The sequence below is a fragment of the Ignavibacterium sp. genome (genome assembly GCA_032027145.1).
GTDB lineage: Bacteria > Bacteroidota > Ignavibacteria > Ignavibacteriales > Ignavibacteriaceae > IGN3.
On the sequence record JAVSMP010000001.1, the window covers coordinates 2339473 to 2397143 of the forward strand.

General features: G+C 33.4%; 43 protein-coding genes and 3 tRNA genes (2 of these 46 only partly in view). 30 read left to right on the forward strand and 16 right to left on the reverse strand.

Annotated features, from left to right (window positions below; genetic code table 11):
• A protein-coding gene (locus tag ROY99_09820) for a TonB-dependent receptor (GenBank protein MDT3696676.1) crosses the window boundary here: on the reverse strand, positions 1 to 187 show its start. Its footprint begins 2573 nt before the window's first position; only the first 187 of its 2760 coding nucleotides appear in the window; it begins with the start codon at positions 185 to 187; its stop codon lies beyond the left edge, outside the window.
• A 254-nt stretch (positions 188 to 441) separates the two neighbouring features.
• Entirely contained in the window at positions 442 to 2361 is a 1920-nt protein-coding gene (locus ROY99_09825) for a T9SS type A sorting domain-containing protein (GenBank protein MDT3696677.1), read from the reverse strand.
• Positions 2362 to 3344: 983 nt separating this feature from the next.
• Here ROY99_09825 and ROY99_09830 point away from each other — a divergent pair.
• The 3 genes from ROY99_09830 to ROY99_09840 all read left to right on the forward strand — a co-directional run bounded on the left by ROY99_09830 (position 3345) and on the right by ROY99_09840 (position 9545).
• Positions 3345 to 5879: a DEAD/DEAH box helicase family protein gene (locus ROY99_09830; protein MDT3696678.1), complete on the forward strand. Its 2535-nt coding sequence runs from the start codon at positions 3345 to 3347 to the stop codon at positions 5877 to 5879.
• The gene (gene tnpA, locus ROY99_09835) at positions 5880 to 6311 is read left to right on the forward strand and encodes an IS200/IS605 family transposase (GenBank protein ID MDT3696679.1); all 432 of its coding nucleotides are present in this window, start codon (positions 5880 to 5882) and stop codon (positions 6309 to 6311) included. It begins immediately after the preceding gene.
• A 696-nt stretch (positions 6312 to 7007) separates the two neighbouring features.
• Positions 7008 to 9545, forward strand: coding sequence for an N-6 DNA methylase (locus ROY99_09840; GenBank protein MDT3696680.1), 2538 nt, complete (start codon positions 7008 to 7010; stop codon positions 9543 to 9545).
• A 111-nt stretch (positions 9546 to 9656) separates the two neighbouring features.
• Here the strand turns inward: ROY99_09840 and ROY99_09845 are convergent.
• The 3 genes from ROY99_09845 to ROY99_09855 all read right to left on the reverse strand — a co-directional run bounded on the left by ROY99_09845 (position 9657) and on the right by ROY99_09855 (position 10371).
• Positions 9657 to 9743 (reverse strand) — tRNA-Ser (locus ROY99_09845).
• Between the two features lie 129 nt (positions 9744 to 9872).
• Positions 9873 to 9961 (reverse strand) — tRNA-Ser (locus tag ROY99_09850).
• A gap of 47 nt (positions 9962 to 10008) precedes the next feature.
• Entirely contained in the window at positions 10009 to 10371 is a 363-nt protein-coding gene (locus ROY99_09855) for a sulfite exporter TauE/SafE family protein (protein MDT3696681.1), read from the reverse strand.
• A gap of 335 nt (positions 10372 to 10706) precedes the next feature.
• Between ROY99_09855 and ROY99_09860 the strand changes: the two genes are divergently transcribed.
• Genes ROY99_09860 through ROY99_09870 form a run of 3 tightly spaced genes read left to right on the forward strand, consistent with a single transcriptional unit; the run spans position 10707 to position 13007 of the window.
• Positions 10707 to 11375: a cobalamin-dependent protein gene (locus ROY99_09860; protein MDT3696682.1), complete on the forward strand. Its 669-nt coding sequence runs from the start codon at positions 10707 to 10709 to the stop codon at positions 11373 to 11375.
• Positions 11376 to 11392: 17 nt separating this feature from the next.
• The gene (locus ROY99_09865; GenBank protein MDT3696683.1) at positions 11393 to 12112 is read left to right on the forward strand and encodes a vitamin B12 dependent-methionine synthase activation domain-containing protein; all 720 of its coding nucleotides are present in this window, start codon (positions 11393 to 11395) and stop codon (positions 12110 to 12112) included.
• Complete coding sequence (locus ROY99_09870) at positions 12105 to 13007, forward strand: homocysteine S-methyltransferase family protein (GenBank protein ID MDT3696684.1); 903 nt, start codon at positions 12105 to 12107, stop codon at positions 13005 to 13007. The genes ROY99_09865 and ROY99_09870 overlap by 8 nt, the downstream gene beginning before the upstream one ends.
• On the opposite strand, the gene ROY99_09875 is transcribed toward ROY99_09870, so the two are convergent.
• Complete coding sequence (locus ROY99_09875; protein MDT3696685.1) at positions 12994 to 14037, reverse strand: uroporphyrinogen decarboxylase family protein; 1044 nt, start codon at positions 14035 to 14037, stop codon at positions 12994 to 12996. The two genes, ROY99_09870 and ROY99_09875, sit on opposite strands and share 14 nt — an antisense overlap.
• Positions 14038 to 14145: 108 nt before the next feature.
• Here ROY99_09875 and ROY99_09880 point away from each other — a divergent pair, with 108 nt between their 5' ends.
• Together ROY99_09880 and ROY99_09885 are read left to right on the forward strand one after the other, a co-directional pair.
• Positions 14146 to 14361, forward strand: a complete 216-nt coding sequence (locus tag ROY99_09880) for a hypothetical protein (GenBank protein MDT3696686.1) — start codon at positions 14146 to 14148, stop codon at positions 14359 to 14361.
• 240 nt (positions 14362 to 14601) lie between these two features.
• The gene (locus ROY99_09885) at positions 14602 to 15954 is read left to right on the forward strand and encodes an MATE family efflux transporter (GenBank protein ID MDT3696687.1); all 1353 of its coding nucleotides are present in this window, start codon (positions 14602 to 14604) and stop codon (positions 15952 to 15954) included.
• Here the strand turns inward: ROY99_09885 and ROY99_09890 are convergent.
• Both ROY99_09890 and ROY99_09895 read right to left on the reverse strand, forming a co-directional pair.
• On the reverse strand, positions 15951 to 16682 hold the full coding sequence (locus tag ROY99_09890) for a hypothetical protein (GenBank protein ID MDT3696688.1): 732 nt from the start codon (positions 16680 to 16682) through the stop codon (positions 15951 to 15953). The two genes, ROY99_09885 and ROY99_09890, sit on opposite strands and share 4 nt — an antisense overlap.
• A gap of 4 nt (positions 16683 to 16686) precedes the next feature.
• The gene (locus ROY99_09895) at positions 16687 to 18408 is read right to left on the reverse strand and encodes an exonuclease domain-containing protein (GenBank protein MDT3696689.1); all 1722 of its coding nucleotides are present in this window, start codon (positions 18406 to 18408) and stop codon (positions 16687 to 16689) included.
• Positions 18409 to 18505: 97 nt separating this feature from the next.
• On the opposite strand from ROY99_09895, the gene ROY99_09900 reads away from it, so the two are divergent.
• The 6 genes from ROY99_09900 to aroA all read left to right on the forward strand — a co-directional run bounded on the left by ROY99_09900 (position 18506) and on the right by aroA (position 23343).
• On the forward strand, positions 18506 to 19342 hold the full coding sequence (locus tag ROY99_09900; GenBank protein MDT3696690.1) for a TIGR00282 family metallophosphoesterase: 837 nt from the start codon (positions 18506 to 18508) through the stop codon (positions 19340 to 19342).
• 149 nt (positions 19343 to 19491) lie between these two features.
• On the forward strand, positions 19492 to 20373 hold the full coding sequence (folD, locus tag ROY99_09905) for a bifunctional methylenetetrahydrofolate dehydrogenase/methenyltetrahydrofolate cyclohydrolase FolD (GenBank protein MDT3696691.1): 882 nt from the start codon (positions 19492 to 19494) through the stop codon (positions 20371 to 20373).
• Positions 20370 to 21143 carry a deoxyribose-phosphate aldolase gene (gene deoC, locus ROY99_09910; protein MDT3696692.1) on the forward strand — a complete coding sequence of 258 codons (774 nt, stop codon included), beginning with the start codon at positions 20370 to 20372 and terminating at the stop codon, positions 21141 to 21143. Before folD ends, deoC begins: the two co-directional genes overlap by 4 nt.
• Before the next feature lie 101 nt (positions 21144 to 21244).
• Positions 21245 to 21466, forward strand: a complete 222-nt coding sequence (locus ROY99_09915) for a hypothetical protein (protein ID MDT3696693.1) — start codon at positions 21245 to 21247, stop codon at positions 21464 to 21466.
• 5 nt (positions 21467 to 21471) lie between these two features.
• Positions 21472 to 22062, forward strand: a complete 591-nt coding sequence (locus ROY99_09920; protein MDT3696694.1) for a TrmH family RNA methyltransferase — start codon at positions 21472 to 21474, stop codon at positions 22060 to 22062.
• Complete coding sequence (gene aroA, locus ROY99_09925; protein MDT3696695.1) at positions 22063 to 23343, forward strand: 3-phosphoshikimate 1-carboxyvinyltransferase; 1281 nt, start codon at positions 22063 to 22065, stop codon at positions 23341 to 23343.
• 15 nt (positions 23344 to 23358) lie between these two features.
• Here the strand turns inward: aroA and bshC are convergent, their stop codons facing one another.
• On the reverse strand, positions 23359 to 24987 hold the full coding sequence (bshC, locus tag ROY99_09930; GenBank protein ID MDT3696696.1) for a bacillithiol biosynthesis cysteine-adding enzyme BshC: 1629 nt from the start codon (positions 24985 to 24987) through the stop codon (positions 23359 to 23361).
• Between the two features lie 143 nt (positions 24988 to 25130).
• On the opposite strand from bshC, the gene ROY99_09935 reads away from it, so the two are divergent.
• From ROY99_09935 to ROY99_09960, 6 genes are all read left to right on the forward strand, one after another.
• A complete protein-coding gene (locus tag ROY99_09935; protein ID MDT3696697.1) occupies positions 25131 to 26147 on the forward strand; it encodes a radical SAM protein in 1017 nt (338 codons plus the stop codon).
• A gap of 3 nt (positions 26148 to 26150) precedes the next feature.
• Entirely contained in the window at positions 26151 to 27140 is a 990-nt protein-coding gene (locus ROY99_09940; GenBank protein ID MDT3696698.1) for a lysylphosphatidylglycerol synthase transmembrane domain-containing protein, read from the forward strand.
• Positions 27133 to 28269: a glycosyltransferase gene (locus ROY99_09945; GenBank protein ID MDT3696699.1), complete on the forward strand. Its 1137-nt coding sequence runs from the start codon at positions 27133 to 27135 to the stop codon at positions 28267 to 28269. Before ROY99_09940 ends, ROY99_09945 begins: the two co-directional genes overlap by 8 nt.
• A gap of 134 nt (positions 28270 to 28403) precedes the next feature.
• The gene (locus ROY99_09950) at positions 28404 to 29768 is read left to right on the forward strand and encodes a hypothetical protein (protein MDT3696700.1); all 1365 of its coding nucleotides are present in this window, start codon (positions 28404 to 28406) and stop codon (positions 29766 to 29768) included.
• Positions 29769 to 30151: 383 nt separating this feature from the next.
• Positions 30152 to 32413, forward strand: a complete 2262-nt coding sequence (pta, locus tag ROY99_09955) for a phosphate acetyltransferase (protein MDT3696701.1) — start codon at positions 30152 to 30154, stop codon at positions 32411 to 32413.
• Between the two features lie 246 nt (positions 32414 to 32659).
• Entirely contained in the window at positions 32660 to 33277 is a 618-nt protein-coding gene (locus tag ROY99_09960) for an HD domain-containing protein (protein MDT3696702.1), read from the forward strand.
• Positions 33278 to 33519: 242 nt separating this feature from the next.
• Here ROY99_09960 and ROY99_09965 read toward each other — a convergent pair whose 3' ends face one another.
• Positions 33520 to 34242 carry a hypothetical protein gene (locus tag ROY99_09965; GenBank protein MDT3696703.1) on the reverse strand — a complete coding sequence of 241 codons (723 nt, stop codon included), beginning with the start codon at positions 34240 to 34242 and terminating at the stop codon, positions 33520 to 33522.
• A gap of 147 nt (positions 34243 to 34389) precedes the next feature.
• The gene (locus ROY99_09970; GenBank protein MDT3696704.1) at positions 34390 to 36165 is read right to left on the reverse strand and encodes a L,D-transpeptidase family protein; all 1776 of its coding nucleotides are present in this window, start codon (positions 36163 to 36165) and stop codon (positions 34390 to 34392) included.
• Positions 36166 to 36352: 187 nt separating this feature from the next.
• Between ROY99_09970 and ROY99_09975 the strand changes: the two genes are divergently transcribed.
• Entirely contained in the window at positions 36353 to 37810 is a 1458-nt protein-coding gene (locus ROY99_09975) for an alpha/beta hydrolase-fold protein (protein ID MDT3696705.1), read from the forward strand.
• A 295-nt stretch (positions 37811 to 38105) separates the two neighbouring features.
• Here ROY99_09975 and ROY99_09980 read toward each other — a convergent pair.
• Positions 38106 to 38195, reverse strand: a tRNA-Ser gene (locus ROY99_09980).
• Positions 38196 to 38430: 235 nt separating this feature from the next.
• Here ROY99_09980 and ROY99_09985 point away from each other — a divergent pair.
• From ROY99_09985 to ROY99_10025, 9 genes are all read left to right on the forward strand, one after another.
• Positions 38431 to 39600, forward strand: a complete 1170-nt coding sequence (locus ROY99_09985) for an acyl-CoA dehydrogenase family protein (GenBank protein MDT3696706.1) — start codon at positions 38431 to 38433, stop codon at positions 39598 to 39600.
• Between the two features lie 23 nt (positions 39601 to 39623).
• Positions 39624 to 41096 carry an IMP dehydrogenase gene (guaB, locus tag ROY99_09990; protein ID MDT3696707.1) on the forward strand — a complete coding sequence of 491 codons (1473 nt, stop codon included), beginning with the start codon at positions 39624 to 39626 and terminating at the stop codon, positions 41094 to 41096.
• Between the two features lie 8 nt (positions 41097 to 41104).
• Positions 41105 to 42391 carry a glycosyltransferase family 4 protein gene (locus tag ROY99_09995; GenBank protein ID MDT3696708.1) on the forward strand — a complete coding sequence of 429 codons (1287 nt, stop codon included), beginning with the start codon at positions 41105 to 41107 and terminating at the stop codon, positions 42389 to 42391.
• Complete coding sequence (gene purD / locus ROY99_10000) at positions 42392 to 43675, forward strand: phosphoribosylamine--glycine ligase (protein ID MDT3696709.1); 1284 nt, start codon at positions 42392 to 42394, stop codon at positions 43673 to 43675.
• A gap of 335 nt (positions 43676 to 44010) precedes the next feature.
• On the forward strand, positions 44011 to 45426 hold the full coding sequence (locus ROY99_10005) for a Gfo/Idh/MocA family oxidoreductase (GenBank protein ID MDT3696710.1): 1416 nt from the start codon (positions 44011 to 44013) through the stop codon (positions 45424 to 45426).
• 207 nt (positions 45427 to 45633) lie between these two features.
• On the forward strand, positions 45634 to 47280 hold the full coding sequence (locus tag ROY99_10010; protein MDT3696711.1) for a sodium:solute symporter family protein: 1647 nt from the start codon (positions 45634 to 45636) through the stop codon (positions 47278 to 47280).
• Between the two features lie 9 nt (positions 47281 to 47289).
• Positions 47290 to 48393 (forward strand): galactokinase family protein, encoded by a 1104-nt coding sequence (locus ROY99_10015; GenBank protein ID MDT3696712.1) that lies wholly within the window; start codon positions 47290 to 47292, stop codon positions 48391 to 48393.
• Positions 48390 to 49265 (forward strand): sugar phosphate nucleotidyltransferase, encoded by an 876-nt coding sequence (locus ROY99_10020; GenBank protein ID MDT3696713.1) that lies wholly within the window; start codon positions 48390 to 48392, stop codon positions 49263 to 49265. Before ROY99_10015 ends, ROY99_10020 begins: the two co-directional genes overlap by 4 nt.
• Before the next feature lie 75 nt (positions 49266 to 49340).
• A complete protein-coding gene (locus tag ROY99_10025; GenBank protein MDT3696714.1) occupies positions 49341 to 50951 on the forward strand; it encodes a PHP domain-containing protein in 1611 nt (536 codons plus the stop codon).
• On the opposite strand, the gene ROY99_10030 is transcribed toward ROY99_10025, so the two are convergent.
• The 4 genes from ROY99_10030 to ROY99_10045 all read right to left on the reverse strand — a co-directional run.
• Positions 50948 to 51385, reverse strand: coding sequence for a MauE/DoxX family redox-associated membrane protein (locus ROY99_10030; protein ID MDT3696715.1), 438 nt, complete (start codon positions 51383 to 51385; stop codon positions 50948 to 50950). The two genes, ROY99_10025 and ROY99_10030, sit on opposite strands and share 4 nt — an antisense overlap.
• Positions 51386 to 51387: 2 nt before the next feature.
• Positions 51388 to 52002, reverse strand: coding sequence for a rhodanese-like domain-containing protein (locus ROY99_10035; protein ID MDT3696716.1), 615 nt, complete (start codon positions 52000 to 52002; stop codon positions 51388 to 51390).
• A gap of 233 nt (positions 52003 to 52235) precedes the next feature.
• The gene (locus tag ROY99_10040) at positions 52236 to 52925 is read right to left on the reverse strand and encodes a helix-turn-helix domain-containing protein (protein MDT3696717.1); all 690 of its coding nucleotides are present in this window, start codon (positions 52923 to 52925) and stop codon (positions 52236 to 52238) included.
• Positions 52926 to 53127: 202 nt separating this feature from the next.
• Positions 53128 to 57671 carry the 3' portion of a DUF3631 domain-containing protein gene (locus ROY99_10045; GenBank protein ID MDT3696718.1) on the reverse strand. 199 nt of this gene lie beyond the right edge of the window, so the window shows 4544 of its 4743 coding nt (coding positions 200–4743); its start codon lies beyond the right edge, outside the window; its stop codon occupies positions 53128 to 53130.

Here is a 57671-nt window from a genome sequence, read left to right on the forward strand (position 1 = left end):
TTATATCTTTGATAGTAACTTTCTGATATCCGATATAAGATGCAGTAACATTGTATAATCCTGGCGGAATATTTAATATGACAAAATTTCCTTCTGCATCCGATGCTGCACCTAAAGTAGTTCCATCAATTAAAACGTTTGCAAAAGGGATACCTTCATCTGTAGATGCATCAATTATTTTTCCCATAATCTTTCCGGTAGATTGTGCATATAGTGAATTGCAAACAAATGAAGTAATTAAAAATAACAGTAGTAAAATTTTTTTGTACATCCGAGACCTTCTAAGTCAAATGAATAATTAACATCGTTTGATAAAAACTTTGATTAGCTAATATTATAACTTGAACAATATTTTTTCTTTAATGTTACTATAATAAAAGAGGCTGTTAAAGTATTAATAAATACTTTAGACCAGCCTCCTAAACATTAAAATATTACTTTCTACTTCAATAATGTCATTTTAATTGATTTGCTGAAATTACCATAAGTTAATGTAGCAATGTAATTACCGCTTGCTACTTTAACACCACTATTGTTCGTAGCATCCCAAACCGTTTCGTAGCTTCCTTTTTCAAAAACTTCATTGTTGATCAGAGTAGCTACCTCCTTCCCAAGCATATCATATATCTTCAAAGATATTTTTTTCTGTAACGGGAGGATAAATTTAATGGTTGTTGAAGGGTTGAAAGGATTCGGAAAATTATTTTCTAATACATAATCTTCAGGCATAACAATATTATATCCCTGATCAACTAATCCTGTTGGACCAGTGAATTCCAAAACGCGGATTGTTTTTCTGTATTCATTGATGAACTTATGAGTCAAGTTAGGATCCAATTCCCATGAATGAGTAGAATCTACCCAGAAATATTCATATACAGTTGTTGAATCGTAAACACTTTGTTCGGATATAACCATTTCCATTTTTCCGTCCTGGTCTATATCAACGCCATCTGCAAAAATATAAGCTGTAAATGGGGTCTCTTGTCGCAGGGTATCAATAATTGAAGGATTTAATACATAAGTAGTATCTGTACCATTTATTACTGTATCAATTCTTCCATGATAAATTCTGAAAGTTGCAAATACGTCTCCGCCTTCACCTGTATAAACAAGATTAGCAGTATAATTATCTTTATCTAATAAACTGCCGGAACCATTGTACTGAACAGCTATTATGTTAATACCTCTGCCGCCTCCTGTATAAATTTCATCTTTTCCATCTTTGTTCAAATCTCCTTTAACGCAGGGCCAAAGTTCAACTTGACCTGTTTTTCCACCTAAAGCACCCAGATCAGAATTCAAAGCAATTCTTCCAAATCTTTTTGCAACAGAATCAGGATCACTGTGAAACAGATTTGCACTTACATCACTTGGTGAAAACTGAAACAGAACCATATCAAAGTTATCCTGATATAATGTACCAACAACTTCATCTATTCCATCACCGTTAACATCAGCAGCAGTTATACCAAAATAACTAACACCGTCTTTACCGACAGGTGAATATCTGTTATAAACACCTGGCAAACTTGTATCTGGATAAGCGTATGTATCATTTCCATTAACCTGAATTGCCCACATACCGCATCGATCCCAGTGGTTATTAATTATGGTAAGATTACCATCACCTTTTATATTAGCAGCGGCTGAACTGAAGTATGAACCAGTAATTCCATAATTACTTCCATTTTGAGTTTCATCGAGCCTGCCGCCCTCGCATACTAAGCTGGCGAAACCAGGGAAACTGCCGTCAATTGATAATACAAAAACATTTCTCTGTGCAGAAGTATGACAAATAATCTCTGTTTTGCCATCACCATCTAAATCTTTAACCAGTAAAGTTTCGCGGTTTAATCTTAATGTTTCACTCGTACCGGTTGCTGATGAGAACATAGCATCTGTAATTTCATATGCTGGTTCTGTTCCCCAGGAAGAACCATCCCATTCATAAAACGCAATTCTTCTTTCACCATTTTGTTCAAAAATTATTTCAGGCATTCCATCACCGTCGCAATCACCAACTTGCGGGAATCTTGGTGTTGATCCACTTGAAGTTGTGGAAACAGGAGATGACCAGATAATTTCAAGATTTCCAGCGCCATCATGTTTTAGAACGTGGACTCTTCCTCCGTTTGTATAATCAGTAGAAATAATTTCTTGTTCCCCGTCATTATCTACATCTGCTACAATAACTCTTCTAACACCTAAATCACCAAAATATGGTGTAGAAGAATCCGGAGCAGTGCCTGCATAAGCATTAAAAGTTGCATAACTTTGCACCTCAATAGGGGTAGTTTGAGCTTGCAATGCGGAAGTAATCAAAAGTACCGCAGATAAAAGTACAACAATTTTTTTCATTACTTTTCCTTTCATATTTGTTGGTTGAAACAATACATTTTCTGAAATACAATATAAACAACTTTTTTTAAAAAATAATATATTTTTTAAAAAATCAGATTTTGAGTTTTAATAATAACCTTCTGGAAAATTATTGTATAACAAGAGCTGCATGTCATCCTTCGACAAGCTCTGGATGACAAACAAGTGTTACAATGAGTTCATCTAAGTGTGAACGTTAAAGAAAAAATAAAACTCAGATGTCACGTAGAGCGAAGTCGAAACGTGACAGAAACAAAAGTCAGTCTTCGACTCCGCTCAGACTGACAAATGGGTGTCACGTTGAGCGAAGTCGAAACGTGACAGAAATAAAACTCAGTCTTCGACTCCGCTCAGACTGACAGATGGTTGTCGCATTGAGCGAAGTCGAAATGTGACAGAAACAAAGGTTCAGTCTTCGACTCCGCTCAGACTGACAGGAACAAAATTAAGTCTTCGACTCCGCTCAGACTGACAGGTGATAGTCACGTTGAGCGAAGTCGAAACGTGACAGGAACAAAGGTTCAGTCTTCGTCTCCGCTCAGACTGACAGATGGTTGTCGCATTGAGCGAAGTCGAAATGTGACAGAAACAAAACTCAGTCTTCGACTCCGCTCAGATTGACAAATGGGTGTCACGTTGAGCGAAGTCGAAATGTGACAGAAACAAAATTCAGTCTTCAACTCTGCTCAGACTGACAGGTGATAGTCACGTTGAGCGAAGTCGAAATGTGACAGAAACAAAGATTCAGTCTTCGACTCCGCTCAGACTGACAGGAACAAAGGTCAGTCTTCGACTCCGCTCAGACTGACAGGAACAAAGGTCAGTCTTCGTCTCCGCTCAGACTGACAGGAATAAAATTCAGTCTTCGTCTCCGCTCAGACTGAATTGCAGTCTTTATTCTTACCAATATCAATCAGATTTTTCTTATTTTTGACTTAATCATACAGAATATTACAAGTGTTATGGCTGCTAAAGAAGCTAAAGCCCGAATCAAAATAAATAAGCTGTTGGAAGAAGCCGGTTGGCGGTTTTTCGATAGTGAATTTGGTCCCGCCAATGTTATACTTGAAAACAATATTAAGCTGACTCAGAAATTACTTGATGAGTATGGTGAAGACTTTGAGAAATCGAAGAATGGCTACATTGATTTTTTATTACTCGATGATCGTGGCTACCCTTTAATTGTTCTTGAAGCTAAGTCAGAGGATAAAAACCCTCTTGTAGGAAAAGAGCAGGCACGGAAATATGCAAAGGCACAGAATTGCAGATTTGTAATCCTATCTAACGGTAATCTTCATTACTTATGGGATCTCAACCACGGCAATCCTTATGTAATTACTAAATTCCCTGAACCTTCTTCTATTAAAATCTATAAAGATCATCAGCCTAATCCGCAGAAACTTGTGGATGAACGTTTGCTCGATGATTACATAGCACTTACTCAGCTTCCAAACTATTTTGATAATCCTGCTTTCAAGGATGAATCGCTCAGAAAAGATTTCATCGAGAAGAATAAACTAAAATTTCTTCGCTCTTATCAGTTAAGAGCAGTTGATAAACTTCAAAAAGCAGTGCAGGCAGGAAGCAACCGTTTTTTATTTGAGATGGCAACGGGAACCGGTAAGACACTTATCGCTGCTGCAATTATAAAATTGTTCCTGAGAACCGGTAATGCAAAACGAGTTTTATTTTTAGTTGATAGGTTAGAGCTTGAAGATCAGGCAAATAAGGCATTTGTAAACTTGCTGAAGAATGATTACAAATCTGTAATCTATAAAGAGAACCGGCAGGATTGGCGTAAATCTGAAATTGTAGTGACAACAATTCAGTCACTTCTTTTCAATAACAAATATCAGAAATTCTTTTCTCCTACGGATTTCGATCTGGTAATATCAGATGAAGCTCACCGTTCAATCGGAGGAAACTCAAGAGCAGTGTTTGAATATTTCATCGGATACAAACTCGGTTTAACAGCAACACCAAAAGACTATCTTAAGAAAATTGACAAAGCTGGACAGCAAGTCAGAGATCCACGTGAAGTAGAAAGGAGAATATTACTTGATACTTACAGGACCTTTGGCTGTGAATCAGGTCAACCAACTTTTCGGTATTCGCTGATAGATGGCGTTCGTGACGGATATCTGATAAACCCTGTTGTTGTAGATGCCCGAACTGATGTAACCACACAGCTATTATCGGATGAAGGTTACTCGGTGATTACTTTTAGAGAAGATGGTGAAAAGGAAGAAGAAGAGTATTATCAGCGTGACTTTGAAAAAAAGTTTTTTTCTGAAGATACAAACAAACTGTTCTGCAAAACATTTCTTGATAATGCTTTGCTCGATCCGGTAACAAAGGAAATCGGCAAATCAATCATATTCAGTGTTAGTCAGAACCACGCTGCTAAACTAACGCAGATATTAAACGAGTTTGCAGATCAAATGTATCCGGGAAAATACAATTCAGATTTTGCAATTCAGGTTACTTCTCAGATTCCCGATGCTCAGCAATTCACAATAAACTTTGCCAATAATAATCTTAGCGGTTCTGGTAACTTCCTTCCCACTTACAAAACAAGCAAAACGAGAGTGTGCGTTACTGTTGGAATGATGACGACCGGATATGATTGCACAGATATTCTCAACCTATGCTTAATGCGTCCAATATTCTCACCTACAGACTTCATCCAGATTAAGGGCAGAGGCACACGTAAGCATAATTTCCTTGAACAATTATTTGATAACGATCTGAAGGAACAGATTGCTGAGCTTGATAAAACGAAGTATAAACTCTTTGACTTTTTTGCAAACTGCGAATACTTTGAAGAGAAATATAATTATGATGAGGTATTAAAGCTTCCGAGATACCCAAGAAGAACACAACCAACGGGTAATGAAGGACCTGTTGTAATTGAAAGGTTTGAAAATTTCGATCCTGATAAGCTTATTGCGATGGAAGTAAAAGAAGTTGGTTTATCAGGAATGAAGATAGACCGGATGTTCTTTGAGCAATTTGAGGACAGGATTCGTTCGGACAAATTCATTCAAGAGTATGTTGAAAAAAGAAGCTGGGACTCTTTAATAGAGTATTTGAATCAAAACATTATGAACAAACCTGAATATTTCTATACGATTGAAAAACTTAGAAAAGCTGCCGGAGTTGACAGAAGAATATCCCTGCGTGAAGTTGTAGAAAAAGCTCTCGGTTTAATTCCCGGATTCAAATCAAAAGATCAACTGCTTGAAGAAGAATTTGAAAAATTTATACTTGATAGAAAACCAGATAAACCAAAAGATATTCAGGCAATGAAATATTTCTTCAAGGCTTATATAACAAGCAGTCAGGTTAGAGATATTATTGAGAGCAGGGATTTAACTCAGCTAAATGTAAATGCGATCTTTACAATTAAAGATTATAAAGCTGTTCCGAAGGAATGGCGTGAAATAATTCCTGAATATATAAAAGACTATGTTCCATTAAATCAATTTATGATGTAAATGCCGTTCGTAAAAATCTGGATACATATAGTATTTGGGACAAAGAATAGAGAGCCTTTTCTTGTTAAAGATGTGCGTGAAAAAGTTATTTCACACATTATTGAAAATGCTAAAACCAAAGGCATTTTTATTGATTGTATTAATGGGTTTAATGATCATCTGCATGTTCTTATTTCATTAGGTAAAGAAGAGAACATCGCCAAGGTAGTTAATCTGATAAAGGGCGAAGTGTCTCATTGGATAAATAAAAATAAAATAACCAGAACAAAGTTTGAATGGGCAGATGAGTATTTTGCTGTTTCTGTTAGTGAATCTCAGGTAAATGTGGTAAGAAATTATATCGCGAATCAGGAAAGGCATCATAGTAAGAGGAGTTATTCTGAGGAGTATGAGGAGTTTGTAAGGAGATATGGTTTTAAGTATTTGGGCTAAAGCCCGATTCTCTTCATAGTTCGGTATGTCTCCGTCCTAAAGGACGGAGTTATTGTTGGTTGGATTGTCTTCTTCCTAATGATAGAGTTGTTGGGCTAAAGCCCGATTCTCTTCATAGTTCGGTATGTCTCCGTCCTAAAGGACGGAGTTATTGTTGGTTGGATTGTCTTCTTCCTAATGATAGAGTTGTTGGGCTAAAGCCCGATTCTCTTCATAGTTCGGTATGTCTCCGTCCTAAAGGACGGAGTTATGAATTGTTGGTTGATATGTCTCTGTCTCTCGGATGGAGTTGTTTGTCTCCGTCCTAAAGGACGGAGTTATGAATTGTTGGTTTGTATGTCTCTGTCTTAAGGATGGAGTTGTTTGTCTCCGTCCTGAAGGACGGAGTTATGAATTGTTGGTTGATATGTCTCTGTCTTAAGGATGGAGTTGTATGTCTCCGTCCTAAAGGACGGAGTTATGAATTGTTGGTTGATATGTCTCTGTCTCTAGGATGGAGTTGTTGGGCTAAAGCCCGATTATATCTTAGTTCTTAATTCCTCTGGCATAAATGCTGGAGTATAAATAACAAGTTGATACCTTCATCCTTTAGGATTCAGAAAGAGATGAATCGAGGATATAACCAACTCCGTCCTTCAGGACGGAGAAGTCCGAGACAGAAATAATTAAGGGCTTTAGCCCAAACAAAAGGATATTATGCTTGATAACGAAACAAAACGACGAATAGATACTGCAAGAGATATCTTAGTAGGTAAAGTTCCTGATCCAAAGTCGCAGGTTGAACAAATTACCATCTCACTCATCTATAAGTTTATGGATGATATGGATGCAGAAGCAGAAGAGCTCGGTGGTAAAAGAAAATTCTTCTCAGGTGAGTTTGAACGCTACAGCTGGAAGAAGTTGATGGCTCCTGATCTTGGCGGGTTTGATGTTCTTACTCTTTACGGTGAAGCAATCCAGAAGATGAATATCAACCCAAACATCCCTCAACTGTTCAGAGATATTTTTAAGAATGCATTCTTGCCATACCGTGATCCTGAAACATTAAAAAGTTTCTTAAAAGTAATTGATGATTTTGAGTATGATCATTCTGAACGGCTCGGTGACGCATTTGAATATCTGCTCTCTGTTCTCGGCAGTCAGGGAGAAGCTGGACAATTCAGAACTCCAAGGCACATAATTGATTTTATGGTTGATGTTATTTCACCTAAAAAAGATAATACAATTCTTGACCCGGCTTGCGGAACAGCAGGATTTCTTATTTCATCTTATAAGCATATACTCAAACACAACTCAAGTAATTTTATTCCCGAAAAAGATAAAGAAGCTTATCAGCAGACTGATGTAAGCATCGCTGAACTTACTACTGGTGGAACACAAAAGTATAAAGGCGATAAGCTGACTCCCGATGAAAGAGCAATGCTATCCAGGAATATAAAAGGGTATGATATTTCTCCCGATATGGTTCGGCTATCGCTTGTTAATCTTTATCTGCACGGATTTACAGATCCAAAAATTTCTGAGTATGATACACTTACAAATGAAGATAACTGGAACGAATACGCTGATGTAATTATGGCTAATCCTCCGTTTATGTCACCAAAGGGTGGAATAAAACCGCATAAAAGATTTTCAATCCAGTCTAACAGAAGCGAAGTTTTGTTTGTTGATTATATTGTAGAGCACTTAACACCAAACGGCAAAGCTGCAATAATTGTTCCCGAAGGAATTATCTTTCAATCCGGAAAAGCATACAAGCAGTTGCGTAAAATGCTTGTTGAAAATTATCTCTTTGCAGTTGTGTCATTACCGGCAGGTGTGTTTCAGCCATACTCAGGTGTTAAGACATCTATTCTGCTGATTGATAAAACACTGAACAAGAAAACAGATAAAATACTTTTTGTAAAAATTGAAAATGACGGATTTGATCTTGGCGCACAACGCAGACCAAAAGCCGGAAGCCAGTTACCAATCTCTGCATCTTTAGTTAAAGAATATATCACCACTTGTCATTCCGGACTCGACACGGAATCCACTCTCATTGAAAAGTTCGGTCCAAACAATCTTTGGAATATTGCAACCAAAGAAAAAATTGGTGAGAATGAAGACTGGAATTTGAGTGGAGAGAGATACCAACATAAAGTTCTTCATAAAGCATCGAATTATACTCTTATTTTGATACGTGATTTAACTGAAATTGTAACGAAAGGAACTACACCAACCACTGCTGGATATAACTTTGTTGAAGAAGGGATTAATTTCATCAAAATTGAATCTATCACAGATGAGGGAAAATTTATACCCAGTAAGTTTGCCTTTATTACTGAAGAATGTCATCAAGCGTTAAAGCGATCCCAGTTGAAACAAGGTGATGTCCTATTCTCAATTGCTGGTGCATTTGGAAGAACTGCCGTAGTAATCAAAGATATTCTGCCCGCAAATACTAACCAAGCTCTTTCAATTATTAGATTAAAACGTAATCTTATCATTCCTGAATACCTTTTTTGGATATTAAAATCAGAAAAGATATTAGAAGAAGTTCAAAGTCTTAAGGTGGGTGTTGCTCAATACAATTTATCCCTAAAACAGATTAACGAAATAAAAATCCCACTCCCACCACTTGAAATACAAAAAGAAATAGTTGCAGAGATAGAAGGCTGGCAAAAAATAATAGACGGTGCAAGACAGGTTGTAGAAAACTACAAACCACAAATTGATATTGATCCGGAATGGGAGATGGTATCACTTGCAGAAATTATAAAATTATCAAGTGGTAAAGGATTGGCAGTTAGCCAGCTTGGTGAAGGAAAACATCCTGTTTATGGTGGTAATGGGATCAATGGTTATCATACAGAATATTTCTTAGACAATTCAACTATTGTCATCGGAAGAGTTGGTGCTTATTGTGGTGCTGTTCATATAACTCAACCTAAATCGTGGGTGACTGATAATGGTTTATATGTTACAGATTTTTTACGGGAAATAAATATTAAATATTTAGCTCAATCACTTACACAACTGAATTTGAATAAGTATGCTAAAGTTGGTGGTCAACCATCTATCTCTCAAAAAACGGTAACGGAATTACAAATAGCTGTTCCTAAAATTAAAATTCAAGAGGAGATCGTATCAAGACTTGAGACTGAAGAAAAAATAGTTGAACAGAACAAAAAACTCATTTCCATCTTCGAGCAAAAGATAAAATATAAAATAGCAAAGGTATGGGGGGAGTGAGATGGAAGAAAAATATTTTCTTATCAAGCTCGATATTAGGTTAGTTGATAATGTGATATTAAATGAGTTATCAAAAAGCAATAATAATTTGGTTTTAGTAAAGTTTATTTGCGGAGAGAGTGGGATTCGAACCCACGGTACCCGTTAAGATACACACGCTCTCCAGGCGTGCCAGTTCAGCCACTCCTGCATCTCTCCGTTAAGGGTAATTAAAATTTCAGGGCTCAAATATATTCAATATGCTTTTGTTTACAAAGTTTCTTAGTTGATATAATGGGAATTGAAAGTCAGAACCGATTACTAAAAGTAAATCCATTTAATACTTTGCGGAAAGGGAGGGATTCGAACCCTCGATACCAGTTACCCGGTATAACGGTTTTCGAGACCGCCCCGTTCAACCACTCCGGCACCTTTCCGAAATTCTTACCTGCAAAACTACAAATATCTGTTCAATTATTTCTGTTTACTTACTAAAGAACATTTTAATAGATATAAGAAACAATGAAATTGCAAATATTTTTTGAAGTGCTTCCTTTGGTACAGATACCGCAATCTTAGCTCCAATCCATCCGCCAAAAATAAATCCCAGACAGATAAGAGCTGCAATCTTCAAATCAACATATCCTTGTTGATAATATGAATACGCTGCCAGGATTCCGATTGGCGGAAGCATTAAAGCAAGTGTTGTGCCTTGTGCCTGATGTTGTGTTAATCCAAATATAAAAATCAAAGCTGGAACAATTATCACTCCGCCCCCGAGCCCGACAACGCCGCTGAATGTACCGGCAGCTAATCCAAGAATTACGAATAAAATTTCTTTAGGCATAACTTTTCATTTCCATATAAGAAAATAATTTTTTTTGTTTGTTAAATTTATAAGAATTAAGCACTAAAGGACAAAATCAATTGTTCTTCAATCAATCAGATGAAGCAACAGCAGTAAAAAAATCTATTCATTATAATCTGATATATGTTTAATTTAGCATCAGGAGACTGCAGAAAAATTTTGAACAATTTGATGAAGCTGTCAAACTGTGTTTAAGGAATTCTGTTATCTTTCGACAAGTGCAAGATGTCAAGCTTACGACAACAAGCTCAAGATGATAGACTGAGTATTTTTTTTCTGATGTTTTATAAAGTTATTTAATAATGCAACACAATATGGAAAATATTATCAGCCAACTTAGTTATTGCATTGAAAAGGGAAAGGTTAATATCTCCTCTAACCATCCTTCCGATTTAATTGGTAAGCCAGGTGTTACTGAATTAACCCGCGAAGCTTTGAATCTAAAAATACCGCCTGAAGTAATATTAAATGATGGTCTTTTATCCGGTATGAAAGCAGTTGGTGAAAAATTCCGGGATGGAATTATTTTTTTGCCTGAGGTACTAATTTCTGCAAAAGCTATGAACTCAGCAATGGAAATTCTAAGACCATATTTTATCAGTGGGGAAATAAGATTGAAGGGTAAACTGATCCTTGGTACTGTTGAGGGTGATTTACACGATATAGGAAAAAATATTGTGAAGATGGTTTTGGAAGGTGCTGGATGGGAAGTAATTGATCTTGGGATTAATGTTTCAGCGGATAAGTTTATTGATGCAATAAATCAGCATAAGGTAAAAGTAGTTGGGATGAGTGCGCTTCTATCTACAACTATGCTGAATATGTCTAACATAGTACAAAAAATAAAAGCAGAGTTTTCTGATATGATTATAGTTTTAGGAGGTGCACCGTTAACAAAAGGATTTGCTGAGTCAGTTAAAGCAAATCATTATTTTCCGGATCCTCAGAGTTTTTTGGATTACTTAGATAATAATCTTATTTAATAATCTTTTTAATAATCGTGAAAGATGATTTATTACAAAAACCATTCGATGTTCAGGAATACGAATTTAATCTGAATGATCTGAATATTTCTGAAATAAATTTTATAAGATCTTTAGGTTACTCCGGGTCGAGTGTTCCTGATCCTGTTGCTGAAAGTATCCATAATATCATCGGATATTTTCATAAAGAAATGAAAATAAGATGCGGCTATAAAAGATTTGATAGCTCAATGGTAAAAATTTTCAGTTCGTATTTTACAATAGAAAATCTGGATTTTAATTGCAAAAAGATTATCGGGAAATATTTAAAAGGCTCTGAATCATTAGTCTTTCTCGTTTGTACTTTGGGAGATGTATTTGAGAAGTTGTTGAATTCATTTGGCAGTAATAATGATTATCTGGAAATGTTTTTAACAGACAAGCTTGCTTCTGAGATAGTTGAAGCTTCAGCAGATAAAATGGAAATGATAATTGAGAAAAACTTGGAAAAAGAATCATTAAAAATCACTAATCGTTACAGCCCCGGTTATTGCGGCTGGGATGTATCTGAACAGAAGAAATTCTTTAGTCTGATGCCAGAGCGCTTTTGCGGAGTTACACTTTCCGAAGGTTCGATGATGATTCCGATTAAATCTGTAAGTGCGGTTTTAGGAATTGGTAAAGATGTCCAGCGAAAAGATTACGAGTGTTCAATTTGTGATGATGAATTCTGTTATAAAAGAAAAAAATATGAATAAAGTAGTTGAATTAATTCAGCATAAAAAGATTTTGGTTTCCGATGGTGCCTGGGGAACTCAATTGTTTTCTAAAGGATTGAAAACCGGTGTGTGTCCCGAAAGCTGGAATTTAGAGCATCCTGAAAAAGTTGCAGAGATTGCCGAAAGCTACTTAAATGCCGGAGCTGAATTAATATCCACCAATACTTTTGGTGCTAACAAATTTAAACTTGATCAATACGGATTAAGCGACAAACTTGAAACGATATGTTATACCGGTGCAAAGATTACAAAAAATATAATCAATGGCGATCAAATTGTTATTGGTTCAATCGGACCAACAGGAAAATTTTTAGCGATGGGTGATATAACTGTTTCAGATTTATATGATACATTTAAACTTCAGGCAATTGCTTTAGAATCAGGAGGTGCTGATGCTGTGTGTATCGAAACATTTTATGACCTTGATGAAGCTGAACAAGCAATTAAAGCAGTTAAAGAAAATACTAATCTGGAAGTAATTACCACATTTACTTTCGATAAAACTGATTATGGTTACAAAACACTAATGGGAATCAGTCCAAAACAAATGACTGAAAAGCTTATCATTTGCGGCGCTGATATTATTGGTGCAAACTGTGGAAGAGGATTTGCTGATATGATCGAAATTATTAAAGAAATCAGACACGTTTCTCAGATGATTCCTGTTTTAGTACAGCCGAATGCCGGCTTACCGGAAATTTTTGACGGTGTACTTGTTTATAAAGAAACTCCTGAATTTGTAGGAAGTATTGTTCCTGATCTGATTAATGCAGGTGCAAACATTATCGGAGGCTGCTGCGGAACAACTCCAGAGCACATTAAAGTAATTTCTGAAGTTGTAAATAATTATAGGGGAAATATTATAGCAGATTAGAATTGACTGACTTAACTGTATCAATCATTGAAAGATAATTTTCAAACTTTACATACTCTGGAACTGAATTACCTGACCCGATACAATAACCGCCGTTTCTGCCAAGCTTTTCAATATTAGTCAGAACCTGTTTGGAAACATCTTCCACTGTTCCTCTGCTCAATAAATCAACATCAATATTACCGATAAGACAAAGGTCTTTGCCATATTTTTCTTTAACTTCAAAAATACTCATTGCTTTAGGTTCAATAGGATGAAGTGCGGTAACTCCGCAATCAATTATCTTATTCATTACACTGAATAGAACACCATCGCTGTGATAGATTAAAGGTTTATTATACTTCTTAGCAAGGTCTCCGATTTTTTTTAACCAGCAGAAAAAGTATTTATCCAATACATTAGGCGATACAATCAATGAATTTGTATAAGCAATATCATCACTATACCAAAGCGCATCTACATTTTCATTTTGTGCAAAATATTCAAACATACTCAAGACCAGACTGCCCAATTTATTATTTAACTCGTCAATAAGACTTTCATTTTCAAACAGTGCATAAGAGAAAGATTCAAATCCCATCATTTCCCAGGTCATTGTAAAAATGTCGCCGTATTGTCCTATCACTCCCATTCCTTCAGGTAATAAAGATTTCACTCTTTCAAAATTTTCGTATGAAAAATCTTCTTTGGCAGGGAATAAATAATTGTCAAACGATTCTGAGTTAGTAATTACACCATTGCCCTCAGAAGCCCATTTTCTGAAGACGGTGCCGTCGTCATTATATGATAAGTTATTGCTAAGTCCGATCTTTGCCGGGTTAAAATCCGCTTTCGGCTGAAGTTTTATATAATCATATCCGGCATTAAACCAGAATTCAATTTCATCTTCTAATCCTTGTATTTTTTTTCCAATAAATCTTTCTTTGATCAGAGGATGAACGCCTAATTCAGCAATTGGGATGTAATTACAAGTTTGATTTCTTATTACTTTTAAGAATGATTGAACATCAGGTTTTGGGATAGATTTCATATACAAATAATTTTTATTCGAATTTCTGCAATTATTCTAATAACATCTATTGCTTTTATGCTTAATAATAATCAATTTCACCCTTGAAAAATAATCCCTTTGAGCAAAATGTTTAGGATAATAATTTCTTTCATACTAATAGTATTTCTGTTTGCCGGAATAATTGGTACGGCAAACCTGCTTTTCAAACCGAAACCGCCTTCTGATATTACCATAACAGCAGATATGTATATTAAAGCTGATAATAAGTTATCCATTAAAGAGATCGAAGAAATTACTGCTGCAAATAATTACTATTTTACTTCTGTAAATTTACTAAAATAAAATCCATCCTGTTGAGTAGCTTTTTTTTAACTCATCATTCATAAAATCTATTTTCAGCATAAAGGGTGAAACATTTAAATTGTTTTATTTTATTTTCTTAAATGATGCGGCAGGAGTTTCAGTTCGCTGTTAAAAAAGGGGAAACTGCCGGTAATCAGAGAAACCCGGAACACATTATTTTCAATTTATTTTAATTAAACAAAATCAGGCTTTATTTTAGATATAGAATTTAATTATTTAATGCAGATCAGAATACTTAAGAAATATAAAGACGATATATTAAATACATTCAAACTTGCCTATCCAGTAATGATCGGACAACTTGGGATTATTATGATGGGGGTTGTTGATAGTATGATGGTTGGCAGACTTGGCTCTGTTCAGCTTGCAGCAGCATCTCTCGGTAACAGTTTGGTATTTTTAATCCTAATACTTGGAATTGGCTCCTCAGCAGTAGTTACTCCATTAATAGCAATATTAATTGGCGGTAAAAGATTTTCCGAATGCGGTGTTTATTTCAGACAATCCTTATTGGTCAATGTTGTTTTATCTCTTGTGATGATAGCTATAATCTTTATCGGTATAAATTTTCTTGGTTATCTTAATCAGCCGGCAGAGATAATTAAATATGCAGTCATTTATATGGGGATAGTTTCTATTTCAGCTTTGCCATTAATGATTTATCAAACCTACAAGCAATTCATTGAAGGTTTTTCCATTATGAAACCAGCTATGATAATAGCTTTGCTTGCAAACATAATTAATGTTTTCGGCAACTGGGTTTTGATTTTTGGTAAGTTAGGAGTTCCAGCACTTGGATTGGCTGGCGCTGCCTGGTCAACATTTGCATCACGGGTATTTATGGCATCAGCGATGATGATTTATGTTATGAAGAATGAAAAGTTTAGAGAATATGATGTTAACTTTCATTTCCGCGGATTAAATTTTAAGGTGATTAAAAAAATAGTTCAATTGGGGATACCAAGCGGTTTTCAGAATTTCTTTGAAGTCGGCGCCTTTACCATTGCTGTAATTATGATCGGCTGGATTGGTGCAAATGAACTAGCTGCACATCAAATAGCAATCAATTTAGCTTCAATTACTTTTATGATAGTTCTTGGTATTTCGCAAGCATCAAGCATCAGGGTTGGTTATGCAATGGGTGAAAGAGATGTTCATAAAATCAGAAGAGCCGGGTTTACAGCAATTACACTCGGTGCAGGTATTATGGCAATTGCCGGAATTTTGTTCATTGGATTAAATCGCTTTTTACCTTCACTTTATATTAATGATAACAATGTAATTGATATAGCTTCCGGACTTTTAATAATTGCAGCATTGTTCCAGCTTTCTGATGGAATCCAGGCTGTAGGTATCGGAGTGCTCAGAGGTCTAACTGATATTAAAGGTCCGACTATTATTACTTTTACTGCATACTGGCTAATCAGTCTGCCGGTAGCCTACATACTGGCGTTTGTTTTTAACCAGGGCGTTTATGGGGTATGGGTTGGATTGTTAATCGGTTTAACAGTTGCAGCAGTTTTCCTGACGGTAAGGTTTAATTATAAAAGCAAACAGATAATTCAACTTTAATCAGTAAAGATTTTTGTAATTAACTTTGATTCAACTTCCTCAAATTCTTCCGGCAGTTTAGATGTTTGTTTGCTGATGAATTTACTTTTGCCTGCCAAAACATAAACAGGGATACCTTCATAAGCTGCTAAAACTGCCAGCATTCTGCTTCCGGTTTTATTAATTATTGATCCGTTTTTTAATAACTGATCAGCTCCTAAAACTACAATATCAATTTGTTTAATTATTTTACCGGCAGATGCTTCAGCGATTATCTGATTGTTTATTTTATTCTGTTTCAGTTCTTTAACCAGTATTTCTCCCTCGTTTAGGGGACGCGATTCACAAACAAACACTTTTAATTTTGGATTTACTTTCTTTAAGAGTTTGAATATTTCAATCAACGTTCTGCTATGTGAGATTGTCAGAACTGTATTATACTTACATAATTCTTTCTCAGCATTTTTGAAAATCCTTGTATTTATATCTGCATCATTTGCTTTAAAAAATTTAATAAGTGCTGTAAGCTCCTTAGTATTATTCTTCTTCAACGGGATTTTTAATTGGTTTACTAAATCCAAAATAGCGGGGAAGTGTGATAGCTTTTTTTTAACCAGCGGCAGTGCTGATTTTAATCCTGATAGATTCCTGCTGTTTTCTTCTAAATAATCTAAAAATCTTTTTAATATTTCACTTGAGCCATGAACTTTATCATTAAGTATGCTGTTTAGTAATATCTTTTTTTTCATATCGTTAAAAATCGTAATCGTATGTTGGGTCTTTTTTTATCTGGATTGACTTCTCATTATCAGAAGAAAAATTTTCAGAAACCTGACTTATGTTTCTAAACAAATCTTCTTTTGATTTATAATCCTTGAGATAATAGATCCTGACCTGATTACGGTTTTTTATCAGCCAGTTAAGGGTTATTTTCATTTTCTCAAAGTCTTCATCGGTTGGGTTTGATTTTGAGTTTATTGTATTATTGTAAAAATCATCCAATGCCGGATCGAATTTATTTTTTTTATCGTGCAGATAATTTCTTATATAAATTTTACCCTCAATCATTAACACAAAATCATTTTCAAATCTTGAAATTACTTCGAATAGTACTTTTGCTTTATTAACCGGTTCAGCAAGTATAGATGATTTATGAGTTTGATTAAGGATGAAATCCACTAATTCTTTAATCTCCGCTGCCTGTTCATATTTTTGCCTGGCGGAGTATTCTTTCATTTTGTTTAATAGTCTATCCAGTACAAATTGATTTTTCCCATAAAGAAAATCATAAACTTTCTCCAGTTCATTTTTATAATCAGCTTCATCATTATTTTCGCATGGAGCAGTGCATCTGCGGATATCATAAAGGAAGCAGGCTCTGTTTTTCTTAAAATCCTTATCTGAACATTCTCGAATTGCAAAAGACTTGTTTATGAACTCAAGTGTTTCTGCTGCTTTTTTACGTGATATAAATAAACCAAAATAATCATTGCCATCAAAATCAAAATGATTTGTTAACTCCAGATTTGGATATTTATGAGTTTTATTTATTCTTAAAAAATATTTATTACCAAATAACTTTAACTGTGCATTATGTTTTGGTTCAAGGATTTTTATTGTTTCAGCTTCGGTTAATAATGCTGTTAATTCAGTGTTGGTTATTATATGTTTTAATCTGACAGCTTGTTTAACAATTTTCTGAGCTTTTCGTAACGCAGAAGGCGAGAAATAACTTTTAACACGATCTCTGATTGACTTAGCTTTACCTACATAAATTATCTCATCTTTTTTATTTGTGAAATAATAAATTCCCGGTGCATTCGGCAGTGCAAGGTAATCTTCCTGCAATTCCTTTTTCACATTTGTTAAATAATTATGCTGATAACCTTTTTGATAGCTTAATAATTCGCCGACAGTTTTAATTTTATCTTTATCCTGAAGTTCTCTTATCATTTTTATAAGCACTTTTGCAGTTATTTCAGCATCACCAAGCGCTCTATGAGAATTTTTATTTTTAAGATTCAGGAAATCAGCTACTGATGAGAGAGATTTACTTTTTAAATCAGGATAAATGTTTCTTGCAAGTTTTAATGTGCAGCAGGATTCATCACTGATAAATTCTCTTCCGCTCAGCATAAACTCAGTATTAAGAAACGAAGAATCGAATGGGAAATTATGAGCAGTTAAAACAGTATTGTCAATAAAATTTATAACTTCATCAACAACTTCAGAAAATACCGGTGCACCAATTACATCATAATTATCAATTCCTGTAAGAGATGTAATAAACGCAGGTATGTAGGTTTGCGGATTGATTAGATAATGCAGTCTATCAGTAATCTTCAGCCCTTCAATTTTTACGATAGCTATTTCAATAACCCGGTTTTTATTTGCTGATAAACCAGTGGTTTCAACATCCACAACACTGAATGAAGCTTTTTCTAATGGTGTTAGTAAAATATTATCGTATTGCATATTTAAATCTATATTAAACTATACTATCAATCAAAGCTAACTTTATTTCTGAATTACTCGCATTTTGGATATATTTCTTAAAACAAATTAGGAAAACATGTCCTCAATCAATATACTTTTCGTTGGTGATATCATCGGTCAACCCGGTATGGATATTGTACAAACCTGGCTTCCCAGTATAATTCAAAAATACAAAGCTGATTTTGTGATTGTAAATGGAGAAAATGCTTCAGACGGAAAAGGCTGCACTGATAAAGAAGGTCAGAAGCTTTTTAATATTGGTGTAAACGTAATTACAGGCGGTAACCATACCTGGGATAAACATCAATCACAGGATTATTTGAAAGCAGAACCACGATCTCTTCGTCCTTTGAATTACCCCAAAGGTACTCATGGAAATGGATATTATATAAGCGAAGTAAATGGACAGAAGATAGCAGTAATAAATCTGCAAGGCAGAACTTTTATGACTCCGATTGATTGTCCGTTCAGATCAATGGATTGGATTTTAGCAAAGCTGAAACAAGAAACAAAAATTTTTATTGTAGATTTTCACGCTGAAGCTACTGCTGAAAAAATGGCAATGGCTCAATATCTTGATGGTAAAGTAAGTATGTTAATCGGTACACATACGCATATTCAAACTGCTGATGAAAGAATTCTACCAAACGGAACAGGCTATATAACTGATGTTGGAATGACAGGTCCCTATGATTCTGTAATTGGTATGAAATCAACTGCTGCAGTTAACAGGTTTTTATTTGCAACCCCACAGAAATATGAAACTGCCAAAGATAATATCCACTTAGCCGGAATGTTTTTTAAAGTTGATGCTGAAACAGGAAAAACTATAGAGCTTGAAAGAATATTTTTCCCGGAGTTTGATAAATTAATTGTAAATAAAGATGTTGAATCATCCTCCGCACAGAATTGATAAAGTTTGAAAGTTAAGAAAGTGATAAGGATGCATGCGGAGATCTCACAAAGAATACTGACAGTAGTAAACCAGAGTTTGTTTGCAAAATGAAAAAAACCGTTTCACTTAGGTAAAAGTTGTAATACAAAATATTAAAGGGAGAGAAAATGAAATTAATAGATGGTAAAAAAGTTGCGGCTGATATCCGCAATGAGCTTAAAGAAAAAATATCTAAATTAAAAACAGATGGGAAGAATGTTCCTGGTTTAGTTGCAATAATTGTGGGTGATGATCCTGCTTCACATATTTATGTTTCCAGTAAAGGAAAAGCTTGCGAAGAAGTCGGGATGCGGACAAAAACAGAAAAACTTCCAGCAGACATATCAGAAGTTCAATTGCTTGAATTGATAAAATCGTATAATGAGAATAAAGATTATCACGGAATCTTAGTACAGCTTCCTTTACCAAAGCATATCAATGAAGATAAAATAATTGAAACTATTTCATCGAAAAAAGATGTTGACGGATTTCATCCGATTTCCGTAGGCAATCTTGTTATCGGTAAAGATACTTTTGCTTCATGCACTCCGGCTGGTATTCAGGAATTACTAATCCGTTATAACATTGAAACAAAAGGTAAGCATGTTGTTGTCGTCGGAAGAAGCAATATCGTTGGTAAACCAATTACAAATATAATGCTGCAAAAAGCTGAAGGAGCGAATTCAATTGTTACAATTGTTCACTCTGCCGCAAAAGATATTTCTTATTATACTAAACAGGCTGATATCTTGATTGCTGCAATTGGTAAGCCTGAAATGATAAAAGCAGATATGGTAAAAGAAGGCGTGGTAGTTGTTGATGTTGGAATAAACAGAATTGATGATCAGTCGAAACCAAAAGGATACAGAATAGTAGGTGATGTTGATTTTGAAAATGTTTCAAAAAAATCTTCATATATTACTCCTGTCCCCGGCGGAGTTGGACCAATGACAATTGCTATGTTATTAAGTAATACTTTTAAAGCGTATAATCTTTATGGTGAAAAATGAGTTTAAAAGATCTGCTGTCAGATAAAAATATTACAAAGATCTTAAATGATTTTACTGATTTTGAAAAATCATTTATAAAAGGAAAAACAGCGGTTGATAAAAAAGAATTAGCTGGAATGATCGATCATACATTACTAAAACCCGAAGCAACTCTAACTGAGATCAAACATCTTTGTGAAGAAGCTATTCAGCATAATTTTGCTTCGGTTTGCGTAAATCCATCTTATGTTTCAGCTTGTTTTGATCTTCTGAAATCTTCAAATGTTAAAGTCTGCACAGTTATTGGATTTCCGCTTGGTGCAACAACAACCCAATCTAAGTTTCTTGAAGCAGAAGAAGCAATTAAAAATGGTGCAGAAGAGCTTGATATGGTGATCAATGTCGGCAGATTGAAAGATAAAGACTACGATTATGTATATAATGATTTGAAAACAATTGCAGATCTTTCTAAAAAACATTTATGTACTTCTAAAGTTATACTTGAAACTTGTCTTCTGACAGACAAAGAAAAAGTTGCTGCTTGCATAATGGCAAAGGAAGCAGGGCTGGATTTTGTTAAAACATCAACCGGATTTTCTAAAGCCGGAGCAACAATTCAGGATGTAGCGCTGATGAAATTTGTTGTTGGAGATAAGCATAAAGTTAAAGCTGCCGGCGGAATCCGCTCTTATGAAGATGCTGTTGCAATGATAAATGCAGGTGCAAACAGATTAGGTGCAAGTGCCGGAGTTAAAATTATTTCCGGACAAAAGTCTGATAGCAACTATTAAAATAATTTCTTTAATCATTTGGAAAAATATTTTATTGTTATAAAATGATTTTTCTATTAAACCAATGTGTAAATTATTCTTAGTACCAAAAACTATCTTTAATGGTAATCGACTTAGTTATAACAAAGACAAATGATGGTTACACTGCTGAAGTTCCCTCTATCAAAGGTTGTGAAAGCTGGGCACATGATGAAGACACAGTTATTGAGAAAATAATTGATTTAAGTTCATTTTATTTACAAGTGCCTGTCAAACAACTGAAAATTGACCGCGCAAGGAAAGAAGAAAACAGGATTATTTATAAACTTATTTTTGATAAATAAATTTTGTGAGAAATCATAAGACTGAAAAACGAATCGCGAAAATTACCCGGGTTATTAAGTCCCGCCAGCATTCTTTAACTGTTGTACTTGAAAATATTCACGATCCTCATAATGTTTCAGCAATTTTCAGAACCTGCGATGCAGTTGGTATCCCTAAAGTCAATTTGATTTATAATTTTGAAACTTTTCCAAAAATTGGTAAAAAATCATCTGCGTCTGCTTTTAAGTGGGTTGAAAAAGAAAAATTCAAAACTGTTGATAAGTGTTATTCTGAACTGCGTAATAAAGGGTTTAAAATATTTGCTTCCTCTTTAACCGATCACTCAAAAAAACTGTACGAGCTTGATTTAACAAAGAAAGTGGCAATTGTTGTAGGTAACGAACATCGAGGAGTTTCTGAAGAAGCTGCAAAAAATGCCGATGATGTTTTTTTAATTCCACAATTTGGAATGGTGCAGAGTCTGAATGTTTCTGTAGCAGCTGCGGTTATTTTGTATGAAGCAATGAGGCAGAGAATGAATAAAGGTATGTATAATAAAAGTGAACTGGATACTGCTGCTTTGGAAAAAATAATTGATGAATGGTGTGAGAAATAATTGATTAAAAACTTCTCAAAAGTAAAATCTGTAAAAGGGGAATTAAACCTGACAGGTGATAAATCAATATCACATCGGGCGATTATATTTTCTGGTATGGCTTCAGGTAAATCATCAATTACAAATCTTTCTCAGGGCCACGATGTAATTTCAACACTGGTTTTGATGCATAATCTTGGAGCAGGTGTATTAACAAAAAACAGAAGTGTGATTATAAACGGTCTTGGTTATAAAGGATTTGAAGCTCCTTCTTCTGAATTATACTGCGGAAATTCAGGAACGACAGCAAGATTAATCTCAGGTCTTTTAGCTGTACAAAAATTTTCCTCTAAATTAACTGGTGATGAATCGCTTTCTAAAAGACCAATGAAAAGGGTAATTGAACCATTAAAGAAAATGGGCGCACAATTTATAACTAATGAAAATTATACATTACCTTTTACTATTAATCCAGCTGAAAAAACAATAAATATAACTTATGAAATGCCAGTTGCAAGTGCTCAGGTAAAGAGTGCAATCTTGATCGCTGGTTTACATTCGGAAGATGAAACAACAATTATTGAAAAGGACAGAACCAGAAATCACACTGAACTGATGCTTGGATTGCCTGTAAAAACTGAAAATGAAAAAATTATTTCTTCATCTTCGTTAAAATATTATCCTTCTGCAAATGAATATTTTATTCCCGGCGATATTTCAACTTCTGCATTTCATATTGTGTTAACACTGTTAACATCTGATTCCGAGCTTAAGATTAATAATGTTTCACTAAATCCAACAAGAACAGGGTTTATTGAAGTATTAAAAAAAATGGGTGCTGATATCAAATATGAGGATATTAAATTCTCTAGCAATGAACCGTACGGAAATGTTATAGTTAAATCATCAGTTCTGAAAAACATTAAAATTAATTCCGATATAATTCCCAATATAATTGATGAGATTCCTATACTTACTATTGCCGGAATATTTGCTGATGGGGATTTTGAAATCAGGAATGCAAAGGAACTTCGCGTAAAGGAGTCTGACAGGATTAAATCTTTATGTTACAATCTTAATTTGCTGGGATTGGATATTGATGAATTTGATGATGGATTCATTATATCCGGTGGTATCAAAAAATCAGATTTGTCTTTTCAAAGTTTTAATGATCATAGAATTGCAATGACATTTGCAATTTTAAGTATGTTATTAGAAAGCGGGGGAGAAGTAAATGATTTTGAATGTGTCAGTATTTCAAATCCAAAATTTGAAAATCAGATTAATTCAATTATTCAATAAACTTTTCAGAAATCTCTATAAAATAATTATCTGATGTTCGAACTCGTTTACTGATATTTCTTCAAATATCTTTTTAATCAGCTCTATTCCATATTTATTGAAAAAATAAGTAAAGTTAATTTCCCGTTCCTGAAGGTTTTCATTAGGATATAAAAGATGAGATATTCTTGTAAGCTGTCTTACAGTAGTTTCGTGCTTATTCTCCTGAGCTTTAACAGCTTTATTTCTTAACTCATTTAATACATAGATAACTCTATCTTTATATTTATCACTTGAATCAACAAGAGTTTTATCAACTGCAAAAAGATTTTCTTTTATCCGGTCAAAAATCAATTCAATTTCATTTTCAGCATTTACAAATGAAGTATCAATATTACTTTCTGAAAGACCGGCAATAACTTTATGTTTTAGATCGGTTAATCTTGAAAAAATATCTTTCAATGTTAAATCATATTTGTTTAGTGCATCATTGACATTTTTCTCAATAAGTGTAATAGAAGTTCTTGGATAAATTACCGGCGTTGGGATTTTATAAAAATCATATAGAGGAGTTACTTGTGCAAAGTAAGATATTTCACTTGGACCGGCAATATAAAATCCGGTTGGCAGCAGATAGTCCTGACAAATTGGTCTTAGCAAAACATTAGGACTAAATCTTTCAGGATGTTCTTCAATTTCGTTCAGTATTTCTTCTTTAGTGAATTGCTTTCTTTTTCGTCTGAGTTTGAATATTTCGTCAACAGGCTCAACAGAAAACCTTCCGTCATCAGTGTGATAAAACAAATTAACCGGTTTAACTTTTACCTGAGCATGATATAATTCTTCAAGATCTGCACTTCTTTGAATTAAATTTTCTGTATGCTGTTGAAAATTGATGACTTCTTTTTTGAAAATTGGTTTTAATAACTGTTTAATTGCTGCATCCTGTGGATCAAAAATCACAAGTCCATATTCATCAAACAGCCAGAAGATAAGTTCCTTGAAACTTTGTTTAAAAGTTTTACCCTGGGCATAAAAGGTTTTCAGTTTACTCAATAATCCATCTTTAAAATCAGTCTGCCTTAAAGAGTTTTCAAGTGATGATAAAAAATCGCTGATTGATTCATCAAAACTTATATTGCCAACACTTAGTTTAGCTTCATCATCTTCAATTTCAGTTTTATACCCTAAATTCTGAACTTGATTTTCAGTATCAAAGATATTAATTGACCTGACCTCATTAAAATCATGATCATCACCTTCGAGCCAGAATACGGGTACAAATTTATACTCTTCAAATCTTTCATTAAGCTGATTTGCAAGTCTTACTGCAGTAAGTATTTTGTAAACTGTGTAAAGCGGTCCGCCGAGTATCCCGACTTGTTGTCCGGTTACAATTGTTATGGTTTTAGTGTTATCAAGCGAGTCAATATTTTTGAGTGTTCTGGCAGAGACTGTTTGAAAATCAGAATACTGATTTTTAATAATTGGTGAGATTTGAAATTGTTTATCTTTTTTTGATTCAGTGATACTTTTAAATAAATTGGAAAAACCTTCCTTATTTCTAAAATTATTTTTATAGAATTCTTTTACATTATCGAATCTGTAAAGATAATCTAGGAATAAATTCTGATGTTTAGGTATCTCGCTGAAATTAATGAACATTTTCGCCTCAATGAATGAATTATCAAAGGCAAAAGTAAACAAAAGCTGTAAGCCTAACAATATCTTAAAACCATTACTCAGACAAAAAACTTTTATCAGTTATAAGCTTTGATTATTTTCTCAACTGAAAAATCAGGTATTATTTGGAAATAAATTTCTTTAAATATTTTACTCTCAAGAGATTGATAAATGCAGTAAGCATAATTTTATCATTCAATCTTTCCAAGTTATTCCGCAGACCAATTGTCTGGGGAATGCCTCTTTCTTATTCAATCGAGCCAACAAATCATTGTAATTTAAAATGCCCTGAATGTCCATCAGGACTTGGCTCGTTAACGCGTCCGCTTGGCCTGTTGAAACCTGATGATTTCAAAAACTGGATTGATCAAATTAAAGATAAAGGATTTTATGTTCAGCTTTTTTTTCAGGGTGAACCTTACATTAACAAACATTTACCCGAGATGATAAAATATGCACAGGATTGTAAAGTTTATATTTCTATAAGTACTAATGGACACTTTATAAATGAAAAAAATATAGATCATATTCTTGCTAATGCGCCGGATAAGCTTATTTACTCAGTTGATGGTCTTGATGAAAAAAGTTATCAAAATTACAGAGTCGGCGGTACATTTAAGCAAGCTGATGAAGGTTTAAGATTATTAATTAGAAAACGAAACAAACTTAAACAAAAAAAACCATTTGTGGAATTTCAGTTTATTGTAATGAAACAAAATGAACATCAACTTGAGGATGTAAAAAAATATTGTAACGATGTTGGTGTAGATAAATTAGTGTTCAAAACAATGCAAATATCATCTTACGAAAACGCCATAAAATTTCTGCCTTCCAATCCAAAATACCGAAGGTATAAAATTGGGGATGAATCATTCGAAATGAAAAATGGATTAAAGAATCATTGTTTTGCTTTGTGGAGAACTTCAGTAATTACCTGGGATGGCAGAGTTGTTCCTTGCTGCTTTGATAAAGATGCAAAACATACACTTGGAATTCTAAATGGAAAAAGTTTTTCTGATATTTGGACATCAGATCAATATCAGCAATTCAGAAAGTCTGTGCTCCTAAACAGAAGCGGGAATGATATCTGCAGAAACTGTACTGAAGGATTAAAAGTAAATATTTTTGAAATTGAGCAATAAGAATTGGTTGAAGTTGTAAAAGATATTGTTAATAAAAACATTTTTATACAACGATATAAAAATGTTATTGCAATTATCGCTAAAGCAGCAATTGCCTTAGGATTATTATATTATTTAATAAACTCAGTAAACTTAAACGAAATTGTCTCAGCAATTCAAAATGCTGATATAGTTTTATTATCAATTGCCTTTGCTTTAAGCATATTAAATATTTGGCTTCAGTTTTATAAGTGGAAACTAACATCAAATGTAATTCTGCAGGAAAATAAAAACTCTAAAATCTGGCTATCATTATTTTATGGTTTTTCAGCCGGAGTTTTTACACCAGCTAGAACAGGTGAGTATATTGGAAGAGCGTTAGCATATAAAGATAAATCGTTATTAACAGTAACTATAGCAACCTTTCTGGATAAACTGTTCCTTCTGATAATGGTAGCTTTTATCGGCTCCTTATCAAGCATCCTTTTTTTGCACTATTATTATAACATAACCTACTACATAACTATTAGTTTGTTTTTAACAGTCTTTATCCTGTTCTATCTGGTAATAATGCTGATTTTTAATGCAGAGTTTTGGAATAATTTTCTTTTTAGAAAAATCAGTAATTCAAAGAAGTTCAAATGGTTTTTCGCAAAGATTAAACATTTCCATTTGCTTGACAAAAAATATGCAGTTAAGATGATATTTGCCTCATTCTTGCTTTATAGTTGCTTTATTATTCAGTTTGCTTTTCTTGCTGCAGCTTTCTCAAATCAACATAGTTTTTTACACTACATTTGGGCTGGTAATCTTGTAATGTTTGCCAAAACAATTATTCCGCCGGTTTCATTCGGAGAATTAGGAATTCGAGAAGGTGCGTCAGTTTATTTTATAAAACAATTTGGCGGAACTGCGTCAACAGGATTTAATGCTTCTATTTTTCTTTTTTTGATCAATTTATTATTACCCTCATTGCTGGGCTTGATTTTACTGTTGAAGAGAAACAATGATTGAGTTAATAGTAATTCCTCTTATCCTTATTTTACTCATACACTATATATATTTTCTTCTTAAAATATTATTTGGTCTAAACAAACTAGAAAGTAATCTGTCAGCTAAAGGATTAAGCGAGTTTGTTTCTATTATAGTTCCTTTCAGGAATGAAGAAGAAAATATTGCACAAACCTATCATAATTTAACTAAACAGAATTACCCAACTGATAAATATGAAATACTTTTTGTAAACGATTTGTCTGAAGATAATTCACTTAAGATTTTAGAATCATTATCACCTCAAAAAAATGTTAAAGTATTTACAGTACCTAATGATTATTCTGTTTCAGCTCATAAAAAACGGGCAATAAGATTTGGAATTGAGCAATCAAAAGGTGAGATAATAGTTACAACTGATGCTGATTGCATTCATTCAGAAGAATGGTTAGCAAATTTATTGAAATATTTTGACGATGATACTGCATTTATATCTGGTCCGGTTGAGTTTAAATCAAATGGTTCACTATTTAACAAAATGCAGAGATTAGAATTTGCAGGACTTGTAATTGCTGGTGCAGGATTAATCGGTTCAGGCAATCCAACTATATGTAATGCAGCTAACATTGCGTACAGAAGAAATGTGTTTTATAAGGTTGGAGGATTCATTTATCAGATGAGTTTATCTTCAGGGGATGATGAGTTGTTAATGCAGAAGATTCATAAAGATACAGAGTATCGGATAAAATTTGCTTATGATAAAAAGGCTTTGGTTTCAACTGATGCAAATCCAACCGTGGGTGATTTTTATGCACAAAGAAAAAGATGGGCAAGCAAAGGACTTTTTTATAATAATAAAGCTCTGATCATAAGACTGGTGTTGATATTTCTATTTTACCTCTCATTGATTGTACAGCCTGTTTTAGGGATTATATTTTCAAAAGTATTTTTTATTTCTTTAGGAATATCTGTCTTGTTCAAAATGCTATTTGAATATTTTATCATATTGAAGGGAACAAAAAGGTTGTTTAATCCTACTATACTTAAACCATTTTTAATTACAGAATTATTGCAGGTGCCATACATTTTAACTGCTGGATTCATGGGTATGTTTGGTAATCTGAATTGGAAAAACCGCAAGATCAAACGATAAAATAAAGGCGGCTTATACATAACTGTATATTCAATTGTACAATCATTTGATCAATTCTATTATTCTGATGCAAATCAAAACTATTTTAGTGGCATAAAGCTTGGCTGATAATTGTTGACAGAAAGGAGATTGTCATGAAAAAGTTAATCATAATTACAGCAATCATAATCTTTGGTATTAGTAACTATTCTAATGCAGCTACTGATTATGCCAAAAGAGTAGATGGGTATTTCTACACATCACTCAGAACACACGGAACCTGGATTGATATTGGATTTGGAACTCCGGTTTGGCGTCCGACAATAATCAGAAAAAATTGGTCGCCTTATTATTATGGTCAATGGGTTTATACAAATTACGGATGGTATTGGGATTCTTATGAACCATTTGGATTTATAGTTTATCATTATGGAAGATGGTATTATGATGATTATTACGGATGGATATGGATCCCTGATTACGAATGGGCTCCTGCCTGGGTTGATTGGAGATACGATGATGATTATGTAGGATGGGCTCCTTTATCACCTTATGCAGTATTTTATATAAACATTGGCATTCATTATACCTACGACTATTATGTTCCTTACAATTATTGGAACTATGTAAAATACAACAGATTCTGTGAAAACAATGTTTACAATTATTATGTTGCTCCAAAATATAAGTATAGGGTTTACAACCGTACAAAAGTTAGAACAAACTATTCTTATTATGATGGAAGAGTTAGAAATAATGGAATTGATTTCGATAGATTGAGAGAAAAAGTAGGAAGAACAATTGAAAAGAGAAATCTGGTTGCAGTCAGAGATCCTAATGAACTAAACAGACAAAGAAATGGAAATACAAAAGAAAGAGAGGTCAGAACGTATTTTGCTGATGAAAGAGATCTTTCAAGAGATGGATTAAAAGATGTTAGGATCGAAAAAAGTGATAGAAAGTCTTCTCTTGAGACGTCAAGAATTGAACTAGGAAAAGAGAGAACAACTGACAGAAATAATGAGAGAAAAGTAAAAGAGAACCGAAAAGTTGAAAAAGAGCGAACAGTAGAGATAAATAGAAATAATACTGACAGAACCAGAAACGATATAAACAAGAATCGTGTTGAAGATGAAAAGAGACTTCAGGAAAGACAGAAAATTGAAAAAAGATTCTCTGAGATTGAAAATAGAAATAATGAAGTAACTAAAAGAAACGATGAGATTATTCGAAATGAGCAAATTAAGAGAAATCAGAATGTTAATCGTGAAGAAAGAACTGTTGATAATAATAATAATGTTCGGAAAGATGACAAGCGATCGAACACTGAAGTCTATAAGCAAAATACAGAAAGAAAAATTGAACAAAAGAATGAAACCAGGGTTAATGAAAATAGAAATCAGGTGAATTCTAATACTACAAAAAACACCGAGATAAGAAAAAATGATTCGGGTAATCGTAATGAAACTAGAAATAATACAAGAGAAAATGTAAATAATAACAGAACAAAAAGCAGATAACCTGCGAAAAGCTCACTCTCCATAAAACAAGCGGTTCCGGTATTACCGGAGCCGTTTTTTTTTATCTTATAAATAAATTCAAGTTGTCCAAGAAAATCGTATCCTATACTTAAATGAATAAATAATTAATCTTTTTTAAAATTGATGAGTACAAAATTTAATTTTTCACTAATTTTGGAATAACAAATATTTGTAAGCATAAGTTTTGCAGATATAGATATAATATAAGCTGCAGGTGAAATTTTGAAATCAATTATTCATCATTTCCTTAACACTAAAGCAGAATTATCTGAGTGTGCAGTTTTAACTCACATTGAATTATCATATAACTTTGTATCTAAAAATTTTAACTATCAATTATCAAAATATGACAGGAGAGAAAAATGAAACTCACAAAAGAAGAGTCGCTTCAATACCATAGTTCTGACCGGAAGGGTAAGATAGAAGTTGTACCAACAAAGCCCTGTTTAACTGCAAGAGATCTTTCAATGGCTTATACTCCTGGTGTAGCTGAGCCTTGCAGGGAAATTCATAAAAACGTTGAAGAAGTTTATAAATACACAGCTAAAGGTAATCTTGTTGCTGTTCTTTCCAATGGTACTGCAGTACTAGGCTTAGGAGATATTGGTCCTGAAGCTGGTAAACCTGTTATGGAGGGGAAAGGAGTTCTCTTTAAAAGGTTTGCTGATATAGATGTGTTTGATATCGAAGTTAATTCGCACGACCCAAAGGAAATAATACGATTAACACAAATACTTGAACCAACCTTTGGCGGGATAAATCTTGAAGATATTAAAGCACCTGAATGTTTTGAAATTGAAGAAACATTAAAAGCAACAATGAATATCCCTGTCTTTCATGATGATCAGCATGGAACAGCAATTATTTCCTGTGCTGCTCTAATAAATGCTGTTGAGGTTGCTGGAAAGAAACTTGATAAGATTAGGATTGTTGTTAATGGTGCAGGAGCATCAGCTATTTCTTGTTGTAAACATTATGTAAGGGCGGGTGCAAAAAGAGAAAACATTTATATGTTTGATTCTAAAGGTTGTATTACTAAGGGAAGAAAAGATCTGAACAAATACAAAGAAGAATTTGCTCAGGAAAAAGGATATGATTCTTTGGAAGAAGCATTCAAAGGTGCGGATGTTTTCATTGGTCTTTCGGTGGGCAATGTTGTGCAAAAAGATTGGGTTAAAACAATGGCTCCAGATCCAATAATTTTTGCTATGGCTAATCCTGACCCTGAAATTACTTATGATGATGCGATGTCTGTAAGAAAAGACCTGATTATGGCTACAGGCAGAAGTGATTTTCCAAATCAGGTAAATAATGTGTTAGGATTTCCATTTATTTTTCGCGGTGCATTAGATGTACGAGCTACTCAAATTAATGATGAAATGAAATTAGCTGCTACATTAGCACTTTCAAAATTAGCGAAAGAAAAAGTTCCTGAAATGGTTATCAGAGCTTATGGCGGAGAAGAGTTTGAGTTTGGCAGAGACTATATTATTCCCAAACCTTTTGATCCAAGAGTTTTGTGGTATGTTGCACCTGCTGTTGCTAAAGCTGCAATTGAAACCGGAGTTGCGAAAATTACTGAAGTTGATTGGGTTAAGTATGAAGAAGAATTAAAAGAGAGGCTTGGATTATCAAAAGAGATAATAAGAGTGATGATTCATAAATCTCAGAAGTATCCTAAGAAAGTGGTCTATCCTGAAGGTGAAGAAGAAAATATTATCAGAGCTGCTCATACTGTTGCACAGGATGGAATAGCAAAACCAGTTTTACTTGGTAATGAAAAGTTTATTAAAAGTGAGATTGAAAGAATTGGTTACGATATAAATGAATTTCAGATTATTGATCCGGAAGATTGTAAAAAGTGTGATATTTATGCAGAAGCATTTTTTAAGAAACGTCAGAGAAGAGGCGCAACTTTATGGGATGCAAAAAATCTGATTAAAAAACCAAATTATTATGGTGCTATGATGGTTGAGCTGGACGAAGTCGATGCTATGATAAGTGGTTATACAACAAGCTATCCAAATACTATTAGACCTGCATTACAATGTATTGGTGTTAAAGAAGGGTTAAAGATAGTTTCAGGACTTTATATTGTTATTGCCAAAAAAGAAACTTATTTCTTTGCCGATTGTACAGTAAATATTAATCCGAATTCCGAACAACTTGCGGAAATTGCAGTCTCAGCTGCTGAAACAGTTAAGGCTTTTGATGTGGATCCAAAGATAGCGATGCTGTCTTTCAGCAACTTTGGCAGTGCACCATATCCTGAATCAACTAAAGTAAAAGAAGCAGTTAAGATTGTAAAAGCAAAAATGCCTGATCTGATTATTGATGGAGAAATGCAGGCTGATACTGCAGTTGTTCCGGAAATACTGGAAAAAACTTTTCCGTTTACCAATATTAAAGGCGGCGCAAATGTGTTAATCTTTCCTGATCTAAGCTCAGCAAATATTGCTTATAAACTTATGGCAAGAATTGGACAGGCAACAGTTATTGGTCCTATCTTAATGGGAATGAAAAAACCGGTTCATGTTTTACAGCGTGGAGCATCAGTTGATGATATTTACAATATGACTGCAATCGCTGTTGTTGAAGCTCATCAAAACTCATTAAAGAGATAAAACTTACTTAATATCGCGGGTGAATTAAAAATTCACCCGCGATATAGTTTGAACATCCAATCATAAAATAACTTTTTCTGTCATCCTTTATATCAGTTAAACCGCTCATAGCACTTGACTTTAATTTTGTGATAATTATCACCGTTTACAGCATTCTAAAACTCTAATTTCGAGGCACAAATAAAACAAATTAAATTAATTTAGATAATTATTGTAAGCTCATAACTATCGTTTTACTTGAGATAAATGATTACTGAGAATAACATAATAGATAAAGTTGAATTTTATGTTAAGGATCTTTATAGCAATAGGTCAGCACAAGAAGATCTCTATCATAATATTATACACACTATCGAAGTAGTAGAAACAGTTAAGAAGCTTTCTAAACTTGAAGGTATTACTGAAAGTGATCAGGTAATTCTTGTTATTGCAGCCTGGTTTCATGATACTGGTTATTTCAATTGTTGCAATGGACATGAAGAACAAAGCTCAGAATATGCAAAGGAATTTTTAGATAAAGAGTCTTATCCTGCTGATAAAACAGAAATAGTACTTAGTTGTATCAAAGCAACTGAATGTCCTCAAAATCCTAAGAACAAATTGGAAGAGATTATTTGCGATGCTGATTTACATCATCTGGGGTTGCCTAATATGGAAACTAAAAGTAAACTATTGCGTAAAGAGTTAGAGATTAAGGGAATAAAAAAAACAAATGAACTTGAATGGTTGAAAATCTCATTGGATTTTATAACAAAGCATCACTTCTTTACTGTTTCTGCTCAGAAGGAATATGGATTTCAGAAAAATATTAATCGGACGATTATTGAAAAAAGTATAAAAGAAATTGAAGCACAGGTTAAATAAAAAATATCAGCAATTTGAAAATCAGCTAAAAGAATCTAAATCTTTATGAGTTTAAATAGCATCTAAACAGGGGAGCATAAATGATTAAAATAGAGATAAACAAATTTTCGTTGTACGCCGGTTTTTATCAGAATAAATTTTACTAAAAGCACTTAGCTAATCTCTTACTTTAACCATTTACACAGAATTATTTCTACTCCCCAAATTATTTTACAGACTCGAATTTTTACACTCCCTATATATTACTCTACTGTTATTTTACTATTTTCTAAAAGAACATTATAATAATATCCTGAGCCAAAATCTTTATCCTTTATAACCTTACCTTCAGCTATAATAGTTGAGCCTGCCTTAACAGATTGATTGGAAGTTAAAAGCAGATCATGTGTACCATTTGATCCTGTACCATCTTGAATATGAATCCAATTAGTGCCCATTATATTTTCATTAACCTTAACAACTTTACCTTTAACTTTAACTATTTTAAACTCCAGCTCATCTTTCTTCTGGTAAATTTGTTCAACAGTGTATCCATCTTTCAATTTGGAAATATTAATAGATTCATCTTTACCAGCAGCAATATTTTGATGAGGCGATTTTAAGTCAGTATTACTCTCACTTTTTCTTGCATCATCTACAAATAAAATTTTATCAAATGTTTTATTTAAAGATTCACTCTTAAAATTCTGCATTTCCATAGCTTGTGAAAACATCAGATATTCGCCGGGATTTATATCCATTTTATTAACTGCAATCCAATATGAATTATTATTTTCATTTACTTTAAGATAGCTATAAGTAGATGCGTCAATTTTTTCTTCAACAAGTACATTATGAACATTTGTTCTCATAATGTTTTGATCATTCATATTAGGCATTTGATTTTCAGATTCTTCTTTATTTCCGCATGCGGTTATGACTGCAAAAAAAGATATGAGTAAGAAGGCTGATAGTAGTTTGTTCATTATTTCTCCATTCATTTTAAAATATTACTGGCGAAAAATAAGGAACATTATTCAAGTAATCATTAGAAAAAATAAATCTAAAAAAAAATCTTTGTTTAAGGAAATAACTGAGCTGAGAACCAATATTTCTTTGAATCACAACATTGATTACTTACTCATAGCAGGTTTGAGATTCTCCAAGAGGATCGCATCTCTTGAATAAACATCATCCCGATAATTAAAAAATCCATCTTCATCGACCCAGGTTGTATAATAATCAATAAATAATGGGATTTTTTTTGTAAGCTTTACTTCAGTTGTTACACCATAGCTATTTCCTTTTCTAAGCGAATCACGTACTCTGGCAAATTCGTTTTTTGTCATTGGGTCATCAACTTTTTGACCTATTTCAATTTTAAGAAAGTCAAGATTCCAATTTGAATTATTGTTAAGCAAATACTCAGCAAGTTTCATAGGCTTTTCCACTCTTACGCAACCATGACTTACAGCACGATTAACATATCCAAATGGGGCTCTGGTTGGTGTATCGTGCAGATAAATACCAAATGGATTTGTAAACATAAATTTAATTTTGCCGAGTGCGTTTCCAGCACCTGGATCCTGAATTAAAGTATAGCTGTTTGAGGAAGAAAGATCTTTTGCTGTTAATCCGTCTAAATCAATCCGCTCACCAGCTTTATAAACTCTAAAATTTCTTTTTTTAAGATAACTTGAATCATTTCTTAAACCATTTACAATTTCTTCTTTAATTATACTTCTTGGTACAGACCAGGTTGGATTTAAAACAAAATAAGATAATTGACCATAAAGCGTTACTGTCTGCCAATTGTTTTTTCTGCCTGTACACGCCTTAATTTCGAATAATGGTTTTTGATTTTCAACTGCGGTTACACTAAAGTCCGGGATATTTACAAAAATATATTTTGCAGTATCACTGTAATCAGACCATCTCAATCTTTCTAAGTTTAATTTTATTTTTTCAACATATTGTTTTGGTGTTATATTAAATCTTTCGATAGTTCCTTTTCCAATTACACCATCATTGGCAAGTCCGTTTATTTTCTGAAATATTTTTACTGAATTAGCCAAAACAGAATCATAAACTGTCGGATCATTAGTTTTGTACAGTGCTGTATCAAGTAATCCCAAATCAACCAATTTGTTATATATAGCAGGAATATTCTCAGAACTTTGACCAACTTCAATTTTCTTATCAGTTAATGGAATCTGCTTCCATTCTAACGATTCCATTTGCTTAAACTTTAATAAAGATTGTTGAAGATTTTTGTAGATAACACTTTTAGGTTGAATATTTTTAAGATATGCAAGGATATTATTTTGTTTTACAGGCTCTAAATATTTTGTATTTAATGAATCATTTACGGGAAGGAAATGAGTTTTTTCATAAAGGATGCGGGGATTCAAGACTCCATGTCTCATATCAGTAGAGAATTTTATAATTGCATCAATAAGTAACACCTCAGACTGAGCTAATTGCTTTATCCTTTGTTCCGGATTAAGTGCAGCATTAAAAGATGATTCAAATAAATTCTTAATAATACTAAAATTGTATCGTTCGGGATTTAATCCATGTAATTCTGCTTTTCCAATTATGTCAATTATTGAGTCTATTATAGGTTTAGATTCTAGAGAATTAATTAGCAGAGCCTTATAATTTTTTGAAGCATATAATGATTCTAATGTGTCAATTGACTCGACATTAATATTTCCGGCTTTAATCCACGAATTAAAAATTAATGCATCTTTTAGATTTTGTTCAAACAATTTTGGATCGAAGCCAAGTTTCTCGTCAATACTCTGTTCAGGAGCTTTATTATCGCAACTAAGGAAAGGCAAGGTAAAAAGTATTAATATGATAATAATTACAAAATGTATATTTCGTTTGCCAATATTTTTTGTCATAAAATGAATAATTTTATTTCTATCTTGATAATGGATTAATTATTAAAATGACTAACTAAATTATTAAAGAGAGGATAAAAAACCTCAATTAAAAAGTATAATCATTAAATTTTGTATCAGAGATCATTTAATTTTAATTTATGTTAAAAACATCAATCGAAAAAAGCTAACAATAAAAGGTTAAACAATGCTTAAAAAATACATTATAATAACATTGATAATTTCATTTGATATTTACTCACAAAGTCAATTTCAGCAATTTCTGAGCCATGTAAATTCATTAACAGACCCAACTCAAAAAAATGCAGCAGTTGATAGTTTTATGATTTATGCCCGTACTGTAGGAATACCATTTATTGAAGATTCAACTGCAAACTTTTTGTATTTAGGTAATACAAATTCGGTTGCTGCGGCAGGAGATTTTAACGGCTGGAATACTAATTCCTGGCCGCTTACAAGAATTTATCAAACAAACTTATGGTATCGTTCTGTCGTATTTGAAGAAGATGCCAGGCTTGATTACAAATTTGTCCTTAATAACAGCAATTGGATTTTAGATCCGGAAAATCCTAATACTTGTGCTGGAGGTTTTGGTCCAAACTCTGAATTGTCAATGCCTCTTTATGTTCAGCCGTGGGAAATAAATTATCAGAGTTCTGTTCAACACGGCAGCCTGACATATAAAACTCTGTTCAGTTCTAATGTCGGCACAAATTATCAGATCACAATTTATCTGCCACCGGGTTATGATACACTTTCACAAACAAAATATCCTGTTGCCTATTTTCAGGATGGTTCGGAATACATATCACTTGGAAGAGCAGTTAATGTCATTGATAATCTGATCGACAGCGCAAAAATTGAAAAACTGATAGCAGTCTTTGTTACACCAAATAACAGGAATGAAGAATATGCAGGCAATAAAAGAAATCAATATCAATTATTCTTTGTGAATGAATTAGTTCCTTATATTGATAATACTTACAAAACTATTCCTTCATCTGATAAAAGATTAGTTATGGGTGATTCATTTGGCGGTAATATTTCTGCTCTGATAAGTTATAATTATCCTGAAGTATTTGGTTTGTGTGGACTGCATTCAGGTGCATTCTGGCCAAATAATTATGAGGTATATAATCTGATTATTAATGGTCCAATCAAAAATATTAAATGGAGTGCTGTTTGGGGAACCTATGAAAGTCTGTTCTCTAATATGAGATCTTTTCGTGATTTTTTGATTTCAAATCAATATGAAATTGACTGGCTTGAAAGACCAGAAGGGCATAGTTGGGGATTATGGAGAGCATCTATAGATAGAATACTTGAATTCTTTTTTCCCAATTCTTCATCAGATGTTATTCATTCAAATGAATTAGTGATTAATCAATATAGATTATTCCAAAATTATCCAAACCCGTTCAATCCTCGTACGGTGATTAACTATCAGTTACCGAAGAGTTGTTTTGTAACACTTAAAGTATATGATGTGATTGGAAAAGAAGTTGCAACGTTGGTAAACAAAGAACAAAATGCAGGTAGTTTTACAACTGAATTCAATCCCACTGGTTTAGCAAGTGGAGTTTATTATTATCAATTAAAAGCAGACGAGTTTATAGATACTAAGCAGATGATATTATTGAAGTAAATAAGCTGAATCATATCGCATTTCCTGGACGTCATGGACGCTCCGTGACGTTTATGATTTCATAAAAATTTTTCTCTCTTCATTTCTTCGGATCAGGTTGGGAATTCTTCAGAATAAATTAATATCTAGTGGCTTATCTTTTTGTCTAACTGGATAAGCCAGTATTAAGTGCTTTAGATCATTCTTTTTAGATCAGTGTATACCCTTATTAATGCCTGCGGGAATAGAGACTAATAAGACTTTGGTAAAAACTTGTCGATAGATAAAAAAAAGCTTCTCAAAAGAGAAGCTTTCGCGGAGAGGGAGGGATTCGAACCCTCGGTACCGCTTTACACAGTACGACGGTTTAGCAAACCGTTGGTTTCAGCCACTCACCCACCTCTCCAGACTGAAAAATTGACAGGGCAAAGATAATACTTAATTAGGTTTATTAAAAACTGGTTAATAATAAGTTTTATGTTTTATTTCTTTCTTTCTAATCGATTGTTGGAGTTCTATCTGTTTCGGTAATTTACTTCAGATTATTACTTCAAAATTTGTATAATTTAGCGAGTGTAAAATAATTGTTTCTCTACAAGCCTTTTAATAATTTTACTAATCAAATAATTAAGAAAGTATAGATGAATACGTTTAATGGAGTTGACTATTTTAACATTGATTCTCTCTTATCAGAAGAAGAATTATTGATAAGAGATACAGTAAGGGATTTCGTAACTGAACAAGTAATTCCAATAATTGAAGAATACAACAGAGAGTCAAAATTTCCAGAACAACTCATTCCAAAAATGGCAGAAATGGGATTGTTTGGACCTACATTACCTTCAAAATACGGCTGTGCTGAACTGAACAATGTTGCCTATGGCTTGATTATGCAAGAACTTGAAAGGGGAGATAGTGGAATAAGAAGTTTTGCTTCAGTACAAAGTGCACTTGTAATGTATCCTATTTTTTCATTTGGCAGTGAAGAGCAAAAGGATAAATGGCTCCCATTATTAGCTAGTGCAAATAAAATAGGATGTTTTGGTTTAACTGAACCAGATTATGGTTCTAACCCAGGCGGGATGATTACCAAAGCAGATAAAACTGATGGCGGCTATCTACTCAATGGTGCAAAAATGTGGATAACCAATGGAACAATTGCTGATGTTGCTGTTGTATGGGCAAAATTAGATGGTGTTGTTAAAGGTTTTTTAGTAGAAAAAGGAATGAAAGGATTTACAGCTCCGGAAATGAAACGAAAACATTCACTTAGAGCTTCGATTACTTCAGAACTTATTTTTGATAATGTTTTTGTTCCGGATTCTAACTTGCTCCCTAAAACTGAAGGTCTAAAAAACGCATTAATGTGCCTTAATCAAGCGAGATATGGTATAGCCTGGGGTGTTGTTGGTTCTATGATGGCTTGTTACGATTCAGCATTAAATTATGCCAAATCAAGAATCCAATTCAGCAAACCTATAGCTTCATATCAAATTACACAAGCTAAGTTAGTTCAAATGGTTACAGAAATTACTAAAGCTCAATTATTGAATCTACAACTTGGAAGGCTAAAAGATAATGCGCAGTTAAAACACACACAGGTTTCTATGGCAAAAAGGAATAATTGTAAAATTGCTCTGGATATTGCACGTGAATCACGACAAATTCTGGGAGCAAATGGTATCTTAGATGAATATCCAGTTATGCGGCACGCTGCTAATTTAGAATCGGTGATAACTTATGAAGGAACACATGAAATGCACACTCTGATTATCGGAGAAGACATCACTGGTTTTTCTGCTTTCGATTAATTTAATATTTTATTAAAGGGATTATGTTAGATAAAAAACAATTGGACATGGGATTAACATTTGATGATGTTCTGCTTATTCCGGCCAAATCTTCTGTTCTTCCAAGGGAAGTTAATATAACAACATTTCTTACTCCTGATATTAAACTCAATATTCCTATTCTTTCTGCTGCGATGGATACAGTTACTGAGTCAGATATGGCAATTGCAATTGCACGGGAAGGTGGAATTGGAGTATTGCATAAAAACCTATCTATTGAAGAACAAGTAAATGAAGTAGATAAGGTCAAAAGATCTGAAAGTGGAATGATAATAAATCCTATTACACTTACACCAGATGAAACAATTGGTGATGCATTAGAAATTATGAAAAAATATAGGGTATCTGGTATTCCGGTTGTTGATCAGAATAATAAATTAGTTGGGATACTTACAAACCGCGATCTTCGTTTTGAACCTAATCGAAAATTAAAAGTATCTGATTTAATGACAAAAGAACATTTAATTACTGCACCGGTTGGAACTACACTTGAGAAAGCAGAGACTCTTCTGCAAAAATATAAAATAGAAAAGCTGCCCGTTGTTGATAAAGCAGGATCTTTAAAAGGTCTGATAACTTTTAAAGATATTATGAAAAAGAAGAAACATCCAAATGCTTGTAAAGATGAACATGGAAGATTAAGAGTAGGAGCTGCAGTAGGAATAACTTTTGATACTTTGGATAGAGTTAAATCACTTTCTGATGCTGGTGCTGATGTTATAGTTGTTGATACTGCACACGGTCATTCAGCAGGGGTTATTAAGACTATAAAGCAAATAAGGAAAAAATTTAGATATATCCAGTTAATCGCTGGTAACATAGGAACTTATGAAGCTGCAATTGATCTTGTAAATTGTAAAGTTGACGCAATAAAAGTCGGAATTGGGCCAGGCTCAATTTGCACAACTAGAGTTATTGCAGGAGTTGGGATTCCACAAATATCTGCAATTGGATACGTATATTCAGCAACAAAAAAATATGGAATACCAATAATAGCTGATGGCGGAATTAAACAAACTGGTGATGTTCCAAAAGCAATTGCTGCTGGAGCAGACTCTGTTATGATTGGTGGACTTTTCGCTGGTGTTGATGAGAGTCCTGGTGAAAAGATATTGTATGAAGGACGAAGTTTTAAACTATATCGAGGTATGGGTTCACTAAGTGCTATGAAAAAAGGTAGTAAAGATAGATATTTTCAGGATGCTGAAGATGATATTAAAAAACTTGTACCTGAAGGAATTGAAGGTCGAGTTCCTTACAAAGGACCATTAGAAGATACAGTTTATCAACTTGTTGGCGGGTTAAGAGCATCAATGGGTTATACTGGAAATAAAAACATAAAGGAATTAAAATCAAAAGGAAAGTTTATCAGGATTACTCTTGCAGGACTTAAAGAAAGTCATCCCCACGATGTTATTCTTACACAAGAAGCACCAAATTATCAAAGCAGTAAATAGGATTAAAAATGTTTAAAGTTTTGGTAGTTGCTTATTATTTTCCTCCAATGGGATTAAGCGGGGTTCAAAGAACTCTCAAGTTTGTGAAGTATATGAAAAACTATAACTGGGAACCAACCGTTATTACCAGTGGAAATGTTGCTTATTATGCTCATGATACATCTTTAATGAAGGAATTGGAAGAATCTGAAATAAAAGTGATCCGAGTTTCTGGAAGTAAAGAACCTAATTCCATTTTATCGAAGTTAGGAACAGTTAAACCACCAAGTGAATTTATCCGAAATATTCTTGATAAGATAAGTCAAACTGTTTTCATCCCTGATAATAAAAAATCCTGGTCCAGAATTGTATATAAAAAAATTGATGAAATATTATCAAAAGAAAAATATGATGCATTATTCATAACTTGTCCGCCTTTTTCAGCTTTTGATATAATATCAAAAATCAAAAAGGTACACGATATTCCTTTATTTGCAGATTATCGTGATCTGTGGTATAAAAGTTATTTTTCGTTTTATGCAACTCCATTTCACAAACTTCTGCATAAGAAAAAGGAATATCATGCACTTAAAGCTGCTGATAGAATTACAGTTACAAACAGAAAGATTAAAGAAAAACTGTTAAACACTTATCCTTTTTTGACTTTTGAAGATGTCGTGATAATATCGCACGGCTATGATCCGGAAGATTTTGAAAAAATTCCCGCCCAACCAAAACCTCAGAACAAATTGGTTTTAATGTATTCAGGAATATTTATGGTTTACAATACACCAAAATATTTTCTTAGGGCATTTAAACAAATAACGATTGAGCGCCCAGATATAGCTTCGAATATTGAGCTCCATTTTGTTGGATTTTTAAGGAAAGAGAATCAAAAACTGATAAGAAAACTTAAACTTCAGACTTTTATTAAAGATCACGGATATGTAAATCATACTGAGGCTATTGCAAAAATTAAATCAGCAGATGTATTGTGGTTTATGGTTGGAAGAAGAAAAAATATTGATGCAATTTTACCTGGAAAAGTTTATGAATATATTGGTGCCCGCAAACCAATCTTAGCTTGCGTTCCAGATGGTGCTGCTAAAATGGCTGTTGAAGAATCAGGAGCGGGATTTATCTGCAGTCCGGATAACATAAATGAAATAAAAGAAACAATCCTAAATGTTTATAACAGCTACAATGAAGGTACCTTACCAACTCCATCTGATGAGCTGGTTGAAAAATACAGACGAGATAATTTAACTGAACAGTTGACAAAACAATTTCAAATGAAATTAAGGGCTGATCTGTAAATGAATGTTTTAGTAATTGGATCAGGTGGAAGAGAACATGCAATTGCTTTAGCAATAAGTAAAAGTAAAAAATTAAAAAAATTGTTTTGCGCACCTGGAAATCCTGGAACAAAATCAGTTGCTGAAAACATATCTCTGAATATATCAAATCACAACGATGTAATTGAGTTTTGTAAATCGAAAGAAATCAATCTTGTTGTAGTAGGACCAGAGCAACCTTTGGTTGATGGTTTAGCTGATAGTCTGAGAGCAAATTCAGTTTTAGTTTTTGGGCCTTCATCAAATGCTGTCCGTATTGAATCAAGCAAATCTTTTGCTAAGGAAATAATGACTAATGCTAAAGTTGCTACGGCTGCTTATAAAGAATTTTATGCTGATCAGTTCGAAGAAACAATTAGTTATCTTAAAGAGAAAAAGTTTCCGATAGTCTTAAAAGCTGATGGATTGGCAGCAGGAAAAGGTGTTATTATCTGTGAAAATTTTTCTGAAGCTGAAATTGCAGTTAAAGATTTTTTTATAAATAAAATATTTGGCAGCTCAGGCGATAAAATTGTTATCGAGGAATTTTTAACCGGTGAAGAAGCATCAGTTTTTGCAATTACTGATGGCGAAGATTTTGTTTGTTTATCTGCAGCACAAGATCATAAAAGAATTGGTAATAATGATACCGGTAAAAATACTGGTGGTATGGGTGCTTATGCGCCTGCCCCTTTAATAACCGAACAACTACAACAGAAAATTGAGAAAGAAATTATTGCACCTACTTTAACTGAACTAAAGAGATCCGGTAATAAATTTATAGGATGTCTTTATGCTGGTTTAATAATTACTAAATCAGGACCCAAGGTAATTGAATTTAATTGCAGATTTGGAGATCCTGAAGCTCAGGTTGTTTTACCATTAATCGAGGGTGATTTTCTTGGACTGCTTTATTCTGCAGCGAAAGGGAAAGTTGAGAAAAATTTAATCAAATATTCAGGCGGATGCGCTGTTTGTATCGTTGCTGCTTCCGGTGGTTATCCGGATAAGTATGAAAAAGATTTTGTGATAACTGGACTTGATCTTGTTCAGGATAATATTATTATTTATCACGCCGGCACCGCTGAAAAGGATGGTAAGATTTTAACCAACGGCGGTAGAGTTTTGGGAGTCACTTCTGTAATTAATTCAAATGATTTATTAACTGCAAAGAAAATTGCTTATCAAGCAATTGAGAAAATAAACTTTAAGGGAATGTATTACCGTAAAGATATTTCTGACAAAGCGTTAAAGAATATCAAATAGTTCCGATCAACTAATTTTATATAACCAACAATACTTTTACTTGGATAACCTGAAGAATATTTTTGTTCAGTGTTAAGTGTAGGAAAATAATTGCCTAAGTTGAATCAATCTCATCCACATTTGCTGTGTACTTTAATAATGTTGAATTCCTTTTATCTTATACTTTAAAAACAGAATTACTGCTCTAAAAAGAAAAGCTTCCGAAAAAAATGGAAAAATAAATCTTAAGCAAACTTTATTAGAATCACTGCAAGAATTAGTTGTGGTAAGTATAAAAATTATTATTTTTTAATCAGGTTTAGGAATAATTTATTATCAAAATATCAGGAGTTAAAATGAAAAATAATTTTTCCCGCAGAAATTTTATTAAACTTTCTGCTCTTAGCAGTGCTTTTCTTGGCTTATCAGGATTTGCAACTCCTGTAAGTCGTGAAACTATTCTCGAAAAAATTAACAATTTATCCAAATCTCCTACTACAAAAGGTAAATCAGTAATTGGTTTAACTGTTGCTCCAATCAAACAGGTTAAAGTAGCATTTATTGGTTTGGGTAATAGAGGGATAGAACATTTAAAACTGGTGAATGCATTAGCACCGGATAAAGCAATTATTACTGCAATATGCGATGTTCAAAAAGTAAAAACTGATGCTGCTTTAGAAGAATTAAAGAAATCCGGGCACGGACAAAAACCAGCGGTCTATTCCGGAACACTTGATATATGGAAAGAGATGATAAAGCGTGATGATATAGATTTAGTTGTAATATCTACTCATTGGGAATATCATACTCCAATGTGCATTGAAGCTATGAGAAATAAAATACACGTTGCCGTTGAAGTTCCCGCAGCATATATACTTGATGATTTATGGGCTCTTGTTGATACTGCCGAAGAAATGCAGGTTAATTGTATGATGATGGAAAATGTTTGTTATGGTGATGAAGAACTTTGGCTGCTTAATATGGCTCAACAAGGAGTTTTAGGAACACTTACTTATGCTGAATGTGCGTATATACATAATTTGCGTGAGCTTATGTTCAGTAAGGACTACTATTATAATATGTGGCGTATTCGTCATCACGAAGAAAGAGATGGAAACTTTTATCCTACTCATGGTTTAGGACCTGTTGCGCAATATATGGATATAAACCGGGGTGATTCGTTTGTAAATATGGTTTCAATGAGTTCGCTTCAAGCATCTCTTGACGAATATTCAAAACAAATTGAAACTACAAATGAATTTTACAACAGAACAGGTTACAAACATGGAGATATGGTAAATACATTGATCAAAACTGCAAAGGGAAGAAATATTCTTGTTCAGCATGATGTTGTTACTCCAAGACCATATAACAGAATCAATGCATTAGCAGGAACAAAAGGCTATCATGAAGGATATCCAAGCAGATTATCACTTGTTAGCATTGATAAAGGACATAAATGGCTGAATGAAAAAGATTACAAACAATATTGGGATAAATATCAACATCCGATCTGGGCAAAACTGAAAAAGGGAATTGAAAAATATGGCGGACATGGTGGAATGGATTTCGTGATGATTTACAGAATAATTGATTGTCTGAATAATGGATGGTTTCTTGATCAGGATGTATATGATGGAGCAGCCTGGTCGGTTGTTGTTCCACTTTCTACACTATCAATTGAACTTGGTAGTGTTCCTGTTAAGTTTCCTGATTATACAAGAGGTAAATGGAGTGAATTCAGGGAATTAGGAATTCTGAAAAATTTCTAAAGTAAAAAAAATAAGTTTAATAATCTCCGTGAGGATTACATAATGTATTTTGACTGGATAACATGGTCAATTTGGCTGATTGGTGTCATTATAATGATCATCTGGATTGTTGTTCCAATACGTGAATTTAAGAAACTCCTTCAGCAAAAAAGAAACGAGTTAAAAAACAAAACAAACTCAATTAATCACTCTTAATGGAGAAATAATTTGATTACAGCAGATTATATAATTGTATTTGTTTTCCTTGCCGCAATGTTTTACATCGGCTCAATCTTTTACAAATGGGTTGGAAGTTCTGATGATTTTTATCTTGCCGGAAGACAACTCACTCCTTTTATTCTTGCCGCAGTTCTTGCAGCAACCAATGTTAATCTTTATAGTTTTGTGGGGCAAGCAGGTATCGCATATAAAGAGGGAATACCGATTATCTGGCAAACCTGGACCGGAAATATGGCTATGGTTATTTCAGGATTATTTGTTATTCCGATTTTCAGAAGATTAAGGATTAGAACCATTCCGGAATTTCTGGAAAAAAGATATAGTAAAGGAGTAAGAACCTTTGTCGCATTTATATGGATATTACGCCTTACTTTTTGGTTAGGTGTGGTTTTATACACAGCAGTAATTGCCGCACAAACAATATCCGGATTAACTTCATTTACTGCCTGGGTACTAATTTTTTCTGTTGTAGTTGTTATTTACACTATACTCGGCGGTATGTGGTCAGTTGCGTTTACGGATGTTATTCAGTTTGTGTTGATGCTTGCCGGAGCTTTGTTATTATTACCTTTAGCAATGAGTGCGGTTGGATGGTTTCCTGGATTGACAGCTAAATTACCCGAAGGAGCTTTAACATTAGTTAAAGAAACCGGTACATATAATTGGCGATTTGTTATTGCGATTTTTCTTTTAGGTATTGAGTGGGCTTGTGTAGATCAGGGTTTGCTGCAAAGAGCCTTCGGTGCTGAAAGCACAAGAAGTGTTGCCAAGGGCTTGGTATTGGCTGGTATTATAACAACTCCTTTTGCACTGTTGTGGAATCTGCCCGGGTTAGCTGCAAGAATTATTTATCCAGATCTGGCAAATGCAGATTCTGCTGTTCCAATTTTAATCGCGAATTTAATTCCCAATATAATTCTCGGATTCGTTGTGATTGGATTGTTGTCATCACAGCTTTCAACTATTTCCGGAAATCTAAATGGTGTAGCAACTATCTTTGCAAGCGATGTTTATGAAAATGTTATCAACAGAAAAGCAACCGATAAAGATGTTCTTCGTATAGCAAGAATTATTACTTTGATAACAGGTATTGGAATGATTCTTTTTGCATATCTTGTTCCAATACTTGGCGGAGCAGTTAATGCCTATCTTACAATAATAGCAATTATGGATATGCCGTTATTTGTAATTGCAGTTGTTTATGGTTTGCTGTGGAAACGGGTAAACTGGCAGGGGGCTGTTACTGGTTATATACTTGGGGCAATTTCGGGAATAATAGGTCAGTTCTTTTTTGATCTTGATTTTAATCTTACAACCTTTATTACTGCAGGTACTACATTAATCTTTACTCCAATTGTTAGTTTGTTTACAAAAGAAGTTTCAAACGAAAGAATTGATGCGATATGGAGGGCAAGAACTATCAGTGATGAGGAGATAGCAAGTAATAATGTATATAACATTATTCCCAAAACATTTAATGGAAAACTTAGTCTGATAGTTTTCTTTTCTGGTTTGATAATTTTTTTAATCGGTATATTTATGGGCAGCAGCGGTTCAAGTGCTGCTTCAATTGTTGCAGTAACTGGTATGGTTATTTACTTTATTGGCGGATTGTTCAGAGCTTACACTAATTAAGGTTTGATTTTGATAAATCATAAATTAAATAAATTAAAAATTTCAACTCCCGGAAGAGTCTGTCTGTTTGGTGAGCATCAGGATTATTTACATCTTCCTATCGTTGCCTGTGCAATATCGCTTCGGATATATGTTGAAGGGGTTCGCAGAAACGATATGCTTTTCAATATCCAGCTGCCCGATATTTCTAAAGAGGAATCTTTTTTTATAGATAAACCAATAGTGTATTCAAAAGAAAGAGATTACTTTAAAAGTTCATTAAAAGTACTGTTAAGAAAAGGATATACTTTTTCGAGTGGTTTTGATTGTGTTATAAATGGACAAATACCAATTAATGCCGGTACATCAAGCTCCTCTGCTTTGATAGTAACCTGGATCAATTTTCTAACTAGAATGAGCGATCAATCCGAAATATTATCTGATGAAAAACTTGCTCAATTTGCTTACGAAGCTGAAGTTCTTGAATTCTCTGAACCGGGCGGTATGATGGATCAGTATTCAACTTCCATCGGCGGAATTATTGCAATTGATTTTTTTCCCGAACTGAATGTCTCAAGATTAAATACTGAACTTAAATCGTTCGTGCTCGGAAATTCTCTTCAGCCGAAAGATACAAAGTATATTTTAAGTCATGTTAAAAATAAAATATTGGAAGTTGATAAAATTCTTAGGAGTATTGATCCGGATTTTAATTTGCAGAGTTTTAAAGAAGATGATTTGAATAACTATACAAAACATCTTAACCAATCACAATTTCAGATTCTTGAAGGAACAATAAAGAACAGGGAATTAACAGTAATTGCCAGAAAAGAATTAGCAAACAAAAATCCTGACCATAAAATTATTGGGCAATTGTTAACCGAACATCATATTGTTTTAAGAGATATTTTAAACATTTCTACTCCTAAGATTGAAATGATGATCAATGCAGCTATTAAGGCTGGTGCGTATGGTGCAAAAATAAACGGCTCAGGCGGCGGCGGATGTATGTTTGCATATTCTCCCGATTATCCTGAAAGAGTAAAATCAGCAATTGAAAATGCCGGAGGCGAAGCGTTTATCATATTACCTGATTCCGGTTCACGTGAAGAATTGCCGGAGGAAGCAAAATGAAAGACGGCAGGATGGTAATATTAGCTGGCGGAATTTCATCACGAATGAAAAAGCCCTCAGCTGATAATCTGAAGGTTGAAGATAAACTAATTAAAGATGCAGATGAAAAGGCTAAATCAATGATTGGTGTTGGTAAAGATTACAGACCATTTCTGGATTACCTTTTGTTCAATGCAAGAGAATCAGGTTACACTGATATAATGATTGTTATTGGTGAAAATGATAATTCAATAAAAGAATATTATGGTCCGAAAGATTATGATAATGCTTTTAACGGATTAAAAATTTCCTATGCAGTGCAGCCAATTCCTGATGGAAGAAACAAACCATTTGGAACAGCAGATGCGCTGATGTGGGGATTAAAATCAAAACCGAACTGGGCGGGTAAAAAGTTTACTGTCTGCAACAGCGATAATCTTTATTCTCAAAAAGCATTAAGGATTGTGCTGAATTCTGAATATCCGGGATTATTGATTGATTATGATCGTGAAGCTCTTGAATTTGAACATTCAAGAATAGAAAGGTTTGCGATAACAATTAAGAACAAAGAAGGTTTTTTAACAGACATAATTGAAAAACCAACTTCAGAAATTATTGATAGTGTGTTTAATCAAGATGGATATATTGGTGTAAGTATGAATATATTTTCATTGGACTACGATTTGATTTTACCAATACTTGAAACAATTGAACCAAATCCGGAACGTGATGAAAAAGAACTTCCTGAAGCGGTTAAAAAATTAGCAAATAAAATAACTAACTCTGTGTTCGTCTATCCCTTAGCTGAGCATGTGCCTGATCTTACAAGTAAATCTGATATCTTAAATGTTAAAAAGTATTTAGAAAAATATTATTATAATTTTTCTTTTTAGTAATGATATAATTATTTCCGAACTTTCCACTAAGGTACCCTTTTCTTAATTTCGTATAAAAATTATTCTTTAATAATGATACCCGTTCACATCCATACAAATCACTCATTGCTTCAAAGCACTGTTAGAATTGATGAGCTGATAAACAAATGTAAAGCAGAAAATATTCCTGCCGTTGCTGTTACTGATACAAATTCGATGGCAGGGTTAATACAATTTGCCAAAAAAGCGAAAGATGAAAATATCAAAACATTATTTGGCAGTTACATAAACGACCGGGTAAACAATGAGCTTTATGTTTTGTTAATTGCAAAAAATAATCAAGGTTATTCAGAGCTTTGTAAAATTATAACTCAAAGGAAATTAAATGATGATTTTGAACTCAAATCTATAATTCAGAAAAGACTGAAAAATTTAATCATAATTACTCCTTTTATCGAGCTATTGAAAGTGGCAGGGATAAATAATCTGGTTTATGCTGAATTGATTGTTACAAAAAAGAATAAAAAGAACAGCAGGGCATTATTTAGTTATGCAACAGAAAATAAAATACCTTTTGTTGCTTCAAATCCGGTTTATTTTTTGGTAAAAGAAGATTATGAAATTTACAAACTTGTTTCATCAATAAGAGAAAACAAAACATTAGATTCTATTTCAGAAAGTAATTTGGTAGATGAGGAATTTTATTTTAAGAATAAAAGTGAAATTCAAAAGATATTTCAAAAAATTCCCGAAGCAATTGAAAACACTTACAAAATTGCATCAGAGTGTAATGTGGATTTAAGTTTTGGTAAATATAAATATCCAATTTACAGTACTGATAAAAAAACAAGTTCTATAAATCTGCTTAAGGAAATTTCTTTCGAAGGCTTTTTGAAAAAATATAGTTCAGATAATTCAATTGCATATAAAAGACTTGAATATGAACTAAGTGTAATCTCAGAGCTTAATTTTGCAGACTATTTTTTAATTGTTCAAGATATTGTAAAAGAAGCAAAGAGAAGGGGAATGATGTTAATCGGAAGGGGATCTGCTGCAAACAGTATTGTATCTTATTGTCTGGATTTTACACAAATAGATCCAGTTAAATATAATCTATACTTTGAAAGATTTCTTAACAAAGCCAGAAGTAATCCGCCTGATATTGACCTTGATTTTTCATGGAAAGAGCGGGACGAAATTATAAAATACATTTTTGAAAAATGGGGTTATGAAAGAGTTGCAATGATATCAACAATTGTAACCTTTAAAGCCAGATCAGCATTTCGGGAAACTGCCAAAGCATTTGGAATTACTGAAAGAGAAATATCCGGATACAGTAAGAAAATTCCTTGGACAAGCGCAGTAAACCTGAATAATATTTCACAAAAATTTCCTGAATCAAAAAAATTAGGATTTGATAAAGAGCCATGGAAATCAATTGTAAGATTAGCATCAAGACTTGCGGATTTCCCGCGTCATTTAAGTATTCATCCAAGCGGATTGGTTATAACTCCAGGTAAAATAACAGAATATTGTGCTTTAGAATACGCAAAAAATAAAGGGCTGGGTTTAATTATAACTCAACCAGATATGTATTCAGTTGAAGACCTTGGTTTGATTAAGATTGATTTGTTAAGTCAGAGATCTTTGGGAGTTTTAAGAGACACGATGAATGTTTTAGAAAACAGAAGTGAAGAGACCTAATCTTTACCAGTTAGTTTCAAATAATCCGAACCGAAAAAGACTAATAACAAAGAACCTATTATCATCAATAAATTCTCGCCAAGTTTAAGAAGCCCGATTTGATTTCCTTTACCGAAGCATCCGCACTCAATATTTAATCCTCTGAACAAACTGATTATGATAGCTATCGTAAATACACTTAAGAAAAATAAAATTATTGATGAATTTTCCTTTACCAAGATGCCAAACAATAATAATAAACCTGCAGCTAATTCAATCCATGGAAGTGTTATTGCAAAAAGATTTACTATTGCAACAGGTAATAATCTATAATTTGAAATAGACATTGAAAATCCTTCAGGATCCGAAATTTTTTCAATACTTGCGTAAACAAAAATAAATCCAATTATAATTCTTATTATAAACAATAAATATTTATTTGATAATAATTTCACTGTTACCTTTCAACCGGAAGATTATTTTTTAGCCAGTCTTTCCAGCCTCCGTAAAAGACATAAACTTTTTTATAACCTTTCTGAAATAATTCATCACCCAGCAAAATACTTAAATCACAATCATCACCATCACAATAAGTAACAACAAACTCGTCCTTTGCAATTTGAGCCAAAACAGATTCATATTCTTCTGATCCATAAAAAGGAATATTTATTGCACCTTTAATATGTCCTTCAGCAAATTCTTCGACAGTTCTTGCATCAATAAACTTAACATTTTGATTAAATAACTTCTGTGCAAACTCAAGTTTAATTGCTTTTGGCTGATCAAAATTCCCGTTCATTTCATTATGAGTCAGTTCTTGGTTGCTTGATGAAAAATTATTCTCCTCAAGAAAAGTTTCTTTTTCTGAATTGTCTAAAGCAGAGCTGTCTTCCCAAATTAATACTCTCTCTTGACGTATTAGATTAAGTCCATTTGGATTAAAATGATTATAGACTAAAGAAATGAGGATTGAAACAAGAATGATCTTAAAAATTCTAAATAAACTAATTCTCATTTTGTAAAGATATTTTACTAACTGTATAATAATATTAGCCAAAAGTATCGAGATCATTAAAAAGCCTCCGCAGGGGAGGCATAGTACCGAAGGCCGGATTCAATTTTGGAAAATTTCCAATCCTCGCATTACGCTTGTAATTTCAATAAAATAAATAAGTTACCGAGCTTTTCTAATAAAATACTTTCCTAAAAATTCCCTACTTTTCTCGACACTTCAGCAAAAAGTTGACACGTATTTGCCACTTTTTCTATTTACAAAAGTACCGAAGTGGAGCCATTTAAACAAGATCATTTTTTCTTCTTATGCTCCAGAAATTCATCAAGGTCTTTTCTCCTGAACTTGCCACCTTTTAATGATTTCAGTTTACCCTGCGATGCATAATTCTGCAATGTTTTTTTTGAGCTTCTTGTGTAAACAGCAGCTTCATCAGACGTTAATATGTCCTTCTCTATTATTCCAGATTTTTTAGGGGCTAATGTGGATCCTTGACTACCTAACATAGCTCTTTTAACAAAATACTGTCTCCAAATTAAATCATTAGGTTCAGCTTTTATTTGTGAATAAACATCTTCAGTATCCTTTTCAATAGAGGCTTTTATTGTAATATTATTTCTTCCGGTAGGATTATAAAAGCTATAGATTAATGTATCTTCCTCTCCAATATAAATATCAGTGGCCACCTCTTCTGGATCAACAACTAATTGCTTGAGATTGTATCCAGGTCTTAGTTCCAGATAATATATTCCTCTAGGACCAACATCAGGTGCTAAACTTGTGAGACCGCTTGCATTAAACAGAGGAGTATAGGAAATGTCAGGTTTGTACCTACTTATCTGAGATTTGTCCTTTGGAACCAGCTGCTGCAGCATTCCAGCAGCGAAAGGGAATTCTATCTCAGTTTTGAGGTCATACGTATAAGTCTCATAGCCCCAATCCCAGTCACGTTCAAAGATAATTTTATTGAGTTTATAGGACATTTTGTAAAGCCTTTGAAAATTGCTTAAAAATCAATATTACACTATTACACTTATTTTGTTGATAATTTATAAATTATGAAAATTGTAAAAATTTGGACATAAATAGTCCAATTTTCAACAAAAAAAGAACTTTTCTATCCATTAATATGATTTAATGCCTAATATCTGAATATTATAATAAAAAAGTGTAATTCCGTAATTCTTAACCTTGATATTGATAAACATAATCCTTTAAATGCTCTTTATAGCTCATTCCCAGTTTATCCCAAATCGATGGATATTCGCAGGCTAAAGCTAATTTGCTTCGGTATGCAGCAAACTCTTCAAGCAGAACCTTGTATACCTCTATTCTGAGATCCTCTCTATACCTCATCTTATTATCTGGCTTTACTGGCTGAAACATTTCCTCTGTTTCAGAGAACAAGGTGGTTTCTGGAAAATAATTCAATAAGTCTTGTTTAAGTAACGGCCCTATTCTTAGACAACCAAATCTTATCTTGGAGACATTCTTAGCCTCAAGATTTAATTCTTTCTTCATTCTCTTTGCTAATTCCTGGTATTCTTTAATAAATCCATTGTAAGCTATAACTGGTTCAATGCTGGGACGGATGATGAATCCTTTTGCTTTCTGAATTTTATTAAAAGCATCCATTCTTTCATCAAGCGAGGAAGTATCTTTTTCCCATGTAGTAATGGCGTGATCAGTATTGAATCCTAATGTAACCTGAACTCTATTATGACCATTATATTTTACTAAATCATCTATATCTGCTGATTTTATATACATTGTGATATTAAAATCTTGTTCTCTTTGGATTCGTTGCATTAAAAAATCAAGATGACCAGTCAGGTGATTTGTCCTGACAATATCAGTATATTCTCCAACATTTAATTTTAATTTCAGCTTTGCATTCTCGCTGAAATAAGATCGTAAATCTTTTTTGATTTCATTAACTCTTGGGTAATCAAATTGCAGTCCCATACGACCAATAATATCGGCCAATCTTTTCTCAAGCTCTCTTTTCACATCTTCTAATTCATTAATAGAAGACCTAGGTCTTAGTATTTCTTTTCTGAAATCATCAACAACATCCTTGAATCCCTCTGGAATCTTTGGTAAAGTTTCTTTTTTGTAGAATGAGATTGCACTCCATAGACTATTTGCAAAATCAAATACTAATCTTTCTTTTTTTATTTCTTCTTCCCATCGATCAAGATTTGTATATATTTTTCTCCAACGAGGTTCACCTGTCTGTGTCCCGTGCAGATAACAAAATTCACAGTTACTACTGCAATGGAACTGCAGGTTTGTAGTTACTGTCATACCCTCAACAATATTTCCGGGTGACTCAAAACAGGCAGTAAATGGTGAACTTTCGCTTCTTGTTCCTAGTAAAAGAGTTTCGCTTAAGTATTTGTATCTTTCACTAATACCTAAGCTATCAGGATAAGTTGGTCTTTCACTGCTAACTTTTTCAATTTCAACTTTTGGGTTAAGCTGTTTAACTGTATTGATGATTTGATTTGTGAGTGGTTGATCCTTCGCATTCTCTGTAATTAATAATCTGTTGGGTATAAACTTAGTTGATGCACTACTCTTGGTTCTAACAATACCTTCTGTAGAAAACTCAACATTATATCTCTTTGCGAAATCAGCAAGTTCATTCAGTTTTACCTCATAACATTTTTCATTGCCAGTAGTGTTTTTAACTTCAATGCCGAGTTTATTAAGTTCTCTTGAAAACTTACTTATAGAAATACTTCGCTTTCTGTAATCAGGAAGACTCGTTGTATAATTATAAACATCATTAGTTAAATAATATAAAATATTTTCCCCATCAAGTTCCTTGAGCTTTTTATATCTGACAGATTTTAATGTTGTATTTAGTGCTTCAATTAATTTTATCAGTTCACTCGACTCAGCATCAAGCACTTGGTGATATTTATATTCAGTTTTTGAATAAGCTAAAAGTGAATCTGATATTGATTTTGATTGCATATTAGCAGTGGACTCAATAACATCGGCAATGATAAACATAGGAGCCCAGATGTCATACCTTCTGCTATCAAAATTCTTGAGGTAAGTATTGGCGGAATCGGTAACAGGATATCGCGAATTTATCTCCGGTGCATAATGGAGGGCAAAATTATATAAATCATTCCGCAACGTTTGATGAAAGGTCTGCAGAGATTGGTTGTCTATATAACGCTCTAGTTTTTCCTCCTCAAGTTTCCTTTTCATTTGAATTTTAATGGTACGACTGTCAAGAGTTGCATTTATATCATTTATCCCCGCAAACATTTTGGGAGAATACGTTTTGTATTTTTCTATTCCACCTTTTTTACCGCTTCTGGATCTTGCAACATCTCCACTTTTAGCATAACCACTATTTAGTATGCTCATCAAATCATTAAACCCTGGTTTATTATATTTCTTAAAATCTTCAATTTCATCAAGTAGTAATGTTCTGGAATTTCTGTCAACATCTCGGAACAGGGTTGCAGTTGTAAGCGTTACATACATTGCGCCGTTGAAGCATAATGGTTTTATTATTTCGAAAAGATGAGATTTTCCTGATCCCTTTTCAGCTTGAATATGCACATAAGGGTAGTGACGGAATATCCTGAATACATAAGTTCCTATAATCCAAATTGATAAAAGATCATAAACATTCTGATTATCTATAAAAACATATTTCTTTAAGTAATCTCTAATTTTGTTAAAAAGATCAAACGGGTTTACCTTATAGTTTTTTATGAGATAATTTTCAACTCCTTCAAGACTAAAAAGGCTCTCATCTATGTCTTCATACTTTGTTTCAAGATTTTCTTTTTCCAGATCTTCAAGTTCAATTCTCCCATAGTTTGAAGTAATCACGCTTAGTTCTTCGTTGATATAGATGCCGAAATACATTTTGTCATTTATATAGTCCTGAGCAAGATTCAACTCATTTTTTTTACTGACCGAAGACTTCGCAGTTTTAATAAGTTCATAATTATTTACAAAATTTGCATCAATGGTTTTTGATGTCTTAACTATTTCCTCAAAATCCTGAGTTGATTTTTTACTTCTGACGAAGAAACTTGAAACACTGTTATTTAGTGCAACTTGGGTAAGTTTACTTGCCTTGCCCTTGAATTGAATTGCCCAACGAATTGATTCTTCAACGTCATCAGTAATAATTAAAATTTCTTTACCCTTAATAAGTTTATTCCATTCAGGATGCCACTTTGTTTCTTCTTCTATATTATAAAGAACATCATACCCAACCTGCCGCAGATAAATTGCATCGAGAATATCATTTACAAATAAAAATCTTGTTATGTTTTTAATATTTTTCGAAATCCTGCTGTAGTCCAGAAGTATTGAACAACCAATCACCACATCCTTTTTAGAGGTTTTATTAATTGGAAACTCAACATACTTCATAGCAACAATACCAGCTTGAGTAGCATTCAGAATTGGAAAGATTAACATTTGCTTCTGACCGTCATAACCAATCTGGTAATCCTTAATTGTTGAATCTGTTAGCCCACGATTGTTTTTAAGGTAATCTAACACGGGACTATTTGTTGGATCAAATAGGTTTTGTGAATGATTCTGAATAGTCTGCAAATCTGGAAGAATACCTCCAGCGCTTATTAATTTGAAATAATCCATTACAAACGGTTCAGGTATTCCTTCAACCAATTGATAGAACTGAGCAGGAAATCCAGTATTTTGAGTTCTTTTGCAAGTAAACAAACCACCCTTTTCAATTGTTAAATTTTTCCCAGTGTCATTTAAGATAAAGGGACTGTTAAAGTCATAGATTTCCTTATCGGGTGACTCCTTTAACATTTCAGGATAGTAGGATGAATAAAATTTTTGCGCAGTTGATAGATTTGAATTGCTCATAATATTAGTCCTAATTGAACTCTGTAAATTATTCATTTTACTTTTTATATACCCCCAGTTAACATCATTTAATTCATCGTAACCCATCTCGACTTTTGCCAAGGGTTGGACTGATGACCGTTCCTGAAATTTGCTCATAGAAGCCCAGGCTTTATCAGAGGGCATTACAATATCGATTGTTTCCGCTTGACCGTTTACCAGATATTCCTCTCCACTCTTTATCATATGAGCCTGACTGATAATCGTGTCAGTTCTACTACCAGTCTGTGGCAGTTTATACTGAACGAGATCGTCGAATGAAATATTTTTAACATCATTCCACTGAAAATAATTCAATGCTTTATTCTTCAGTGCTTGTGCACCGGCATTAAAAGTAATTCTTTTTAATTCGTCCAGTTCAGTGACACCACCATAAAATGGCATAGCCATAACTCGAACAAATATATCTTCCTTGGATAGTTTCTCAATAGTCTCTAATCTTTTTTTAATTGTTGGTGTAAAAAGTTCCAAATCACGAAGTTGACTTTCATAGGGAGTTGAAAAACTCATCTCTACCTGAATCATATCCCTCATCACTTTAAGTTTATTAATATGTCGCTCTATTAAATGGCTTTTGGTCAAGATGTGAAGCATCCATTTGTTCCCATTTATCCAATGGTTCTGAAAGACTTCTAGAATTTTCATCATCAGGTCCCGATTCTGATTATCAAGCTCTGTAAGAACTTCACTCAAATAATAATCACTTGTTTCATTTATCTGGACACGCTTTAGATGCTGAGGCAGTGATTTCAGTCTCTCTAGATCTTTATTTAATGATTCAGCTAAATCTATTTTTATCGTTGATTCAT

Bases quoted from the DNA above. Each gene is read 5' to 3' on its own strand.
- ROY99_09875 (MDT3696685.1), bottom strand. From the start codon at position 14,037: ATGAAATCTATCCCAAAACCTGATGTTCAATCATTCTTAAAAGTAATA.
- ROY99_09915 (MDT3696693.1), top strand. From the start codon at position 21,245: ATGGTAATCGACTTAGTTATAACAAAGACAAATGATGGTTACACTGCT.
- ROY99_09825 (MDT3696677.1), bottom strand. From the start codon at position 2,361: ATGAAAAAAATTGTTGTACTTTTATCTGCGGTACTTTTGATTACTTCC.
- ROY99_10040 (MDT3696717.1), bottom strand. From the start codon at position 52,925: ATGTCCTATAAACTCAATAAAATTATCTTTGAACGTGACTGGGATTGG.
- ROY99_09995 (MDT3696708.1), top strand. From the start codon at position 41,105: ATGTTTAAAGTTTTGGTAGTTGCTTATTATTTTCCTCCAATGGGATTA.
- ROY99_09855 (MDT3696681.1), bottom strand. From the start codon at position 10,371: ATGCCTAAAGAAATTTTATTCGTAATTCTTGGATTAGCTGCCGGTACA.
- ROY99_09985 (MDT3696706.1), top strand. From the start codon at position 38,431: ATGAATACGTTTAATGGAGTTGACTATTTTAACATTGATTCTCTCTTA.
- tnpA (MDT3696679.1), top strand. From the start codon at position 5,880: ATGCCGTTCGTAAAAATCTGGATACATATAGTATTTGGGACAAAGAAT.
- folD (MDT3696691.1), top strand. From the start codon at position 19,492: ATGAAATTAATAGATGGTAAAAAAGTTGCGGCTGATATCCGCAATGAG.
- ROY99_10035 (MDT3696716.1), bottom strand. From the start codon at position 52,002: ATGATCTCGATACTTTTGGCTAATATTATTATACAGTTAGTAAAATAT.
- ROY99_09830 (MDT3696678.1), top strand. From the start codon at position 3,345: ATGGCTGCTAAAGAAGCTAAAGCCCGAATCAAAATAAATAAGCTGTTG.
- pta (MDT3696701.1), top strand. From the start codon at position 30,152: ATGAAACTCACAAAAGAAGAGTCGCTTCAATACCATAGTTCTGACCGG.
- ROY99_09960 (MDT3696702.1), top strand. From the start codon at position 32,660: ATGATTACTGAGAATAACATAATAGATAAAGTTGAATTTTATGTTAAG.
- ROY99_09950 (MDT3696700.1), top strand. From the start codon at position 28,404: ATGAAAAAGTTAATCATAATTACAGCAATCATAATCTTTGGTATTAGT.
- ROY99_09975 (MDT3696705.1), top strand. From the start codon at position 36,353: ATGCTTAAAAAATACATTATAATAACATTGATAATTTCATTTGATATT.
- ROY99_09885 (MDT3696687.1), top strand. From the start codon at position 14,602: ATGCAGATCAGAATACTTAAGAAATATAAAGACGATATATTAAATACA.
- ROY99_10020 (MDT3696713.1), top strand. From the start codon at position 48,390: ATGAAAGACGGCAGGATGGTAATATTAGCTGGCGGAATTTCATCACGA.
- ROY99_09890 (MDT3696688.1), bottom strand. From the start codon at position 16,682: ATGAAAAAAAAGATATTACTAAACAGCATACTTAATGATAAAGTTCAT.
- ROY99_09965 (MDT3696703.1), bottom strand. From the start codon at position 34,242: ATGAACAAACTACTATCAGCCTTCTTACTCATATCTTTTTTTGCAGTC.
- ROY99_09870 (MDT3696684.1), top strand. From the start codon at position 12,105: ATGAATAAAGTAGTTGAATTAATTCAGCATAAAAAGATTTTGGTTTCC.
- ROY99_09860 (MDT3696682.1), top strand. From the start codon at position 10,707: ATGGAAAATATTATCAGCCAACTTAGTTATTGCATTGAAAAGGGAAAG.
- ROY99_09880 (MDT3696686.1), top strand. From the start codon at position 14,146: ATGTTTAGGATAATAATTTCTTTCATACTAATAGTATTTCTGTTTGCC.
- bshC (MDT3696696.1), bottom strand. From the start codon at position 24,987: ATGTTCATTAATTTCAGCGAGATACCTAAACATCAGAATTTATTCCTA.
- ROY99_09945 (MDT3696699.1), top strand. From the start codon at position 27,133: ATGATTGAGTTAATAGTAATTCCTCTTATCCTTATTTTACTCATACAC.
- ROY99_10005 (MDT3696710.1), top strand. From the start codon at position 44,011: ATGAAAAATAATTTTTCCCGCAGAAATTTTATTAAACTTTCTGCTCTT.
- ROY99_10025 (MDT3696714.1), top strand. From the start codon at position 49,341: ATGATACCCGTTCACATCCATACAAATCACTCATTGCTTCAAAGCACT.
- guaB (MDT3696707.1), top strand. From the start codon at position 39,624: ATGTTAGATAAAAAACAATTGGACATGGGATTAACATTTGATGATGTT.
- purD (MDT3696709.1), top strand. From the start codon at position 42,392: ATGAATGTTTTAGTAATTGGATCAGGTGGAAGAGAACATGCAATTGCT.
- ROY99_09840 (MDT3696680.1), top strand. From the start codon at position 7,008: ATGCTTGATAACGAAACAAAACGACGAATAGATACTGCAAGAGATATC.
- ROY99_09970 (MDT3696704.1), bottom strand. From the start codon at position 36,165: ATGACAAAAAATATTGGCAAACGAAATATACATTTTGTAATTATTATC.
- deoC (MDT3696692.1), top strand. From the start codon at position 20,370: ATGAGTTTAAAAGATCTGCTGTCAGATAAAAATATTACAAAGATCTTA.
- ROY99_09895 (MDT3696689.1), bottom strand. From the start codon at position 18,408: ATGCAATACGATAATATTTTACTAACACCATTAGAAAAAGCTTCATTC.
- ROY99_09900 (MDT3696690.1), top strand. From the start codon at position 18,506: ATGTCCTCAATCAATATACTTTTCGTTGGTGATATCATCGGTCAACCC.